General features: G+C 62.7%; 50 protein-coding genes. 34 read left to right on the top strand and 16 right to left on the bottom strand.

The genetic code is table 11. The features are described from left to right. Positions 1–446: 446 nt before the first annotated feature. On the top strand, positions 447–647 hold the full coding sequence (locus ACZ5LB_RS03785; RefSeq protein WP_464604788.1) for a hypothetical protein: 201 nt from the start codon (positions 447–449) through the stop codon (positions 645–647). A 304-nt stretch (positions 648–951) separates the two neighbouring features. Here the strand turns inward: ACZ5LB_RS03785 and ACZ5LB_RS03780 are convergent, their stop codons facing one another. The 3 genes from ACZ5LB_RS03780 to ACZ5LB_RS03770 form a co-directional block, all read right to left on the bottom strand. Further along, positions 952–1,542: a hypothetical protein gene (locus ACZ5LB_RS03780; protein ID WP_464604787.1), complete on the bottom strand. Its 591-nt coding sequence runs from the start codon at positions 1,540–1,542 to the stop codon at positions 952–954. A gap of 129 nt (positions 1,543–1,671) precedes the next feature. Further along, the gene (locus ACZ5LB_RS03775; RefSeq protein WP_464604786.1) at positions 1,672–2,112 is read right to left on the bottom strand and encodes a hypothetical protein; all 441 of its coding nucleotides are present in this window, start codon (positions 2,110–2,112) and stop codon (positions 1,672–1,674) included. Positions 2,113–2,253: 141 nt separating this feature from the next. After that, positions 2,254–2,610, bottom strand: coding sequence for a helix-turn-helix domain-containing protein (locus ACZ5LB_RS03770; protein WP_464604785.1), 357 nt, complete (start codon positions 2,608–2,610; stop codon positions 2,254–2,256). 145 nt (positions 2,611–2,755) lie between these two features. Between ACZ5LB_RS03770 and ACZ5LB_RS03765 the strand changes: the two genes are divergently transcribed. From ACZ5LB_RS03765 to ACZ5LB_RS03745, 5 genes are all read left to right on the top strand, one after another. Continuing rightward, positions 2,756–5,908 carry a CHC2 zinc finger domain-containing protein gene (locus tag ACZ5LB_RS03765; RefSeq protein WP_464604784.1) on the top strand — a complete coding sequence of 1,051 codons (3,153 nt, stop codon included), beginning with the start codon at positions 2,756–2,758 and terminating at the stop codon, positions 5,906–5,908. Further along, entirely contained in the window at positions 5,905–6,969 is a 1,065-nt protein-coding gene (gene xerC / locus ACZ5LB_RS03760) for a site-specific tyrosine recombinase XerC (protein WP_464604783.1), read from the top strand. Before ACZ5LB_RS03765 ends, xerC (ACZ5LB_RS03760) begins: the two co-directional genes overlap by 4 nt. Further along, the gene (locus ACZ5LB_RS03755) at positions 6,966–7,283 is read left to right on the top strand and encodes a hypothetical protein (RefSeq protein WP_464604782.1); all 318 of its coding nucleotides are present in this window, start codon (positions 6,966–6,968) and stop codon (positions 7,281–7,283) included. Before xerC (ACZ5LB_RS03760) ends, ACZ5LB_RS03755 begins: the two co-directional genes overlap by 4 nt. 379 nt (positions 7,284–7,662) lie before the next feature. Further along, the gene (locus ACZ5LB_RS03750; protein WP_464604781.1) at positions 7,663–8,202 is read left to right on the top strand and encodes a hypothetical protein; all 540 of its coding nucleotides are present in this window, start codon (positions 7,663–7,665) and stop codon (positions 8,200–8,202) included. A 193-nt stretch (positions 8,203–8,395) separates the two neighbouring features. After that, on the top strand, positions 8,396–9,055 hold the full coding sequence (locus ACZ5LB_RS03745) for an RHS repeat-associated core domain-containing protein (RefSeq protein ID WP_464604790.1): 660 nt from the start codon (positions 8,396–8,398) through the stop codon (positions 9,053–9,055). 648 nt (positions 9,056–9,703) lie between these two features. On the opposite strand, the gene ACZ5LB_RS03740 is transcribed toward ACZ5LB_RS03745, so the two are convergent. Further along, positions 9,704–10,684 carry a hypothetical protein gene (locus ACZ5LB_RS03740; RefSeq protein ID WP_464604789.1) on the bottom strand — a complete coding sequence of 327 codons (981 nt, stop codon included), beginning with the start codon at positions 10,682–10,684 and terminating at the stop codon, positions 9,704–9,706. Positions 10,685–12,029: 1,345 nt separating this feature from the next. Here ACZ5LB_RS03740 and ACZ5LB_RS03735 point away from each other — a divergent pair. Then, on the top strand, positions 12,030–12,230 hold the full coding sequence (locus tag ACZ5LB_RS03735; protein ID WP_464604788.1) for a hypothetical protein: 201 nt from the start codon (positions 12,030–12,032) through the stop codon (positions 12,228–12,230). Between the two features lie 304 nt (positions 12,231–12,534). Here ACZ5LB_RS03735 and ACZ5LB_RS03730 read toward each other — a convergent pair whose 3' ends face one another. The 3 genes from ACZ5LB_RS03730 to ACZ5LB_RS03720 all read right to left on the bottom strand — a co-directional run bounded on the left by ACZ5LB_RS03730 (position 12,535) and on the right by ACZ5LB_RS03720 (position 14,193). Then, positions 12,535–13,125, bottom strand: a complete 591-nt coding sequence (locus tag ACZ5LB_RS03730; RefSeq protein WP_464604787.1) for a hypothetical protein — start codon at positions 13,123–13,125, stop codon at positions 12,535–12,537. A 129-nt stretch (positions 13,126–13,254) separates the two neighbouring features. Next, on the bottom strand, positions 13,255–13,695 hold the full coding sequence (locus tag ACZ5LB_RS03725; protein WP_464604786.1) for a hypothetical protein: 441 nt from the start codon (positions 13,693–13,695) through the stop codon (positions 13,255–13,257). 141 nt (positions 13,696–13,836) lie between these two features. Next, the gene (locus ACZ5LB_RS03720; RefSeq protein ID WP_464604785.1) at positions 13,837–14,193 is read right to left on the bottom strand and encodes a helix-turn-helix domain-containing protein; all 357 of its coding nucleotides are present in this window, start codon (positions 14,191–14,193) and stop codon (positions 13,837–13,839) included. Positions 14,194–14,338: 145 nt separating this feature from the next. Between ACZ5LB_RS03720 and ACZ5LB_RS03715 the strand changes: the two genes are divergently transcribed. The 5 genes from ACZ5LB_RS03715 to ACZ5LB_RS03695 all read left to right on the top strand — a co-directional run bounded on the left by ACZ5LB_RS03715 (position 14,339) and on the right by ACZ5LB_RS03695 (position 20,698). Next, positions 14,339–17,491 (top strand): CHC2 zinc finger domain-containing protein, encoded by a 3,153-nt coding sequence (locus tag ACZ5LB_RS03715; RefSeq protein WP_464604784.1) that lies wholly within the window; start codon positions 14,339–14,341, stop codon positions 17,489–17,491. Next, on the top strand, positions 17,488–18,552 hold the full coding sequence (gene xerC / locus ACZ5LB_RS03710; protein WP_464604783.1) for a site-specific tyrosine recombinase XerC: 1,065 nt from the start codon (positions 17,488–17,490) through the stop codon (positions 18,550–18,552). The genes ACZ5LB_RS03715 and xerC (ACZ5LB_RS03710) overlap by 4 nt, the downstream gene beginning before the upstream one ends. Further along, complete coding sequence (locus ACZ5LB_RS03705; RefSeq protein ID WP_464604782.1) at positions 18,549–18,866, top strand: hypothetical protein; 318 nt, start codon at positions 18,549–18,551, stop codon at positions 18,864–18,866. The genes xerC (ACZ5LB_RS03710) and ACZ5LB_RS03705 overlap by 4 nt, the downstream gene beginning before the upstream one ends. Positions 18,867–19,245: 379 nt before the next feature. After that, complete coding sequence (locus tag ACZ5LB_RS03700; RefSeq protein ID WP_464604781.1) at positions 19,246–19,785, top strand: hypothetical protein; 540 nt, start codon at positions 19,246–19,248, stop codon at positions 19,783–19,785. Between the two features lie 193 nt (positions 19,786–19,978). Further along, positions 19,979–20,698, top strand: coding sequence for an RHS repeat domain-containing protein (locus ACZ5LB_RS03695; protein ID WP_464604780.1), 720 nt, complete (start codon positions 19,979–19,981; stop codon positions 20,696–20,698). Positions 20,699–20,864: 166 nt separating this feature from the next. Here ACZ5LB_RS03695 and ACZ5LB_RS03690 read toward each other — a convergent pair whose 3' ends face one another. Next, the gene (locus ACZ5LB_RS03690) at positions 20,865–21,161 is read right to left on the bottom strand and encodes a hypothetical protein (protein WP_464604779.1); all 297 of its coding nucleotides are present in this window, start codon (positions 21,159–21,161) and stop codon (positions 20,865–20,867) included. A gap of 719 nt (positions 21,162–21,880) precedes the next feature. After that, a complete protein-coding gene (locus ACZ5LB_RS03685; protein WP_464604778.1) occupies positions 21,881–22,291 on the bottom strand; it encodes a helix-turn-helix domain-containing protein in 411 nt (136 codons plus the stop codon). A gap of 101 nt (positions 22,292–22,392) precedes the next feature. Here ACZ5LB_RS03685 and ACZ5LB_RS03680 point away from each other — a divergent pair, with 101 nt between their 5' ends. The 4 genes from ACZ5LB_RS03680 to ACZ5LB_RS03665 all read left to right on the top strand — a co-directional run bounded on the left by ACZ5LB_RS03680 (position 22,393) and on the right by ACZ5LB_RS03665 (position 27,831). Beyond that, positions 22,393–25,308, top strand: a complete 2,916-nt coding sequence (locus ACZ5LB_RS03680) for a CHC2 zinc finger domain-containing protein (protein ID WP_464604777.1) — start codon at positions 22,393–22,395, stop codon at positions 25,306–25,308. After that, positions 25,305–26,336, top strand: coding sequence for a site-specific tyrosine recombinase XerC (xerC, locus tag ACZ5LB_RS03675; protein WP_464604776.1), 1,032 nt, complete (start codon positions 25,305–25,307; stop codon positions 26,334–26,336). Before ACZ5LB_RS03680 ends, xerC (ACZ5LB_RS03675) begins: the two co-directional genes overlap by 4 nt. A gap of 33 nt (positions 26,337–26,369) precedes the next feature. Continuing rightward, entirely contained in the window at positions 26,370–26,963 is a 594-nt protein-coding gene (locus ACZ5LB_RS03670; RefSeq protein ID WP_464604775.1) for a hypothetical protein, read from the top strand. 148 nt (positions 26,964–27,111) lie between these two features. Then, on the top strand, positions 27,112–27,831 hold the full coding sequence (locus ACZ5LB_RS03665) for an RHS repeat domain-containing protein (protein ID WP_464604780.1): 720 nt from the start codon (positions 27,112–27,114) through the stop codon (positions 27,829–27,831). 166 nt (positions 27,832–27,997) lie between these two features. Here ACZ5LB_RS03665 and ACZ5LB_RS03660 read toward each other — a convergent pair whose 3' ends face one another. Then, a complete protein-coding gene (locus ACZ5LB_RS03660; protein ID WP_464604779.1) occupies positions 27,998–28,294 on the bottom strand; it encodes a hypothetical protein in 297 nt (98 codons plus the stop codon). A gap of 719 nt (positions 28,295–29,013) precedes the next feature. Then, a complete protein-coding gene (locus ACZ5LB_RS03655) occupies positions 29,014–29,424 on the bottom strand; it encodes a helix-turn-helix domain-containing protein (RefSeq protein WP_464604778.1) in 411 nt (136 codons plus the stop codon). A 101-nt stretch (positions 29,425–29,525) separates the two neighbouring features. Here ACZ5LB_RS03655 and ACZ5LB_RS03650 point away from each other — a divergent pair, with 101 nt between their 5' ends. The 4 genes from ACZ5LB_RS03650 to ACZ5LB_RS03635 all read left to right on the top strand — a co-directional run bounded on the left by ACZ5LB_RS03650 (position 29,526) and on the right by ACZ5LB_RS03635 (position 34,964). Then, entirely contained in the window at positions 29,526–32,441 is a 2,916-nt protein-coding gene (locus ACZ5LB_RS03650) for a CHC2 zinc finger domain-containing protein (protein ID WP_464604777.1), read from the top strand. Further along, the gene (gene xerC / locus ACZ5LB_RS03645; RefSeq protein WP_464604776.1) at positions 32,438–33,469 is read left to right on the top strand and encodes a site-specific tyrosine recombinase XerC; all 1,032 of its coding nucleotides are present in this window, start codon (positions 32,438–32,440) and stop codon (positions 33,467–33,469) included. Before ACZ5LB_RS03650 ends, xerC (ACZ5LB_RS03645) begins: the two co-directional genes overlap by 4 nt. Positions 33,470–33,502: 33 nt before the next feature. Continuing rightward, positions 33,503–34,096 (top strand): hypothetical protein, encoded by a 594-nt coding sequence (locus tag ACZ5LB_RS03640; RefSeq protein ID WP_464604775.1) that lies wholly within the window; start codon positions 33,503–33,505, stop codon positions 34,094–34,096. 148 nt (positions 34,097–34,244) lie between these two features. Next, positions 34,245–34,964 carry an RHS repeat domain-containing protein gene (locus tag ACZ5LB_RS03635; RefSeq protein ID WP_464604780.1) on the top strand — a complete coding sequence of 240 codons (720 nt, stop codon included), beginning with the start codon at positions 34,245–34,247 and terminating at the stop codon, positions 34,962–34,964. A gap of 166 nt (positions 34,965–35,130) precedes the next feature. On the opposite strand, the gene ACZ5LB_RS03630 is transcribed toward ACZ5LB_RS03635, so the two are convergent. Together ACZ5LB_RS03630 and ACZ5LB_RS03625 are read right to left on the bottom strand one after the other, a co-directional pair. Beyond that, positions 35,131–35,427, bottom strand: a complete 297-nt coding sequence (locus ACZ5LB_RS03630) for a hypothetical protein (RefSeq protein WP_464604779.1) — start codon at positions 35,425–35,427, stop codon at positions 35,131–35,133. A 719-nt stretch (positions 35,428–36,146) separates the two neighbouring features. After that, positions 36,147–36,557 carry a helix-turn-helix domain-containing protein gene (locus ACZ5LB_RS03625; protein WP_464604778.1) on the bottom strand — a complete coding sequence of 137 codons (411 nt, stop codon included), beginning with the start codon at positions 36,555–36,557 and terminating at the stop codon, positions 36,147–36,149. 101 nt (positions 36,558–36,658) lie between these two features. Here ACZ5LB_RS03625 and ACZ5LB_RS03620 point away from each other — a divergent pair, with 101 nt between their 5' ends. From ACZ5LB_RS03620 to ACZ5LB_RS03605, 4 genes are all read left to right on the top strand, one after another. Beyond that, positions 36,659–39,574, top strand: coding sequence for a CHC2 zinc finger domain-containing protein (locus ACZ5LB_RS03620; protein ID WP_464604777.1), 2,916 nt, complete (start codon positions 36,659–36,661; stop codon positions 39,572–39,574). Beyond that, complete coding sequence (gene xerC, locus ACZ5LB_RS03615) at positions 39,571–40,602, top strand: site-specific tyrosine recombinase XerC (RefSeq protein ID WP_464604776.1); 1,032 nt, start codon at positions 39,571–39,573, stop codon at positions 40,600–40,602. The genes ACZ5LB_RS03620 and xerC (ACZ5LB_RS03615) overlap by 4 nt, the downstream gene beginning before the upstream one ends. A gap of 33 nt (positions 40,603–40,635) precedes the next feature. Next, entirely contained in the window at positions 40,636–41,229 is a 594-nt protein-coding gene (locus ACZ5LB_RS03610) for a hypothetical protein (protein WP_464604775.1), read from the top strand. 148 nt (positions 41,230–41,377) lie between these two features. Next, entirely contained in the window at positions 41,378–42,097 is a 720-nt protein-coding gene (locus ACZ5LB_RS03605; RefSeq protein WP_464604780.1) for an RHS repeat domain-containing protein, read from the top strand. A gap of 166 nt (positions 42,098–42,263) precedes the next feature. On the opposite strand, the gene ACZ5LB_RS03600 is transcribed toward ACZ5LB_RS03605, so the two are convergent. Together ACZ5LB_RS03600 and ACZ5LB_RS03595 are read right to left on the bottom strand one after the other, a co-directional pair. Continuing rightward, a complete protein-coding gene (locus ACZ5LB_RS03600; RefSeq protein WP_464604779.1) occupies positions 42,264–42,560 on the bottom strand; it encodes a hypothetical protein in 297 nt (98 codons plus the stop codon). A gap of 719 nt (positions 42,561–43,279) precedes the next feature. Further along, the gene (locus tag ACZ5LB_RS03595; protein WP_464604778.1) at positions 43,280–43,690 is read right to left on the bottom strand and encodes a helix-turn-helix domain-containing protein; all 411 of its coding nucleotides are present in this window, start codon (positions 43,688–43,690) and stop codon (positions 43,280–43,282) included. A 101-nt stretch (positions 43,691–43,791) separates the two neighbouring features. On the opposite strand from ACZ5LB_RS03595, the gene ACZ5LB_RS03590 reads away from it, so the two are divergent. The 6 genes from ACZ5LB_RS03590 (at position 43,792) to ACZ5LB_RS03565 (ending at position 50,402) form a co-directional block, all read left to right on the top strand. Next, positions 43,792–46,707, top strand: coding sequence for a CHC2 zinc finger domain-containing protein (locus tag ACZ5LB_RS03590; RefSeq protein ID WP_464604777.1), 2,916 nt, complete (start codon positions 43,792–43,794; stop codon positions 46,705–46,707). Further along, on the top strand, positions 46,704–47,735 hold the full coding sequence (xerC, locus tag ACZ5LB_RS03585; RefSeq protein WP_464604776.1) for a site-specific tyrosine recombinase XerC: 1,032 nt from the start codon (positions 46,704–46,706) through the stop codon (positions 47,733–47,735). The genes ACZ5LB_RS03590 and xerC (ACZ5LB_RS03585) overlap by 4 nt, the downstream gene beginning before the upstream one ends. 33 nt (positions 47,736–47,768) lie before the next feature. Next, positions 47,769–48,362 (top strand): hypothetical protein, encoded by a 594-nt coding sequence (locus ACZ5LB_RS03580; protein ID WP_464604775.1) that lies wholly within the window; start codon positions 47,769–47,771, stop codon positions 48,360–48,362. A gap of 148 nt (positions 48,363–48,510) precedes the next feature. After that, complete coding sequence (locus ACZ5LB_RS03575) at positions 48,511–49,293, top strand: RHS repeat-associated core domain-containing protein (protein WP_464604774.1); 783 nt, start codon at positions 48,511–48,513, stop codon at positions 49,291–49,293. A gap of 28 nt (positions 49,294–49,321) precedes the next feature. Then, positions 49,322–49,771, top strand: coding sequence for a barstar family protein (locus tag ACZ5LB_RS03570; RefSeq protein ID WP_464604773.1), 450 nt, complete (start codon positions 49,322–49,324; stop codon positions 49,769–49,771). Positions 49,772–50,225: 454 nt separating this feature from the next. Further along, positions 50,226–50,402 (top strand): hypothetical protein, encoded by a 177-nt coding sequence (locus tag ACZ5LB_RS03565; protein ID WP_464604772.1) that lies wholly within the window; start codon positions 50,226–50,228, stop codon positions 50,400–50,402. A 223-nt stretch (positions 50,403–50,625) separates the two neighbouring features. Here ACZ5LB_RS03565 and ACZ5LB_RS03560 read toward each other — a convergent pair whose 3' ends face one another. Further along, positions 50,626–50,982, bottom strand: a complete 357-nt coding sequence (locus ACZ5LB_RS03560; RefSeq protein WP_464604771.1) for a helix-turn-helix domain-containing protein — start codon at positions 50,980–50,982, stop codon at positions 50,626–50,628. A gap of 147 nt (positions 50,983–51,129) precedes the next feature. Between ACZ5LB_RS03560 and ACZ5LB_RS03555 the strand changes: the two genes are divergently transcribed. The 4 genes from ACZ5LB_RS03555 to ACZ5LB_RS03540 all read left to right on the top strand — a co-directional run bounded on the left by ACZ5LB_RS03555 (position 51,130) and on the right by ACZ5LB_RS03540 (position 56,812). Then, the gene (locus tag ACZ5LB_RS03555) at positions 51,130–54,198 is read left to right on the top strand and encodes a CHC2 zinc finger domain-containing protein (RefSeq protein WP_464604770.1); all 3,069 of its coding nucleotides are present in this window, start codon (positions 51,130–51,132) and stop codon (positions 54,196–54,198) included. Next, positions 54,198–55,271 (top strand): site-specific tyrosine recombinase XerC, encoded by a 1,074-nt coding sequence (gene xerC / locus ACZ5LB_RS03550; protein ID WP_464604769.1) that lies wholly within the window; start codon positions 54,198–54,200, stop codon positions 55,269–55,271. The genes ACZ5LB_RS03555 and xerC (ACZ5LB_RS03550) overlap by 1 nt, the downstream gene beginning before the upstream one ends. 280 nt (positions 55,272–55,551) lie before the next feature. After that, positions 55,552–56,334 carry an RHS repeat-associated core domain-containing protein gene (locus tag ACZ5LB_RS03545; protein ID WP_464604774.1) on the top strand — a complete coding sequence of 261 codons (783 nt, stop codon included), beginning with the start codon at positions 55,552–55,554 and terminating at the stop codon, positions 56,332–56,334. Between the two features lie 28 nt (positions 56,335–56,362). Further along, positions 56,363–56,812, top strand: a complete 450-nt coding sequence (locus ACZ5LB_RS03540) for a barstar family protein (RefSeq protein WP_464604773.1) — start codon at positions 56,363–56,365, stop codon at positions 56,810–56,812. Positions 56,813–57,164 lie beyond the last annotated feature (352 nt).

Raw genomic sequence — 57,164 nt, 5'->3', positions numbered from 1 at the left:
GCCCTCGGTGTCACCGGGAAAGTCTTTCCCGAAGCCCTGCCGGTGTTCGGGAGAAGACCCCTCCCGCTTTTCGGCAGTTCCGGGAAAAGGGCCTGAGCCCCTTTCCTGGATTTCACCCTGCCGTTTGTCCCGGTCGTGAGCCCCCCCACCTCAAGGGGGCTCATGGCCGGGCGCGAGTGAAGCGCCGAAGTCCCTGCGGTCCCGAATGACCTGGTTGGGTCGGCCCCTCCCACGGGCACCCCGGCTTCCGGGACCGTGCCAGGTGCTTTCCCTGGCACGGTCCTGGAGGGGGGAGCCGCCCCGGATTGGCCCTTTCAGAGCCCTCCGCGAACCGCTTGCGGTCGTGGGGGGTAGGGATACCTTTGAAACGAATGTCGCAGCATAGCGGAGACATTTGTTTCGAAGGTATGATGTCCATCCACCAAAGGTGGATTCCGAGGTATTCCATGCAGCTCATACGTAGGGCCAGTGCCGGCAACTCCCAGGCGCTCCGGGTCAGGCTTCATCCCGTGAGTTATCGTGAGCTTGAGCAGGCCTCCGCCGAGGCCGGGATCCCACTCGAAGAGGCCGCCGAGCAGCTCCTGGTCCAGGCGCTCAAGCTCCTGCGTCTCCACAAGCGCAGGGAGGGGCGGAAGGATCCGGAATAGGCCGGGGGTTTTCCCGGGAGCCGCCGTACGGGCCAAAGTCATTTCCGGGAGACCGGGAAATCCTTTTGTAGGATCCCGGATTCCCATTTTCGACCGGGATCAGACCCATTTTCCGTGAGCCCCTGAAGGGTCTCCCCTCGGTTCGGATCCGGTGGACTTTTCAGTTCATGATGGGGAAGAACGCCTCGAAGGCCGGGCTTTCCCCCGCCGGAAGATTTGGTGCATGGTGCATCCGGTAGGCGGCTTCGCCCTCGGACTATTCGGGAAACATGAGGGGGATGATTCTCTCGCCCGTGACCATGTGCTACTCGGCCCCTTTTGCGAGGAAGGCTTTGACATCGACCTGAACGCTCCAAGCGGCAGCATTGGCCATGGTGACAAATTCCCGGGCATTTCCGGGCGTAATCCTATCCTGTGCATTGTCGGAGCTGTGGGCCACCAGGTTTCGCAAGTGACGAAGAGAGGTGATGACCTGGATTGTCGAGGGTTGGAGCGCGCCCTTCTCTGCCAGTCCATCCAGGATGCGCCCGATGTTGGTAGATGGCCCATCCTTGATTCCAGCTTGCTCTGACGCGGCGACAAGGGTTCCTTCCAGCTTTGCCCATGCGGCGAGAATCGCACCTTGGGGTGCGTGGACGATCAGATCATCGTCCATGTCTGCCAAGGCAAACTTCTGGATGGCAACTCTGGAATTTGCCCCCGGCGGCTGGATGGCCTTTGTCGCCTTCATGGTCTCCTCGAACTCGATTTCAAAATCCTTGCCCTTGAGCCGCCGAAGGCGAAGGCCGTCGAACAACCCGATCAACTGTCTCCGGAAACATAGGGCGAGCAGGGTACAGGTTAGGGGCCAAGCCAGTGCCTTCACCAGTTCAGCAACCAATGTCGCCATATCCATCGCTGGCTCCTTGGGTGATCGTTCAATTCGGGATGATGGCCGATGATATATCGGGTTGCCTTCGGATGATCCGCGAAAAGAAAAATTGAGGATGCATCCCCTCTCCTCGGTTCGGATCCGGTGGACCTTTCAGTTCATGGTGGGGAAGAACGCCTCGAAAGCCGGGCATTTCCCGGCAGGAAGTATGGGCGGGTGGTGCATCCGGTAGGCGGCTTCGCCCTCGGAATATTCGAGCAGCATGAGGGAGATGATTTCCTCGTCCGTGACCATGAGGGTCCGGGTTTCCGGAAGGTCGGCGGGTTTGGCGGTCTGCCAGATGCGGAGCGCGAACACCCTTTCGGAAGGATGCAGGGACCAGAAGGCGCGGAGACAAAAATGCTGAATGGCCTCGTCCCGTTCCTCCACCTGGTGGGTGACCAGCCATGGGGATCCCTCGGGCCAAAGGAAGGTCAGGGTGCCTCGCTCGAACCGGTAGGGGAGGTGGTAGACCAGGGGCTGATGGCGCGAGGGACGGTTGGGCAAAGCCGGGGTGGGGAGATCCTCGGTATCGATACCGAACACGGTTTTCATGGCCAACCTCTCAAGGTGGTGTCGGGGTGGAAATCCCTTTTTAGTACTACCTAAAAAAACAGGCCCCCTCCCCCTGAAGGTCGCGCAGGGGGATTTTTTCTCTTAGCTGCTAAAGAAGAAACGACAAGAGCCCCGGCGGGTTCAGTGTTCTGCCTGGGAGGCGATCACCATGTCGAGGACCTGCATTACGGCGTGTTGCTTCGTTTGTGGAAGCCTGCGGATGTAATCGATCTGCTGGTCGAGCCGTGAGGTTGGCCCTCGCTTGCCTTTGGGCCTTTCCTCGCCCAGCAGCTCCTCGGGGGTCAGGCCCAGGACCTTGCCCAGGATGGGGAGCATGGAGGCGGGAAAGCGTACGTGGCCCATTTCATAGTGCGCGTAGGTTTGCTGGACGATGCCGAGATGCTCGGCGATCTGCTGCTGGGTGAGGCCCTGGGCCTTCCGGGCCTGCGCGATACGCGCTCCGAGGGCTTTGAAGAATTGTATTTCATGGCTGTTCACGGTCGTCCTGCGTGAAGTTAGAACAGCCATGAGAGTAAGTCTCCTTCGAAGTTCAGGCTTGACTATACGCATGTCATGCGTAGGCTGCAAGAGAGATGATTTTTCAAAAACCGACTTGACAGGTTTTTCGCGGAAGGAGGAAACCATGGCCCGAATCCCCGATGCCGAACTGGAGCGTTTGAAGGCAGAGGTGAGCCTGGAGCGCCTAGCGGAAGCCGCTGGGATCCCGTTGGCCAAGTCAGGCAAGGACCGCCTGGGCAAGTGCCCGTTCCACGAGGACGGGGAGGCCTCGTTGGTGGTGACGCCGGAGAAGAACCTGTTCCACTGCTTCGGCTGCGGCGCGGCGGGCGGTCCCATTGACTGGACCATGAAGATCCAGGGCATCAGTTTCCGGCACGCGGTGGAGCAATTGCGGGCGGACATCGTGCCGGGTACGGAGGCGGTTCCGGTGAAGGCCAGTTCCGTTCGGCGGTTGCCGCCCCCGGTGGCGTTCGATGCGGATGACCAGGCCCTGCTGCAGCAGGTGATCGGCTACTACCACGACACCCTGAAGCAGTCACCGGAGGCCATGGACTACCTGAAGGTCCGGGGCATCCATCATCCCGAGGCCATCGAGCAGTTCAAGCTGGGCTACGCCAACCGCACCCTGGGCCTGAGCCTGCCGGGCAAGCAGTGGAAGGCTGGCGGCGAGATCCGGAGCCAGCTGGCGAAGGTGGGCATCTACCGCGAGAGCGGCCACGAGCATTTCAACGGGAGCCTGGTGATTCCGATCCTGGATGAGGCCGGGAACGTGCAGGAAGTCTACGGCCGCAAGCTCCTGGACAACCTGCGCAAGGGGACGCCCCTGCATCTCTACCTCCCGGGCCCGCACAAGGGTGTGTGGAATGTGGCCGCTCTGAAGGACTCGAAGGAGATCATCCTTTGCGAGGCCCTGATCGACGCCCTCACGTTCTGGTGCGCCGGATACCGCAACGTCACGGCGGCCTACGGGGTGGAGGGGTTTACCCAGGACCACCTGGACGCCTTTCAGCGGCACGGCACCCAGCGGGTGCTGATCGCCTATGACCGCGATGACGCTGGGGACCGTTCGTCCGTGAAGTTGGCGGAGAAGCTGATGGCGAAGGGGATCGCCTGCTACCGGATCCAGTTCCCCAAGGGGCTGGACGCCAACGCCTATGCCCTGAAAGTGCAGCCCGCCGCGAAGTCGCTGGGGCTGGTGATCCGGTCGGCGGAGTGGATGGGCACTGGCCCAGCCCCGGAGGGCGGCGTAGGCAAGGAAGCCGCTAAAAGGGAAACGGTCCGAGAGGTGGTGGCGCAGGTGGAGGCCACGAAGTTCCCGGAGCCCCTTCCTTCTTTAGCCGCCATCCCTACGTCGCCCGTCCAGACACCCGTCCAGACACCCGTCCAGGCACCTGCCCAGGCACCTGCCCAGGCACCTGCCCAGGCACCTGCCCATGCACCTGCCCATGCACCCACCCAGGCACCTACACTTGCACCCATTCCCGCTCCCCCGGTGCCGCCGCCCCCACCCGCCACCGATGAGCTGGCCCACGAGGTTCAGGGCACCGATCTGCTGCTCACCCTGGAGGACCGGGTCTACCGGGTTCGCGGCTGGCAGAAGCCGTTGAACCCCGAGACCCTGAAGGTGAACCTGATGGTCACGCGGGGCGAGCCTTTCCACGTGGACACCATTGATCTCTACCAGGCCAAGGCCAGGGCGGCGTTCGTGCGGCAGGCCGGGTTGGAACTCCCGGCGTCCGAGGAGACCCTGAAGCTGGACCTGGGCAAGGTGCTGCGCAAGGTGGAGGCGCTCCAGGCCGAGCAGTTGGCCGAGGCCCTCGCCGCCAAGACCGCCCGCCCCACGCTCACGGAGGAGGCCCACGCGGAGGCCCTGGCCCTGCTGAAGACCCCCGATCTCCTGGGCCGGATCCTCGCGGACTTCACGGCGCTGGGCATCGTCGGCGAGGAGCCCAACAAGACCACCTGCTACCTGGCGGCCGTCTCGCGGCTCCTGGATCGCCCTCTGGCCCTGATGATCCAGTCGGCGAGTGCCGCCGGGAAGTCGAGCCTGATGGACGCCGTGCTGGACCTGGTTCCCGAGGAGGACCTGGTGCGGTATTCGGCGATGAGCGGCCAGTCCCTGTTCTACATGGGCGACCGCAGCCTCCAGCACAAGATCCTGGCCATCGCCGAGGAGGAGGGCGCGAGGCAGGCCAGCTATGCCCTGAAGCTGCTCCAGAGCGAAGGCCGGGTGACGATGGCCAGTACCGGCAAGGACGCGTTGACCGGGATGCTGACCACCCACGACTACACCGTGGAAGGGCCGGTGATGCTGTTCCTCACCACTACGGCCATCGACCTCGACGAGGAGCTGCTGAACCGCTGCCTGGTCCTCACGGTGAACGAGAGCCGGGAGCAGACCCGTGCCATCCACGGCGTTCAGCGGCGGCGGGAGACCCTGGAGGGGCTGCTGGCGAAGGCGGAGCGGGAACGGCTGCTGACCTTGCACCGCAACGTCCAGCGCCTGCTCCAGCCCCTGGCAGTGGTGAATCCCTACGCCGATCAGTTGAGCTTCCGTGATGACCAGACCCGCTCGCGGCGGGACCACGTGAAGTATCTGACGCTGATCCGCTCCATTGCCCTCCTCCACCAGTTCCAGCGGGAGATCAAGACCGTGGTCCACCAGGGGCAGTCGCTCCGCTACATCGAAGTCATTCCGGCGGACATCGCCCTCGCCAACGAGCTGGCCACGGAGGTTCTGGGGCGTACCGTGGACGAGCTGCTGCCCCAGACCCGGAAGCTGCTGACGCTGCTCCATGCCTGGGTGGCCGCGGAATGTGAGGCGCAGAACGTCGCCCAGCATGAGTTTCACTTCACGCGCAGGCAGGCGCGGGAGGCGGTGGGCTGGGGCGATACCCAGATGAAGATCCACCTGGCCCGCCTTTCGGAGATGGAGTTCCTTCTGCCCCACAAGGGTGGCCACAAGCAGTCGTTCGTCTACGAGCTGCTCTACACGGGCGAGGATGCGGAAGGCCGTGCCCGGCTCCTGGGGCTGATCGAGGTGGGCAGCCTCCATTCCCTGCCTACGACGGCCAGCGGTCGGGGTGAGGAGCCCCTGCGGTCGGGGTGCGGTCGGCCTGTGGTCGGGGTTCGGTCGGGGGGTGGTCGGGGTGCGGTCGCACCCCAGAAACCCAATGCTGACGAGGCATTGAGCGGAGTTCGCGAATCGAGGTTCGAGAACGCACTTCCAGAGATCCTCGTGCCCGTCCTGTCGTATGCGAATGGGGTGGCCCGATGAGGGGGGTCGGGGGGCGCAAGCCGAGTCTGCCGCCCATCGGCGGCGTGGGCGATCCCGACAGCCTCACCACCCACATGCAGCGGTATCTGACGCACATGGGGGTGCTGGGCCAGTCGCCGCACTCGGTGGCGTCCAGCAAGGCCGCGTTGCGCCGGTTCATCCGCTGGTGCCAGGAACGGAGCGTGGAGCGGCCTGGCCAGGTGGACCGGCCCCTGGTGGAGCGGTTCCAGCAGCAGCTGTTCCATCACCGGAAGACCAACGGGGAGCCCCTGACGGCCCGGAGCCAGCAGTTCCTGCTGATCCCGGTGCGGCAGTGGTTCAGTTGGCTGGTGAAGCAGGGGCATCTGCCGTATAGCCCTGCGGCGGAGCTGGAGCTGCCCAAGGTGGTGCGCAGGCTGCCCAAGGCCATTCTGTCGGCGCAGGAGGCGGAGGCGGTGCTGGCCGTGCCCAACGTGGCCACGGCGGTGGGGCTGCGGGACCGGGCGATCCTGGAGACGTTCTACTCCACAGGGATCCGGCGGACGGAGCTGACGCGGCTTTCGATCCAGGACGTGGACCGGGAGCGGGGCACGCTGATGATCCGTGAGGGCAAGGGCCGGAAGGACCGCATGATCCCCATCGGAGAGCGGGCGCTGGCGTGGATCGCGGCCTACCGGGATCGGGCGAGGCCGGAGCTGGTGGGGCTCCAGGACGACGGCACGTTGTTCCTGAACAATCTGGGCAGGCCGCTGAAGCCGTTCCACCTGACCATCCTGGCCGGGCTGTACGTGAAGCGGTCGGGCATCGGCAAACAGGGTGCCTGCCATCTGTTCCGGCACACGATGGCCACGCTGATGCTGGAGAACGGCGCAGACACCCGCTACATCCAGGCCATGCTCGGCCACGCCAGCCTGGAGACCACGCAGATCTACACGAAGGTCAGCATCCGGGCGCTGAAGGCCATCCACACGGCCACGCACCCCGGCAGGATGCCGGAGGCGGCCCGGAAGTGGCTGGAGGCGGAGCGGGAGCCCACCGCCCAAGACCTGCTGGCCCAGCTCGGCCAGGAGGATCCGGAATGAGGGCCGAGCGCATCATCGACGGAATCCCGGTGAACCCTGTGCTGCCCAAGCGGTTCGACGGGACGCGCAATGAAGACCGGCCGCCCAGTCATCGGGCGTGGTGGGGCGTTCCCTACGTGCGCATCTACCCGTGCCCCTACGAGGAGGGCAGCGAGTACCTGGCGAAGTGGCTGGAAGCCTGGCCCTCCGGGAAACGGTTCGACACCTACTGCCTGGACGGCGGAGCCTGGGACCGGCCCACGGTCTGGGGCAAGTTCGGGACCCTGGAGGAGGCCATCGCCTGCGCCAAGACAGGCCCAGTCTGGCGGCGCTGAACGACGCCTGGCCAGAATCGAGCTGGGGGGAGGTTGCCCCGAACCCAGGAGCACAGGAGCACAAACGACCACAGGGACAACAGCGAGCACGATGGAGCACATGCTGCGGACACCAAACGTTCGAGCGGGTGGATTTATAAGATTTGAATTAATAAATCCATGCAGCTCTATTGACGAATCGAATGGAATGTTTACCTTTCATGGGTATGAATTGGCGTTTGCCCGCTCATCGGCTGGTCAGATAGAATTGCGTATCTCGTGGATATGTAGCACTTGCATTCCGATACTGAGTGTGGGGCTCACCACTGGTCGTCGCGAGCTGGTGGGGTCGGGAATTCCAACCTCCTGACCGCGAGCCCCCCCTTTGGGGGAGGATACGATGAACGTTAAGCAGAAGAAGGCGCGGCACTCGAAGATGCAGGCAAAGACCCTGAAGCTACGCGGGGAATTCTGGTCGGAGATCACCGAAGAGGACCTCTGGCATCGCAAGCGTCAGGACGGATGGATCACGATCCCCAGGACCATGCCCATCATCATCAACATCATCGACGCGCTCACCAAGAACGCCTCGGCTGGGAACACCTACTTCACCCTGTGGTGTCGGAGCTTTGACGAGCAGGTAATCGAGATCGGAAATCCCGCTGACCTGGCGTCCGAATCCGGTTTCTCAGGCGAGCGAGCCGTCTATACCTGGCGGCAGCGCATGAAATCCCTTAAGAGCATGGGATTCATTGATAGCTATACCGGAAGCCATGATTACCAATTCGTTCTCCTATTCAATCCCCACAAGGTGATCAAGAAGAAGAAGGGGGAGATCCCGGCAAACCTCTACAGCCAGTTGTTCAGCCGGGCTCTCGACATTGGAGCGCGAGACATGACGGAAGAGGACAAGGAGACTGGGCAGGAGAGTGAGGATTAGCTGCGGAAGGGCGAGGAAGGGGGCCCGGGGCGGGGCGTTCCGCTCCGGGCTTCCTTCTTTAGCTGCCTGCTTTTCAGCCGCCAGAGGTGCATCGGGGGGTCTCCGGAGCTACAATGGTTTCAGATCATTGAAAAGCCCAGTGCCACAAGGGGAAGTGCCCTCTCGAAGGCCGGAGTCGCATAGGGGCACCTACATGCAGGCGCGGTTCTATCTGCCTATGTATGGGCGGTTTGCCAGCCCGGACCCGGCACGGGATCAGCACTTTGAAGAGACGCAATCCTGGAACATCTTCTCCTACGTGCAGAACAATCCGGTAATGATGACTGACCCAAGTGGGATGTTTGGATTGCCGAATTGGTTGGTTAAACTCCTTCCTCCATCGCTTCGACCAGGGGTGCAGACAGCTAGAATGTTGGACACGGGGGTTAAGTCTCTTGATCAACAAAAGAAGGAAAATTCAGAATCAGTTAAACGTGCTTCAATGAGTGATGATAGTTTTGATGAAGAGTCTGTTACGCAATTTAGGCGCATTGAGACCAGGACAAAAAACACCGCATTAAAAATGCTTTCAGAGGCTGGAGACGTTGTTGATGAAACCATCAATTTAAATGTCAAGATTAAAAAGGATGAAGCAAAAGATGCATCCGACATGGCAAAGCCGGGGACTGCATTTGATGCAAAAACTAGTGACGCAAAAGGCGACGGTCTCGTGAGGTCCTCCAAGGAACAAAAAGCTGGCGAAGCTCCTGGAGAGGTGAAGCCATCGGACGCCCAGAAGGCCAAAGACAAGAAAGACACAATACAATCACTCAAAGAAATGTGGGAAGCGGCCAAAAGGAAAATACTGAAATGATGCATTGCACAAGGTGATGTCATGCTCGAAAATAAAACGATCCGCATCGTATTTCCATCTGATAAATCGGCATTATCCAAGTCAACAATACTGACTTGTATGTACTTGTGGCGACAAGTGTCACTGTTTTTTATTTTAGTGATATCAATTGGTTGGGGCGTTAGCTTTTTGTATTCAGTTTGGTTTGAGTATACAAATATCAATATTGGTGTTCGAGTTTTAGCGGTTATTTCAATACTTATTGCTTACATCGTCTCGACTTTTATTGCGACGTTCGATATTTTAAGAAAATATTCTCATGCCGATGATTGACTTCCATAATCTACTTCGCCTTGATTCTGTTTTTGTTATTGCGGTTTTAGTTCTTATTGTTTTGTATTCAGCAATCAGGCTGATTGCTGTCCGTGGTGTAGTTCGTTTCATTGTGTGGTTGGTTAATCCATTTCGATGGATATTGTGGGGTGATAAAGGCGAGTTGTACTCTGTGATTCCAAGTTGGATGGGCTTTTTGCAGGTGATATGTGTGTTGTATTTGCTTTGGATTTGTTGTTGCAGGTGAGCTTGGTTGGCATTCGCTTTCACGAGCATCGGCACGGAGTCCAGGATTCGATGGACTTGGCCGACACGCTCGTCACAGGCTACCCGTGGCTACCGGCCATCAAGATTTTTTAGAATCGTTTCAGAGTCCGTGTAGAAGTATTTGCTCAGCTTGGTCGCCATCGGCGAAGAGTAATTTGCGTGTGGCAGCATGTTTTTGTCGAGATCAAGTTTAAAACGTAGGGAATGATAAAAATGCTCCTCAAGGTACAACTCACAGGGCCCGTGGGTACCGGCATGGATGGCGCGATGAACGGCATCATCAATCGACCTGAGTTGGGCAAATGGAAGCCCTAGGCTATTCAATGAAACATGGTTTCCTTTGGGTGAGTAGTGGAGAAGGCCACTGTCGTGGTATTCATTAACACCTTGCACAATTATTCCATAAATTTTAAGGCCAATTTCAGATTGAAATGCATCTGAAATGGCAGGCATTAGCTTAATCAGTGTTTCGGGCTCGTAGGAGTAGTGAATATCGCTGTCGTACTGGCCGACGAACCAGTTGATTTTAAGGAGGATATTATCAGCAAAGCTTATGAATGCCACTCCGGGATTGGCTGATGCGATTAGATCTATTCGATCTCGAAGCCTAACAAGCTTTGGCCCATCAAGGTGATTGCCCAACAAGGCGGCCTTAACCCCTATGGCATCTATGAGTGCGAAGGCGGAATACGGACGCAAGTGTAGGTTCGATAACCAAGGGCCCTTCACAAAGATGCATGGCTTACCACCGCAGCTGGGGGTGTCAACACAGGTTACGAATGCCTCTCTCGGCAATCGAATTGATACTTCATGATAACGCGTAAATATATTGGGATACCAGGACAGTTCGAGTGAGTCTGCAGCAATGCTGTGAACTGATGCGTAGCTGGCAAACCCTGCATTGCCGTCGCCCCTTCCGTTGAACATGTCAATTTGTGCGGCCTCGTAATCGGAGAGCCAGCGCTCATCCATCAAGAAGGTGTCCTGATCCAGAGGAATATCCTCGAAGGCGTAGCTCTGAAACTCCGGATGAGAGAATGGTTGTGGCACGGGTTTCCTCCCTTATCGGTTTGAAACGCTGTGGCATTTCTCAGGGAACCAGGCTCAATTGACGTTTTTGAGAAAGGCATTGGTCGTATTGGCCGGAGATAGGGTGAGAGGCAGGTCTCCATGCCCGGATTAATCTCGTTTTCGCCACCAAAGTTTGAGCAGGGGCACCATCGCTCCGGCCAGCACGGCAAGATGGATCAGGTTGATTTTCAGTTCCATGGATTCCTCCGAACACACTTCCCCTTAAAGGAAAGTTGAAGGAATCTCGCGGGGCGATGAAAGAAGGGTCGCCTTTGGGGTTGGTAGTGTCAAGGGCTCCAAAGGCACCGAAATTTTCAGTTGGTAAGATTTCAGGCCTCAAATGCAGTCAGGGCCGATATCTCCGGTGTGCAAGGCCGGGATCTGGTCGCTGGTTCATGCAGGTTACCTTCGCGTCCGATTTCGCCCTCACACAAGGGAGGCGGGTTTGGTTGTAGAGCCGCCACCCCTGGTCCAGGAGTTGACCATCCCGGAGCTGTCACCCAAGCCGCCACCCCTGACCCTGGGCGTACCCTTCGGCTTTTCCGTCCGTCCTGGGCTCCGATGAAAACCCGGAACCCGAAGATCGGAAATCCCATTCGGCGGGGTGGCCATTTCCATTTTCGGGGCGGGTTCTGGAGCCCGCCATTGCCGGGGCGATGGGGTTCCTGATCGAGTTTCGGTACGGCCGCTCCCGGCTTTCGAACCCCGGCCATCGGGGACAAGAATTCCATTTCGGAAAGCATCGGGCCGATTTTCCGGCTCCGCTTTTCCGGCGACCTGGGCGCACAGGGGGAGGCGCTGGCCTGCGCCTGGGGAAATGGCTGCGGGGCATGTGGGCGGTGTCCTCGGTCCTGGGGGTGGTGGCCGCCGCCGCGCTGGCCCTCGGTGTCACCGGGAAAGTCTTTCCCGAAGCCCTGCCGGTGTTCGGGAGAAGACCCCTCCCGCTTTTCGGCAGTTCCGGGAAAAGGGCCTGAGCCCCTTTCCTGGATTTCACCCTGCCGTTTGTCCCGGTCGTGAGCCCCCCCACCTCAAGGGGGCTCATGGCCGGGCGCGAGTGAAGCGCCGAAGTCCCTGCGGTCCCGAATGACCTGGTTGGGTCGGCCCCTCCCACGGGCACCCCGGCTTCCGGGACCGTGCCAGGTGCTTTCCCTGGCACGGTCCTGGAGGGGGGAGCCGCCCCGGATTGGCCCTTTCAGAGCCCTCCGCGAACCGCTTGCGGTCGTGGGGGGTAGGGATACCTTTGAAACGAATGTCGCAGCATAGCGGAGACATTTGTTTCGAAGGTATGATGTCCATCCACCAAAGGTGGATTCCGAGGTATTCCATGCAGCTCATACGTAGGGCCAGTGCCGGCAACTCCCAGGCGCTCCGGGTCAGGCTTCATCCCGTGAGTTATCGTGAGCTTGAGCAGGCCTCCGCCGAGGCCGGGATCCCACTCGAAGAGGCCGCCGAGCAGCTCCTGGTCCAGGCGCTCAAGCTCCTGCGTCTCCACAAGCGCAGGGAGGGGCGGAAGGATCCGGAATAGGCCGGGGGTTTTCCCGGGAGCCGCCGTACGGGCCAAAGTCATTTCCGGGAGACCGGGAAATCCTTTTGTAGGATCCCGGATTCCCATTTTCGACCGGGATCAGACCCATTTTCCGTGAGCCCCTGAAGGGTCTCCCCTCGGTTCGGATCCGGTGGACTTTTCAGTTCATGATGGGGAAGAACGCCTCGAAGGCCGGGCTTTCCCCCGCCGGAAGATTTGGTGCATGGTGCATCCGGTAGGCGGCTTCGCCCTCGGACTATTCGGGAAACATGAGGGGGATGATTCTCTCGCCCGTGACCATGTGCTACTCGGCCCCTTTTGCGAGGAAGGCTTTGACATCGACCTGAACGCTCCAAGCGGCAGCATTGGCCATGGTGACAAATTCCCGGGCATTTCCGGGCGTAATCCTATCCTGTGCATTGTCGGAGCTGTGGGCCACCAGGTTTCGCAAGTGACGAAGAGAGGTGATGACCTGGATTGTCGAGGGTTGGAGCGCGCCCTTCTCTGCCAGTCCATCCAGGATGCGCCCGATGTTGGTAGATGGCCCATCCTTGATTCCAGCTTGCTCTGACGCGGCGACAAGGGTTCCTTCCAGCTTTGCCCATGCGGCGAGAATCGCACCTTGGGGTGCGTGGACGATCAGATCATCGTCCATGTCTGCCAAGGCAAACTTCTGGATGGCAACTCTGGAATTTGCCCCCGGCGGCTGGATGGCCTTTGTCGCCTTCATGGTCTCCTCGAACTCGATTTCAAAATCCTTGCCCTTGAGCCGCCGAAGGCGAAGGCCGTCGAACAACCCGATCAACTGTCTCCGGAAACATAGGGCGAGCAGGGTACAGGTTAGGGGCCAAGCCAGTGCCTTCACCAGTTCAGCAACCAATGTCGCCATATCCATCGCTGGCTCCTTGGGTGATCGTTCAATTCGGGATGATGGCCGATGATATATCGGGTTGCCTTCGGATGATCCGCGAAAAGAAAAATTGAGGATGCATCCCCTCTCCTCGGTTCGGATCCGGTGGACCTTTCAGTTCATGGTGGGGAAGAACGCCTCGAAAGCCGGGCATTTCCCGGCAGGAAGTATGGGCGGGTGGTGCATCCGGTAGGCGGCTTCGCCCTCGGAATATTCGAGCAGCATGAGGGAGATGATTTCCTCGTCCGTGACCATGAGGGTCCGGGTTTCCGGAAGGTCGGCGGGTTTGGCGGTCTGCCAGATGCGGAGCGCGAACACCCTTTCGGAAGGATGCAGGGACCAGAAGGCGCGGAGACAAAAATGCTGAATGGCCTCGTCCCGTTCCTCCACCTGGTGGGTGACCAGCCATGGGGATCCCTCGGGCCAAAGGAAGGTCAGGGTGCCTCGCTCGAACCGGTAGGGGAGGTGGTAGACCAGGGGCTGATGGCGCGAGGGACGGTTGGGCAAAGCCGGGGTGGGGAGATCCTCGGTATCGATACCGAACACGGTTTTCATGGCCAACCTCTCAAGGTGGTGTCGGGGTGGAAATCCCTTTTTAGTACTACCTAAAAAAACAGGCCCCCTCCCCCTGAAGGTCGCGCAGGGGGATTTTTTCTCTTAGCTGCTAAAGAAGAAACGACAAGAGCCCCGGCGGGTTCAGTGTTCTGCCTGGGAGGCGATCACCATGTCGAGGACCTGCATTACGGCGTGTTGCTTCGTTTGTGGAAGCCTGCGGATGTAATCGATCTGCTGGTCGAGCCGTGAGGTTGGCCCTCGCTTGCCTTTGGGCCTTTCCTCGCCCAGCAGCTCCTCGGGGGTCAGGCCCAGGACCTTGCCCAGGATGGGGAGCATGGAGGCGGGAAAGCGTACGTGGCCCATTTCATAGTGCGCGTAGGTTTGCTGGACGATGCCGAGATGCTCGGCGATCTGCTGCTGGGTGAGGCCCTGGGCCTTCCGGGCCTGCGCGATACGCGCTCCGAGGGCTTTGAAGAATTGTATTTCATGGCTGTTCACGGTCGTCCTGCGTGAAGTTAGAACAGCCATGAGAGTAAGTCTCCTTCGAAGTTCAGGCTTGACTATACGCATGTCATGCGTAGGCTGCAAGAGAGATGATTTTTCAAAAACCGACTTGACAGGTTTTTCGCGGAAGGAGGAAACCATGGCCCGAATCCCCGATGCCGAACTGGAGCGTTTGAAGGCAGAGGTGAGCCTGGAGCGCCTAGCGGAAGCCGCTGGGATCCCGTTGGCCAAGTCAGGCAAGGACCGCCTGGGCAAGTGCCCGTTCCACGAGGACGGGGAGGCCTCGTTGGTGGTGACGCCGGAGAAGAACCTGTTCCACTGCTTCGGCTGCGGCGCGGCGGGCGGTCCCATTGACTGGACCATGAAGATCCAGGGCATCAGTTTCCGGCACGCGGTGGAGCAATTGCGGGCGGACATCGTGCCGGGTACGGAGGCGGTTCCGGTGAAGGCCAGTTCCGTTCGGCGGTTGCCGCCCCCGGTGGCGTTCGATGCGGATGACCAGGCCCTGCTGCAGCAGGTGATCGGCTACTACCACGACACCCTGAAGCAGTCACCGGAGGCCATGGACTACCTGAAGGTCCGGGGCATCCATCATCCCGAGGCCATCGAGCAGTTCAAGCTGGGCTACGCCAACCGCACCCTGGGCCTGAGCCTGCCGGGCAAGCAGTGGAAGGCTGGCGGCGAGATCCGGAGCCAGCTGGCGAAGGTGGGCATCTACCGCGAGAGCGGCCACGAGCATTTCAACGGGAGCCTGGTGATTCCGATCCTGGATGAGGCCGGGAACGTGCAGGAAGTCTACGGCCGCAAGCTCCTGGACAACCTGCGCAAGGGGACGCCCCTGCATCTCTACCTCCCGGGCCCGCACAAGGGTGTGTGGAATGTGGCCGCTCTGAAGGACTCGAAGGAGATCATCCTTTGCGAGGCCCTGATCGACGCCCTCACGTTCTGGTGCGCCGGATACCGCAACGTCACGGCGGCCTACGGGGTGGAGGGGTTTACCCAGGACCACCTGGACGCCTTTCAGCGGCACGGCACCCAGCGGGTGCTGATCGCCTATGACCGCGATGACGCTGGGGACCGTTCGTCCGTGAAGTTGGCGGAGAAGCTGATGGCGAAGGGGATCGCCTGCTACCGGATCCAGTTCCCCAAGGGGCTGGACGCCAACGCCTATGCCCTGAAAGTGCAGCCCGCCGCGAAGTCGCTGGGGCTGGTGATCCGGTCGGCGGAGTGGATGGGCACTGGCCCAGCCCCGGAGGGCGGCGTAGGCAAGGAAGCCGCTAAAAGGGAAACGGTCCGAGAGGTGGTGGCGCAGGTGGAGGCCACGAAGTTCCCGGAGCCCCTTCCTTCTTTAGCCGCCATCCCTACGTCGCCCGTCCAGACACCCGTCCAGACACCCGTCCAGGCACCTGCCCAGGCACCTGCCCAGGCACCTGCCCAGGCACCTGCCCATGCACCTGCCCATGCACCCACCCAGGCACCTACACTTGCACCCATTCCCGCTCCCCCGGTGCCGCCGCCCCCACCCGCCACCGATGAGCTGGCCCACGAGGTTCAGGGCACCGATCTGCTGCTCACCCTGGAGGACCGGGTCTACCGGGTTCGCGGCTGGCAGAAGCCGTTGAACCCCGAGACCCTGAAGGTGAACCTGATGGTCACGCGGGGCGAGCCTTTCCACGTGGACACCATTGATCTCTACCAGGCCAAGGCCAGGGCGGCGTTCGTGCGGCAGGCCGGGTTGGAACTCCCGGCGTCCGAGGAGACCCTGAAGCTGGACCTGGGCAAGGTGCTGCGCAAGGTGGAGGCGCTCCAGGCCGAGCAGTTGGCCGAGGCCCTCGCCGCCAAGACCGCCCGCCCCACGCTCACGGAGGAGGCCCACGCGGAGGCCCTGGCCCTGCTGAAGACCCCCGATCTCCTGGGCCGGATCCTCGCGGACTTCACGGCGCTGGGCATCGTCGGCGAGGAGCCCAACAAGACCACCTGCTACCTGGCGGCCGTCTCGCGGCTCCTGGATCGCCCTCTGGCCCTGATGATCCAGTCGGCGAGTGCCGCCGGGAAGTCGAGCCTGATGGACGCCGTGCTGGACCTGGTTCCCGAGGAGGACCTGGTGCGGTATTCGGCGATGAGCGGCCAGTCCCTGTTCTACATGGGCGACCGCAGCCTCCAGCACAAGATCCTGGCCATCGCCGAGGAGGAGGGCGCGAGGCAGGCCAGCTATGCCCTGAAGCTGCTCCAGAGCGAAGGCCGGGTGACGATGGCCAGTACCGGCAAGGACGCGTTGACCGGGATGCTGACCACCCACGACTACACCGTGGAAGGGCCGGTGATGCTGTTCCTCACCACTACGGCCATCGACCTCGACGAGGAGCTGCTGAACCGCTGCCTGGTCCTCACGGTGAACGAGAGCCGGGAGCAGACCCGTGCCATCCACGGCGTTCAGCGGCGGCGGGAGACCCTGGAGGGGCTGCTGGCGAAGGCGGAGCGGGAACGGCTGCTGACCTTGCACCGCAACGTCCAGCGCCTGCTCCAGCCCCTGGCAGTGGTGAATCCCTACGCCGATCAGTTGAGCTTCCGTGATGACCAGACCCGCTCGCGGCGGGACCACGTGAAGTATCTGACGCTGATCCGCTCCATTGCCCTCCTCCACCAGTTCCAGCGGGAGATCAAGACCGTGGTCCACCAGGGGCAGTCGCTCCGCTACATCGAAGTCATTCCGGCGGACATCGCCCTCGCCAACGAGCTGGCCACGGAGGTTCTGGGGCGTACCGTGGACGAGCTGCTGCCCCAGACCCGGAAGCTGCTGACGCTGCTCCATGCCTGGGTGGCCGCGGAATGTGAGGCGCAGAACGTCGCCCAGCATGAGTTTCACTTCACGCGCAGGCAGGCGCGGGAGGCGGTGGGCTGGGGCGATACCCAGATGAAGATCCACCTGGCCCGCCTTTCGGAGATGGAGTTCCTTCTGCCCCACAAGGGTGGCCACAAGCAGTCGTTCGTCTACGAGCTGCTCTACACGGGCGAGGATGCGGAAGGCCGTGCCCGGCTCCTGGGGCTGATCGAGGTGGGCAGCCTCCATTCCCTGCCTACGACGGCCAGCGGTCGGGGTGAGGAGCCCCTGCGGTCGGGGTGCGGTCGGCCTGTGGTCGGGGTTCGGTCGGGGGGTGGTCGGGGTGCGGTCGCACCCCAGAAACCCAATGCTGACGAGGCATTGAGCGGAGTTCGCGAATCGAGGTTCGAGAACGCACTTCCAGAGATCCTCGTGCCCGTCCTGTCGTATGCGAATGGGGTGGCCCGATGAGGGGGGTCGGGGGGCGCAAGCCGAGTCTGCCGCCCATCGGCGGCGTGGGCGATCCCGACAGCCTCACCACCCACATGCAGCGGTATCTGACGCACATGGGGGTGCTGGGCCAGTCGCCGCACTCGGTGGCGTCCAGCAAGGCCGCGTTGCGCCGGTTCATCCGCTGGTGCCAGGAACGGAGCGTGGAGCGGCCTGGCCAGGTGGACCGGCCCCTGGTGGAGCGGTTCCAGCAGCAGCTGTTCCATCACCGGAAGACCAACGGGGAGCCCCTGACGGCCCGGAGCCAGCAGTTCCTGCTGATCCCGGTGCGGCAGTGGTTCAGTTGGCTGGTGAAGCAGGGGCATCTGCCGTATAGCCCTGCGGCGGAGCTGGAGCTGCCCAAGGTGGTGCGCAGGCTGCCCAAGGCCATTCTGTCGGCGCAGGAGGCGGAGGCGGTGCTGGCCGTGCCCAACGTGGCCACGGCGGTGGGGCTGCGGGACCGGGCGATCCTGGAGACGTTCTACTCCACAGGGATCCGGCGGACGGAGCTGACGCGGCTTTCGATCCAGGACGTGGACCGGGAGCGGGGCACGCTGATGATCCGTGAGGGCAAGGGCCGGAAGGACCGCATGATCCCCATCGGAGAGCGGGCGCTGGCGTGGATCGCGGCCTACCGGGATCGGGCGAGGCCGGAGCTGGTGGGGCTCCAGGACGACGGCACGTTGTTCCTGAACAATCTGGGCAGGCCGCTGAAGCCGTTCCACCTGACCATCCTGGCCGGGCTGTACGTGAAGCGGTCGGGCATCGGCAAACAGGGTGCCTGCCATCTGTTCCGGCACACGATGGCCACGCTGATGCTGGAGAACGGCGCAGACACCCGCTACATCCAGGCCATGCTCGGCCACGCCAGCCTGGAGACCACGCAGATCTACACGAAGGTCAGCATCCGGGCGCTGAAGGCCATCCACACGGCCACGCACCCCGGCAGGATGCCGGAGGCGGCCCGGAAGTGGCTGGAGGCGGAGCGGGAGCCCACCGCCCAAGACCTGCTGGCCCAGCTCGGCCAGGAGGATCCGGAATGAGGGCCGAGCGCATCATCGACGGAATCCCGGTGAACCCTGTGCTGCCCAAGCGGTTCGACGGGACGCGCAATGAAGACCGGCCGCCCAGTCATCGGGCGTGGTGGGGCGTTCCCTACGTGCGCATCTACCCGTGCCCCTACGAGGAGGGCAGCGAGTACCTGGCGAAGTGGCTGGAAGCCTGGCCCTCCGGGAAACGGTTCGACACCTACTGCCTGGACGGCGGAGCCTGGGACCGGCCCACGGTCTGGGGCAAGTTCGGGACCCTGGAGGAGGCCATCGCCTGCGCCAAGACAGGCCCAGTCTGGCGGCGCTGAACGACGCCTGGCCAGAATCGAGCTGGGGGGAGGTTGCCCCGAACCCAGGAGCACAGGAGCACAAACGACCACAGGGACAACAGCGAGCACGATGGAGCACATGCTGCGGACACCAAACGTTCGAGCGGGTGGATTTATAAGATTTGAATTAATAAATCCATGCAGCTCTATTGACGAATCGAATGGAATGTTTACCTTTCATGGGTATGAATTGGCGTTTGCCCGCTCATCGGCTGGTCAGATAGAATTGCGTATCTCGTGGATATGTAGCACTTGCATTCCGATACTGAGTGTGGGGCTCACCACTGGTCGTCGCGAGCTGGTGGGGTCGGGAATTCCAACCTCCTGACCGCGAGCCCCCCCTTTGGGGGAGGATACGATGAACGTTAAGCAGAAGAAGGCGCGGCACTCGAAGATGCAGGCAAAGACCCTGAAGCTACGCGGGGAATTCTGGTCGGAGATCACCGAAGAGGACCTCTGGCATCGCAAGCGTCAGGACGGATGGATCACGATCCCCAGGACCATGCCCATCATCATCAACATCATCGACGCGCTCACCAAGAACGCCTCGGCTGGGAACACCTACTTCACCCTGTGGTGTCGGAGCTTTGACGAGCAGGTAATCGAGATCGGAAATCCCGCTGACCTGGCGTCCGAATCCGGTTTCTCAGGCGAGCGAGCCGTCTATACCTGGCGGCAGCGCATGAAATCCCTTAAGAGCATGGGATTCATTGATAGCTATACCGGAAGCCATGATTACCAATTCGTTCTCCTATTCAATCCCCACAAGGTGATCAAGAAGAAGAAGGGGGAGATCCCGGCAAACCTCTACAGCCAGTTGTTCAGCCGGGCTCTCGACATTGGAGCGCGAGACATGACGGAAGAGGACAAGGAGACTGGGCAGGAGAGTGAGGATTAGCTGCGGAAGGGCGAGGAAGGGGGCCCGGGGCGGGGCGTTCCGCTCCGGGCTTCCTTCTTTAGCTGCCTGCTTTTCAGCCGCCAGAGGTGCATCGGGGGGTCTCCGGAGCTACAATGGTTTCAGATCATTGAAAAGCCCAGTGCCACAAGGGGAAGTGCCCTCTCGAAGGCCGGAGTCGCATAGGGGCACCTACATGCAGGCGCGGTTCTATCTGCCCATGTATGGGAGGTTCGCAAGCCCGGATCCTAAGAGGGATGTGCATTTCGAGGACACGCAGGGTTGGAACATCTACTCCTATTGCCAGAACAACCCAGCCATGAGAATCGATCCGGATGGCATGGAGGATGGGTTCCCTTCTGCAGGGCCCTCTGGTGGCGATCTGGCTTACGCGGCATCGGCAATTTGGTCGGGAATTAAAGCAGGAGCTAAAGTTGTTGCGAATGCATGGGTTAGTAGTGCCCATGAGCTGCAAAACGACCCGGAGTTCATGGCAGCAGCGAGGAACATCAACGAGATGACGTTAATTGTTCCTATCCCAGTTCAAGTACCTACACCTGCTAGTCCTGGCCTTGCTCCTGTAACTCCGGAGGGTGTCGTCGTCCCGCTCGCTCCTGTAGTTCCAGCGACTACCCCATTGGCTATCCCAAGTCCTGCCGTGGCAGCGATGAGTGGAGGGCGCGGCGACCAATATGGACATAAGAGCGGTAAGAATGAAAAGCACAGTAATCCTGATGCAAGAAATGCCGCCAAGGAAAAGCTTGATGCAAAGCAGGCGGAACTTACTAAGGCAAAAAAGGCTAACGATTTGTCCAAGGAAGGCAGGCAAAACCTTCGCGATTTGGAACGCGAAATCAAGCATCTCCGAAGGAAGATGGAGGACACTGGGGAAACGCATGGTCGAGGAGGGAAATAGTCGCGATGGATAGCTTGTTTACGGTTATTCTCAACTTTCGAGAAGGTATTTACATTCGACAAGTAAGCGCCTCGACCCCTTGGGTGGGACTGCAGCAATGGGCGCGCGATTTGGACACGACAGGCATTCCAGGGATGGGTGAGAAATCAAAAATTGAGTTGATTGATTATTTCAACAAATTTTCGGATTTAGCTTCTCCAACGCCAGTGGAAAGAGTTAATAGTGTTTGGTGTTCACTGGCCGGACTGAAGTCTGGATTTTGTTTGATATACATAGTGAAAACCAGCGCAAAGTAACGATAGCCGAGTTTTCGTAACAGATCCAGTGATGGTTTGGTCTTCTCCTTTTTCCCCCGACCCACCCCACCGCAGGCGCCGTCCGGCTCGCCCCGGGCAAAGGCCGCGCCTGCGCACCGCTGCGCGGCGCTCCAGCACGCCCTCTGCAGCGGGGCGCCCGTGATCAAGCTCGTCCCATTCGATCGTGCAGAGGGAAAGCGGCGGCCTCGGACGGCGGCAGCGTTGAGGGCCCAACGGTCCCCCCAGTTCGCCCGTCCATCATCCATGGCCGCCCTGCGCGTCGGTCGGCAGTCGTCGCATTTTCGATAATGATCATTATCGAAAATGGTTTTGGTGAACCCCTCGTCAGCTGCGCTGCCGAGCGCTTCATAAAACTCCCGCCGCCTGCCTAGACATAACGGTTCGCTATGTCTCCCGCCGCGCAGGGCTCTTTGGCTTCGTTGGGCGTCCATCAGGTTGAGGGGGTTGGGCAATTGTGGCCCTTGCCTGATGCTCGATCGCGCCGTCCGGCTCGACCTCGCCAGGGCCGCGCCTCCGCTGCGCTGCAGCACGCCCCTGGCAGCGAGGTCGCCCGTGGAGGGCGCCGACCCACCCCGCCCTCCCAGGACCGCCCAGAGGCGGCGCGACGCTCGCGCCCAGCCCATCACCCCTGAGAGCGGGGGGTGATGGGCCGGGACGGACGCAGCAGGAACGAAACGGGGAGGAGCCCCGTAAAGGGCTGCAAGAGAGGGAGGGATCCGAGCCGAACCCCGCAGCAGGAGCGGTTTCGGCCAGCGACGCGAAGATCTCAGTACGTACCAAAAACAGCCCCCCAACCCCCAGAGGTCCCGGAGGGCGGCTTTTCCTTTTAGCTGCTAAAGAGAAAACCTGGAGCGGCCCGGGCGATTCAGTGGGCCGTCTGGGCCAGGAGTCCATCCAGCATTTCCATGAGGACCTGCTGTTTGGTGCGAGGCAGTTGACTGATGCGCTCGAACTGTTTCTGCAGCCTCGGTGCGGGGCCACGTTTGCCCGGCTTCAAGGACTGTCCCAGGAGCTCGTCCACGGTGGCGTTCAGCTTATCGGCCAACCTGGGAAGCATGGACGCCGGAAAGCAACGGTCCCCGCTTTCATAGTGGGCGAGGGTCTGCTGGGCAATGCCGATCAGATCTGCTAGCTGCTGCTGGGTCAGGTTCTGAGCTTTGCGAGCGCTCGCGATGCGGGCGCCGAGGGCTTTGAAGAATTCGGTGTCATGACTGTCCACGGGCATCCTGCTCGTTTCGGTTGCAGTCATGAGGATAGGGTCGGGTTCCAGGGCCATGGTTCGTTCCGGGGTTGACGTTACCCCTGTCCGGAGTAACCTGCAAGCGAGATGATTTTGCAAAAACCTACTTGACAGGTTTTTAGCGGACGGAGGATTTCATGGCCCGTATTCCTGATTCCGAATTGGAGCGCCTGAAGGCCGAGGTTTCCGTAGAGCGGCTGGTGGAGGCGGCGGGGATCGAGCTGACCAAGAACGGCAAGGACCGTCTGGGCCGGTGCCCGTTCCACGCCGACGGTGAGGCCTCGCTGGTGGTGACGCCGGGCAAGAATCTGTTCCATTGTTTCGGCTGCGGCGCCGCGGGCGGCCCCATCGACTGGGTGATGAAGCTCCAGAACCTCGGCTTCCGCGAGGCGGTGGCGCAGCTGCGAGCGGAAGATACAGTTCCGGAAAAGCCAAGTTCGACGCGGCGGCTGCCGCCCCCCGTGGCGTTCGACGCCGACGACCAGGCCCTCCTAGGCCAGGTGGTGGACTACTACCACGAGACCCTGAAGACCACCCCCGAGGCCCTGGACTACCTGAAGTCCCGGGGCCTCGCCGACCCCGAGGCCATCGAACGGTTCAAGCTGGGCTACGCGAACCGGACCCTGGGCCTGGGGCTCCCGGGCAAGCAACTCAAGGCCGGCGCGGAGATCCGGGACCGGCTGACGCGGCTGGGCCTGATCCGGGAGTCGGGCCACGAGCATTTCAACGGCAGCCTGGTCATCCCGGTCCTGGACGAGACCGGCGCCGTCACTGAACTCTATGGCCGCAAGACCCGCGACGACCTGCGCAAGGGCACGCCCAAGCACCTCTACCTGCCAGGCCCGCACCAGGGCGTTTGGAACATCCAGGCCCTGAAGGACAGCAAGGAGCTCATCCTCTGCGAAGCCCTGATCGACGCGTTGACCTTCTGGGTGAACGGTTTTCGCAACGTGACAACGGCCTATGGCGTGGAGGGGTTCACCCCGGACCACCTGGAGACCTTCAAGAAGCACGGCGTGGAGCGGGTGCTGATCGCCTTCGACCGGGACGAGGCCGGCGACCGCGCTGCGGCGAAGCTGGCCGTGAAGCTGCGGGCGCAGGGCATCGCCTGCGCCCGGATCCAGTTCCCGAAGGGGATGGACGCCAACGCCTACGCCCTCAAGGTCCAGCCCGCCGCCAAGAGCCTGGGCCTGGTGATCCGCAGCGCGCAAGGCCTGGGCGAAGGCGAGGCCCAGGAGCCTCCGGTGGCCCTCTCCGGACCGCCCGCAGCGCCCGTTCCCGAGCCGATCCCCGCGGTGCCGGTTCCCGGGGAGGGCCAACCCTGGAACCTGGACGGCAAGGACCTCCACCTGACCCTGGAGGGGCGCCACTACCGGGTCCGGGGCTGGGACAAGCCGCTGAACCCGGAGACGCTGAAGGTGAACCTGATGGTCAGTAGGAGCGCCAGCCCCTTCCACGTGGACACCCTGGACCTGTACCAGGCAAAGGCGCGCACCGCTTTCATCCGCCAAGCCGGGCTGGAACTGGGAGAGGGGGAGGAGGCCCTGAAACGGGACCTGGGCCAGGTGCTGCGCACGGTGGAGGCGCTCCAGGCCGAACAGCTGGCCGCGGCGCTGAAGGCCAAAGAGGCCCGGCCGACGCTGTCCGAGGCCGAGCACGCCGAGGCCCTGGAGCTGCTGCGTTCGCCGGACCTGATGGAACGGATCCTGCGCGACTTCGAGGCGCTGGGCGTGGTCGGGGAGGAATCCAACAAGCTCACCGGCTACCTCGCGGCCGTCTCGAGGCTCCTGGACCGGCCCCTGGCGCTGCTGATCCAGTCGGCCTCGGCCGCGGGCAAGTCCAGCCTCATGGACGCCGTGCTGGACCTGGTGCCGGAGGAGGAGGTGGTGCGCTATTCGGCCATGTCGGGCCAGAGCGTGTTCTACCTGGGCGACAAGGGCCTGCAGCACAAGATCCTGGCCATCGCCGAGGAGGAGGGCGCGAGGCAAGCCGCCTATGCCCTCAAGATCCTCCAGTCCGAAGGCCGCGTCACCATGGCCTCCACCGGCAAGGATCCGGCGACGGGGATGCTCACCACCCACGACTACACAGTGGAGGGGCCGGTGATGCTGTTCCTCACGACCACCGCCATCGACCTGGACGAGGAACTGCTGAACCGCTGCCTGGTGCTGACGGTGAACGAGAGCCGGGAGCAGACCCGGGCCATCCACGCCCTGCAGCGCAGCCGTGAGACCCTGGAGGGCCTGCTGGCAAAGACGCGGCGGGAGGACCTGCTGAAGCTGCACCGGAACGCCCAGCGGCTGCTGCGGCCCCTGGCGGTGGTGAATCCCTACGCCCACCAGCTGAGCTTCCGGGACGATCAGACCCGGAGCCGGCGGGATCACGTGAAGTACCTGACCCTGATCCGGAGCATCGCCCTCCTGCACCAGTTCCAGCGCGAGGTTAAGACCCACGGCGGCCTGCGCTACCTCGAGGTCCAGCCCTCCGACATCGCCCTGGCCAACGAGCTCGCCCAGGAGGTCTTTTCCCGGACCGTGGACGAGCTGCTGCCCCAGACCCGCAAGCTGCTCACGCTGCTCCACGGCTGGGTGCGCGAGGCCTGCCAGCGGGAGAACGTCACCCAGGCGGAATTCCAGTTCACTCGCCGACAGGCGCGGGAGGCCACCGGCTGGGGCGACACGCAGATGAAGCTCCACCTGGCGCGGCTGGTGGAGCTGGAACTGCTCCTGCCCCACACGGCTGGGCACAAGCAGCCGTTCCGCTACGAACTGCTCTACGCCGGCGAGGATGCCGAAGGCCGAGCCAGGCTCCTGGGCCTGATCGAGGTCCAGGATCTGGATACGACCCAGTGCGGTCGGGGTCCGGAGCTCATGCGGTCGGGGTGCGGTCGGGCTCCGGTCGGGGTCCAGTCGGGGCCTGGTCGGGGTGCGGTCAGAGCCGAGGATCCCAGCAATGACGGGCATCCGAATGGATTCCCCGGCTCCCGCCGCGAAAACGCACGTCCAGGGATCCATGTGCCGGTCCTGTCGTACGCGAATGGCGGTGGCCATTGAAGGGGCGCGCGGGTCGAGGCGGGCGCAGGCCGGTGCTGCCGCCCCTGGCGGGCGCGGAGGATCCGGACGGCCTCGTCAACCACCTGGAGCGCTACCTGACGCACATGGGGATCCAGGGCCAGTCGCCGCATTCGGTGGCCTCCAGCAAAGCCGCACTGCGGCGGTTCATCCGGTGGTGCCAGGAACGGAGCGTCCTTCGGCCCGGCCAGGTGGACCGGGCCCTGGTGGAGCGGTTCCAGGCATCCCTGTTCCACCACCGCAAGCGGAACGGGGAGCCACTGACGGCCCGGAGCCAGCAGTTCCTGCTCATCCCCCTGCGGAACTGGTTCAGCTGGCTGGTGAAGCAGGGGCACCTGCTCTACAGCCCGGCGGCGGAACTGGAACTGCCCAAGGTGGTGCGCCGGCTCCCCAAGGCCATCCTCTCGGCCTCAGAGGCCGAGGCCGTGCTGGCCGTGCCGGACGTGGAGACCCCCATCGGCCTGCGGGACCGGGCCATCCTGGAGACCTTCTATTCCACGGGGATCCGGCGCACGGAGCTGACCCGGCTGGTCCTGACCGACGTGGACCGGGAGCGCGGGACCCTCATGATCCGCGAGGGCAAGGGCGGGAAGGACCGGATGATTCCCATCGGGGAGCGAGCCCTGGCCTGGATCGCAGCCTACCGGGACCGGGCACGGCCCGAGCTGGTCGGGCTGCAGGATGACGGGACGCTGTTCCTCAATGCCCTGGGCAACCCGCTCAAGCCGTTCCATCTGACCACCCTGACGCGGAACCTCGTGATCAAGTCGGGCATCGGCAAAGAGGGAGCCTGCCACCTGTTCCGGCACACCATGGCCACGCTGATGCTGGAGAACGGCGCGGATACACGCTACATCCAGGCCATGCTGGGCCACGCCAGCCTGGAGACGACGCAGATCTACACGAAGGTGAGCATCCGGGCGCTGAAGGCCATCCACACGGCCACCCATCCAGGGAGGATGCCGGAGGCCGGGAGCCATGACCTGGAGGCCCTGACGGGCGAGGGGTAGGCCGCCTAGAATGAGGGGAAGGGCGAGGCGAGCATGTCGAAACAATTCGGTCCAATTTGGCCTCCATGCGAGGCCTTTTACATTCAAAGCATGCTGTTCAACACAAAGGCGGCCATGGAGTCGTTGGAGATCATCGGTACGGTGATGAAGCACCAGAATGAAACCGAGGCTGATACTCCCTATGAAGGCATTGATACATTCGATGTCCTGAACCAGCTCCAGAACTTAATTCTGCATGCAGGCGCGATATCCAAGTATTTCTGGCCCATCAGGAAGGAACACCACGCGCGAGGGATGCAGCTCCGAGAGGCGTTTGGCATCAAAGATGAAAATCCCCTGAAGTCACGCGGCCTTCGGGATGCCATGGAACATTTCGATGAACGCCTGGATAAGTATCTGGCAGATGGGATCGTCGGCATTGTCTTTCCGGAATACTTTGGCCCAAAACCCGGTGGAGACGATCTACCCCATCACCTGATGCGAGGCTATTACGTGGATACGGGGGAATTCCAACTGCTTGGTGAGGTTCACTTGATCCCCGAGATTGCAATGGAGATGCACCGACTCCATGAAGCATTGCAGAAGCGGGATGAGAACGGCGGCCGACTGGTGATGAAGCCCGCCTAACTGCCTCCTCCTTTAGCCGCCTTCCCTTAAGTGGCCGGAGTGTGCGTCGGGGGGTGTCAGGTGCTACCCTGGCAGGAGATCTTTGAAATAACACGGTGCACCAAGGGGAAGTGCGGGTTTCAGCCGGAAAGCGCGGTGGGGTTCCCACATGCAGGCGCGGTTCTATCTGCCCATGTATGGGAGGTTCGCAAGCCCGGATCCTAAGAGGGATGTGCATTTCGAGGACACGCAGGGTTGGAACATCTACTCCTATTGCCAGAACAACCCAGCCATGAGAATCGATCCGGATGGCATGGAGGATGGGTTCCCTTCTGCAGGGCCCTCTGGTGGCGATCTGGCTTACGCGGCATCGGCAATTTGGTCGGGAATTAAAGCAGGAGCTAAAGTTGTTGCGAATGCATGGGTTAGTAGTGCCCATGAGCTGCAAAACGACCCGGAGTTCATGGCAGCAGCGAGGAACATCAACGAGATGACGTTAATTGTTCCTATCCCAGTTCAAGTACCTACACCTGCTAGTCCTGGCCTTGCTCCTGTAACTCCGGAGGGTGTCGTCGTCCCGCTCGCTCCTGTAGTTCCAGCGACTACCCCATTGGCTATCCCAAGTCCTGCCGTGGCAGCGATGAGTGGAGGGCGCGGCGACCAATATGGACATAAGAGCGGTAAGAATGAAAAGCACAGTAATCCTGATGCAAGAAATGCCGCCAAGGAAAAGCTTGATGCAAAGCAGGCGGAACTTACTAAGGCAAAAAAGGCTAACGATTTGTCCAAGGAAGGCAGGCAAAACCTTCGCGATTTGGAACGCGAAATCAAGCATCTCCGAAGGAAGATGGAGGACACTGGGGAAACGCATGGTCGAGGAGGGAAATAGTCGCGATGGATAGCTTGTTTACGGTTATTCTCAACTTTCGAGAAGGTATTTACATTCGACAAGTAAGCGCCTCGACCCCTTGGGTGGGACTGCAGCAATGGGCGCGCGATTTGGACACGACAGGCATTCCAGGGATGGGTGAGAAATCAAAAATTGAGTTGATTGATTATTTCAACAAATTTTCGGATTTAGCTTCTCCAACGCCAGTGGAAAGAGTTAATAGTGTTTGGTGTTCACTGGCCGGACTGAAGTCTGGATTTTGTTTGATATACATAGTGAAAACCAGCGCAAAGTAACGATAGCCGAGTTTTCGTAACAGATCCAGTGATGGTTTGGTCTTCTCCTTTTTCCCCCGACCCACCCCACCGCAGGCGCCGTCCGGCTCGCCCCGGGCAAAGGCCGCGCCTGCGCACCGCTGCGCGGCGCTCCAGCACGCCCTCTGCAGCGGGGCGCCCGTGATCAAGCTCGTCCCATTCGATCGTGCAGAGGGAAAGCGGCGGCCTCGGACGGCGGCAGCGTTGAGGGCCCAACGGTCCCCCCAGTTCGCCCGTCCATCATCCATGGCCGCCCTGCGCGTCGGTCGGCAGTCGTCGCATTTTCGATAATGATCATTATCGAAAATGGTTTTGGTGAACCCCTCGTCAGCTGCGCTGCCGAGCGCTTCATAAAACTCCCGCCGCCTGCCTAGACATAACGGTTCGCTATGTCTCCCGCCGCGCAGGGCTCTTTGGCTTCGTTGGGCGTCCATCAGGTTGAGGGGGTTGGGCAATTGTGGCCCTTGCCTGATGCTCGATCGCGCCGTCCGGCTCGACCTCGCCAGGGCCGCGCCTCCGCTGCGCTGCAGCACGCCCCTGGCAGCGAGGTCGCCCGTGGAGGGCGCCGACCCACCCCGCCCTCCCAGGACCGCCCAGAGGCGGCGCGACGCTCGCGCCCAGCCCATCACCCCTGAGAGCGGGGGGTGATGGGCCGGGACGGACGCAGCAGGAACGAAACGGGGAGGAGCCCCGTAAAGGGCTGCAAGAGAGGGAGGGATCCGAGCCGAACCCCGCAGCAGGAGCGGTTTCGGCCAGCGACGCGAAGATCTCAGTACGTACCAAAAACAGCCCCCCAACCCCCAGAGGTCCCGGAGGGCGGCTTTTCCTTTTAGCTGCTAAAGAGAAAACCTGGAGCGGCCCGGGCGATTCAGTGGGCCGTCTGGGCCAGGAGTCCATCCAGCATTTCCATGAGGACCTGCTGTTTGGTGCGAGGCAGTTGACTGATGCGCTCGAACTGTTTCTGCAGCCTCGGTGCGGGGCCACGTTTGCCCGGCTTCAAGGACTGTCCCAGGAGCTCGTCCACGGTGGCGTTCAGCTTATCGGCCAACCTGGGAAGCATGGACGCCGGAAAGCAACGGTCCCCGCTTTCATAGTGGGCGAGGGTCTGCTGGGCAATGCCGATCAGATCTGCTAGCTGCTGCTGGGTCAGGTTCTGAGCTTTGCGAGCGCTCGCGATGCGGGCGCCGAGGGCTTTGAAGAATTCGGTGTCATGACTGTCCACGGGCATCCTGCTCGTTTCGGTTGCAGTCATGAGGATAGGGTCGGGTTCCAGGGCCATGGTTCGTTCCGGGGTTGACGTTACCCCTGTCCGGAGTAACCTGCAAGCGAGATGATTTTGCAAAAACCTACTTGACAGGTTTTTAGCGGACGGAGGATTTCATGGCCCGTATTCCTGATTCCGAATTGGAGCGCCTGAAGGCCGAGGTTTCCGTAGAGCGGCTGGTGGAGGCGGCGGGGATCGAGCTGACCAAGAACGGCAAGGACCGTCTGGGCCGGTGCCCGTTCCACGCCGACGGTGAGGCCTCGCTGGTGGTGACGCCGGGCAAGAATCTGTTCCATTGTTTCGGCTGCGGCGCCGCGGGCGGCCCCATCGACTGGGTGATGAAGCTCCAGAACCTCGGCTTCCGCGAGGCGGTGGCGCAGCTGCGAGCGGAAGATACAGTTCCGGAAAAGCCAAGTTCGACGCGGCGGCTGCCGCCCCCCGTGGCGTTCGACGCCGACGACCAGGCCCTCCTAGGCCAGGTGGTGGACTACTACCACGAGACCCTGAAGACCACCCCCGAGGCCCTGGACTACCTGAAGTCCCGGGGCCTCGCCGACCCCGAGGCCATCGAACGGTTCAAGCTGGGCTACGCGAACCGGACCCTGGGCCTGGGGCTCCCGGGCAAGCAACTCAAGGCCGGCGCGGAGATCCGGGACCGGCTGACGCGGCTGGGCCTGATCCGGGAGTCGGGCCACGAGCATTTCAACGGCAGCCTGGTCATCCCGGTCCTGGACGAGACCGGCGCCGTCACTGAACTCTATGGCCGCAAGACCCGCGACGACCTGCGCAAGGGCACGCCCAAGCACCTCTACCTGCCAGGCCCGCACCAGGGCGTTTGGAACATCCAGGCCCTGAAGGACAGCAAGGAGCTCATCCTCTGCGAAGCCCTGATCGACGCGTTGACCTTCTGGGTGAACGGTTTTCGCAACGTGACAACGGCCTATGGCGTGGAGGGGTTCACCCCGGACCACCTGGAGACCTTCAAGAAGCACGGCGTGGAGCGGGTGCTGATCGCCTTCGACCGGGACGAGGCCGGCGACCGCGCTGCGGCGAAGCTGGCCGTGAAGCTGCGGGCGCAGGGCATCGCCTGCGCCCGGATCCAGTTCCCGAAGGGGATGGACGCCAACGCCTACGCCCTCAAGGTCCAGCCCGCCGCCAAGAGCCTGGGCCTGGTGATCCGCAGCGCGCAAGGCCTGGGCGAAGGCGAGGCCCAGGAGCCTCCGGTGGCCCTCTCCGGACCGCCCGCAGCGCCCGTTCCCGAGCCGATCCCCGCGGTGCCGGTTCCCGGGGAGGGCCAACCCTGGAACCTGGACGGCAAGGACCTCCACCTGACCCTGGAGGGGCGCCACTACCGGGTCCGGGGCTGGGACAAGCCGCTGAACCCGGAGACGCTGAAGGTGAACCTGATGGTCAGTAGGAGCGCCAGCCCCTTCCACGTGGACACCCTGGACCTGTACCAGGCAAAGGCGCGCACCGCTTTCATCCGCCAAGCCGGGCTGGAACTGGGAGAGGGGGAGGAGGCCCTGAAACGGGACCTGGGCCAGGTGCTGCGCACGGTGGAGGCGCTCCAGGCCGAACAGCTGGCCGCGGCGCTGAAGGCCAAAGAGGCCCGGCCGACGCTGTCCGAGGCCGAGCACGCCGAGGCCCTGGAGCTGCTGCGTTCGCCGGACCTGATGGAACGGATCCTGCGCGACTTCGAGGCGCTGGGCGTGGTCGGGGAGGAATCCAACAAGCTCACCGGCTACCTCGCGGCCGTCTCGAGGCTCCTGGACCGGCCCCTGGCGCTGCTGATCCAGTCGGCCTCGGCCGCGGGCAAGTCCAGCCTCATGGACGCCGTGCTGGACCTGGTGCCGGAGGAGGAGGTGGTGCGCTATTCGGCCATGTCGGGCCAGAGCGTGTTCTACCTGGGCGACAAGGGCCTGCAGCACAAGATCCTGGCCATCGCCGAGGAGGAGGGCGCGAGGCAAGCCGCCTATGCCCTCAAGATCCTCCAGTCCGAAGGCCGCGTCACCATGGCCTCCACCGGCAAGGATCCGGCGACGGGGATGCTCACCACCCACGACTACACAGTGGAGGGGCCGGTGATGCTGTTCCTCACGACCACCGCCATCGACCTGGACGAGGAACTGCTGAACCGCTGCCTGGTGCTGACGGTGAACGAGAGCCGGGAGCAGACCCGGGCCATCCACGCCCTGCAGCGCAGCCGTGAGACCCTGGAGGGCCTGCTGGCAAAGACGCGGCGGGAGGACCTGCTGAAGCTGCACCGGAACGCCCAGCGGCTGCTGCGGCCCCTGGCGGTGGTGAATCCCTACGCCCACCAGCTGAGCTTCCGGGACGATCAGACCCGGAGCCGGCGGGATCACGTGAAGTACCTGACCCTGATCCGGAGCATCGCCCTCCTGCACCAGTTCCAGCGCGAGGTTAAGACCCACGGCGGCCTGCGCTACCTCGAGGTCCAGCCCTCCGACATCGCCCTGGCCAACGAGCTCGCCCAGGAGGTCTTTTCCCGGACCGTGGACGAGCTGCTGCCCCAGACCCGCAAGCTGCTCACGCTGCTCCACGGCTGGGTGCGCGAGGCCTGCCAGCGGGAGAACGTCACCCAGGCGGAATTCCAGTTCACTCGCCGACAGGCGCGGGAGGCCACCGGCTGGGGCGACACGCAGATGAAGCTCCACCTGGCGCGGCTGGTGGAGCTGGAACTGCTCCTGCCCCACACGGCTGGGCACAAGCAGCCGTTCCGCTACGAACTGCTCTACGCCGGCGAGGATGCCGAAGGCCGAGCCAGGCTCCTGGGCCTGATCGAGGTCCAGGATCTGGATACGACCCAGTGCGGTCGGGGTCCGGAGCTCATGCGGTCGGGGTGCGGTCGGGCTCCGGTCGGGGTCCAGTCGGGGCCTGGTCGGGGTGCGGTCAGAGCCGAGGATCCCAGCAATGACGGGCATCCGAATGGATTCCCCGGCTCCCGCCGCGAAAACGCACGTCCAGGGATCCATGTGCCGGTCCTGTCGTACGCGAATGGCGGTGGCCATTGAAGGGGCGCGCGGGTCGAGGCGGGCGCAGGCCGGTGCTGCCGCCCCTGGCGGGCGCGGAGGATCCGGACGGCCTCGTCAACCACCTGGAGCGCTACCTGACGCACATGGGGATCCAGGGCCAGTCGCCGCATTCGGTGGCCTCCAGCAAAGCCGCACTGCGGCGGTTCATCCGGTGGTGCCAGGAACGGAGCGTCCTTCGGCCCGGCCAGGTGGACCGGGCCCTGGTGGAGCGGTTCCAGGCATCCCTGTTCCACCACCGCAAGCGGAACGGGGAGCCACTGACGGCCCGGAGCCAGCAGTTCCTGCTCATCCCCCTGCGGAACTGGTTCAGCTGGCTGGTGAAGCAGGGGCACCTGCTCTACAGCCCGGCGGCGGAACTGGAACTGCCCAAGGTGGTGCGCCGGCTCCCCAAGGCCATCCTCTCGGCCTCAGAGGCCGAGGCCGTGCTGGCCGTGCCGGACGTGGAGACCCCCATCGGCCTGCGGGACCGGGCCATCCTGGAGACCTTCTATTCCACGGGGATCCGGCGCACGGAGCTGACCCGGCTGGTCCTGACCGACGTGGACCGGGAGCGCGGGACCCTCATGATCCGCGAGGGCAAGGGCGGGAAGGACCGGATGATTCCCATCGGGGAGCGAGCCCTGGCCTGGATCGCAGCCTACCGGGACCGGGCACGGCCCGAGCTGGTCGGGCTGCAGGATGACGGGACGCTGTTCCTCAATGCCCTGGGCAACCCGCTCAAGCCGTTCCATCTGACCACCCTGACGCGGAACCTCGTGATCAAGTCGGGCATCGGCAAAGAGGGAGCCTGCCACCTGTTCCGGCACACCATGGCCACGCTGATGCTGGAGAACGGCGCGGATACACGCTACATCCAGGCCATGCTGGGCCACGCCAGCCTGGAGACGACGCAGATCTACACGAAGGTGAGCATCCGGGCGCTGAAGGCCATCCACACGGCCACCCATCCAGGGAGGATGCCGGAGGCCGGGAGCCATGACCTGGAGGCCCTGACGGGCGAGGGGTAGGCCGCCTAGAATGAGGGGAAGGGCGAGGCGAGCATGTCGAAACAATTCGGTCCAATTTGGCCTCCATGCGAGGCCTTTTACATTCAAAGCATGCTGTTCAACACAAAGGCGGCCATGGAGTCGTTGGAGATCATCGGTACGGTGATGAAGCACCAGAATGAAACCGAGGCTGATACTCCCTATGAAGGCATTGATACATTCGATGTCCTGAACCAGCTCCAGAACTTAATTCTGCATGCAGGCGCGATATCCAAGTATTTCTGGCCCATCAGGAAGGAACACCACGCGCGAGGGATGCAGCTCCGAGAGGCGTTTGGCATCAAAGATGAAAATCCCCTGAAGTCACGCGGCCTTCGGGATGCCATGGAACATTTCGATGAACGCCTGGATAAGTATCTGGCAGATGGGATCGTCGGCATTGTCTTTCCGGAATACTTTGGCCCAAAACCCGGTGGAGACGATCTACCCCATCACCTGATGCGAGGCTATTACGTGGATACGGGGGAATTCCAACTGCTTGGTGAGGTTCACTTGATCCCCGAGATTGCAATGGAGATGCACCGACTCCATGAAGCATTGCAGAAGCGGGATGAGAACGGCGGCCGACTGGTGATGAAGCCCGCCTAACTGCCTCCTCCTTTAGCCGCCTTCCCTTAAGTGGCCGGAGTGTGCGTCGGGGGGTGTCAGGTGCTACCCTGGCAGGAGATCTTTGAAATAACACGGTGCACCAAGGGGAAGTGCGGGTTTCAGCCGGAAAGCGCGGTGGGGTTCCCACATGCAGGCGCGGTTCTATCTGCCCATGTATGGGAGGTTCGCAAGCCCGGATCCTAAGAGGGATGTGCATTTCGAGGACACGCAGGGTTGGAACATCTACTCCTATTGCCAGAACAACCCAGCCATGAGAATCGATCCGGATGGCATGGAGGATGGGTTCCCTTCTGCAGGGCCCTCTGGTGGCGATCTGGCTTACGCGGCATCGGCAATTTGGTCGGGAATTAAAGCAGGAGCTAAAGTTGTTGCGAATGCATGGGTTAGTAGTGCCCATGAGCTGCAAAACGACCCGGAGTTCATGGCAGCAGCGAGGAACATCAACGAGATGACGTTAATTGTTCCTATCCCAGTTCAAGTACCTACACCTGCTAGTCCTGGCCTTGCTCCTGTAACTCCGGAGGGTGTCGTCGTCCCGCTCGCTCCTGTAGTTCCAGCGACTACCCCATTGGCTATCCCAAGTCCTGCCGTGGCAGCGATGAGTGGAGGGCGCGGCGACCAATATGGACATAAGAGCGGTAAGAATGAAAAGCACAGTAATCCTGATGCAAGAAATGCCGCCAAGGAAAAGCTTGATGCAAAGCAGGCGGAACTTACTAAGGCAAAAAAGGCTAACGATTTGTCCAAGGAAGGCAGGCAAAACCTTCGCGATTTGGAACGCGAAATCAAGCATCTCCGAAGGAAGATGGAGGACACTGGGGAAACGCATGGTCGAGGAGGGAAATAGTCGCGATGGATAGCTTGTTTACGGTTATTCTCAACTTTCGAGAAGGTATTTACATTCGACAAGTAAGCGCCTCGACCCCTTGGGTGGGACTGCAGCAATGGGCGCGCGATTTGGACACGACAGGCATTCCAGGGATGGGTGAGAAATCAAAAATTGAGTTGATTGATTATTTCAACAAATTTTCGGATTTAGCTTCTCCAACGCCAGTGGAAAGAGTTAATAGTGTTTGGTGTTCACTGGCCGGACTGAAGTCTGGATTTTGTTTGATATACATAGTGAAAACCAGCGCAAAGTAACGATAGCCGAGTTTTCGTAACAGATCCAGTGATGGTTTGGTCTTCTCCTTTTTCCCCCGACCCACCCCACCGCAGGCGCCGTCCGGCTCGCCCCGGGCAAAGGCCGCGCCTGCGCACCGCTGCGCGGCGCTCCAGCACGCCCTCTGCAGCGGGGCGCCCGTGATCAAGCTCGTCCCATTCGATCGTGCAGAGGGAAAGCGGCGGCCTCGGACGGCGGCAGCGTTGAGGGCCCAACGGTCCCCCCAGTTCGCCCGTCCATCATCCATGGCCGCCCTGCGCGTCGGTCGGCAGTCGTCGCATTTTCGATAATGATCATTATCGAAAATGGTTTTGGTGAACCCCTCGTCAGCTGCGCTGCCGAGCGCTTCATAAAACTCCCGCCGCCTGCCTAGACATAACGGTTCGCTATGTCTCCCGCCGCGCAGGGCTCTTTGGCTTCGTTGGGCGTCCATCAGGTTGAGGGGGTTGGGCAATTGTGGCCCTTGCCTGATGCTCGATCGCGCCGTCCGGCTCGACCTCGCCAGGGCCGCGCCTCCGCTGCGCTGCAGCACGCCCCTGGCAGCGAGGTCGCCCGTGGAGGGCGCCGACCCACCCCGCCCTCCCAGGACCGCCCAGAGGCGGCGCGACGCTCGCGCCCAGCCCATCACCCCTGAGAGCGGGGGGTGATGGGCCGGGACGGACGCAGCAGGAACGAAACGGGGAGGAGCCCCGTAAAGGGCTGCAAGAGAGGGAGGGATCCGAGCCGAACCCCGCAGCAGGAGCGGTTTCGGCCAGCGACGCGAAGATCTCAGTACGTACCAAAAACAGCCCCCCAACCCCCAGAGGTCCCGGAGGGCGGCTTTTCCTTTTAGCTGCTAAAGAGAAAACCTGGAGCGGCCCGGGCGATTCAGTGGGCCGTCTGGGCCAGGAGTCCATCCAGCATTTCCATGAGGACCTGCTGTTTGGTGCGAGGCAGTTGACTGATGCGCTCGAACTGTTTCTGCAGCCTCGGTGCGGGGCCACGTTTGCCCGGCTTCAAGGACTGTCCCAGGAGCTCGTCCACGGTGGCGTTCAGCTTATCGGCCAACCTGGGAAGCATGGACGCCGGAAAGCAACGGTCCCCGCTTTCATAGTGGGCGAGGGTCTGCTGGGCAATGCCGATCAGATCTGCTAGCTGCTGCTGGGTCAGGTTCTGAGCTTTGCGAGCGCTCGCGATGCGGGCGCCGAGGGCTTTGAAGAATTCGGTGTCATGACTGTCCACGGGCATCCTGCTCGTTTCGGTTGCAGTCATGAGGATAGGGTCGGGTTCCAGGGCCATGGTTCGTTCCGGGGTTGACGTTACCCCTGTCCGGAGTAACCTGCAAGCGAGATGATTTTGCAAAAACCTACTTGACAGGTTTTTAGCGGACGGAGGATTTCATGGCCCGTATTCCTGATTCCGAATTGGAGCGCCTGAAGGCCGAGGTTTCCGTAGAGCGGCTGGTGGAGGCGGCGGGGATCGAGCTGACCAAGAACGGCAAGGACCGTCTGGGCCGGTGCCCGTTCCACGCCGACGGTGAGGCCTCGCTGGTGGTGACGCCGGGCAAGAATCTGTTCCATTGTTTCGGCTGCGGCGCCGCGGGCGGCCCCATCGACTGGGTGATGAAGCTCCAGAACCTCGGCTTCCGCGAGGCGGTGGCGCAGCTGCGAGCGGAAGATACAGTTCCGGAAAAGCCAAGTTCGACGCGGCGGCTGCCGCCCCCCGTGGCGTTCGACGCCGACGACCAGGCCCTCCTAGGCCAGGTGGTGGACTACTACCACGAGACCCTGAAGACCACCCCCGAGGCCCTGGACTACCTGAAGTCCCGGGGCCTCGCCGACCCCGAGGCCATCGAACGGTTCAAGCTGGGCTACGCGAACCGGACCCTGGGCCTGGGGCTCCCGGGCAAGCAACTCAAGGCCGGCGCGGAGATCCGGGACCGGCTGACGCGGCTGGGCCTGATCCGGGAGTCGGGCCACGAGCATTTCAACGGCAGCCTGGTCATCCCGGTCCTGGACGAGACCGGCGCCGTCACTGAACTCTATGGCCGCAAGACCCGCGACGACCTGCGCAAGGGCACGCCCAAGCACCTCTACCTGCCAGGCCCGCACCAGGGCGTTTGGAACATCCAGGCCCTGAAGGACAGCAAGGAGCTCATCCTCTGCGAAGCCCTGATCGACGCGTTGACCTTCTGGGTGAACGGTTTTCGCAACGTGACAACGGCCTATGGCGTGGAGGGGTTCACCCCGGACCACCTGGAGACCTTCAAGAAGCACGGCGTGGAGCGGGTGCTGATCGCCTTCGACCGGGACGAGGCCGGCGACCGCGCTGCGGCGAAGCTGGCCGTGAAGCTGCGGGCGCAGGGCATCGCCTGCGCCCGGATCCAGTTCCCGAAGGGGATGGACGCCAACGCCTACGCCCTCAAGGTCCAGCCCGCCGCCAAGAGCCTGGGCCTGGTGATCCGCAGCGCGCAAGGCCTGGGCGAAGGCGAGGCCCAGGAGCCTCCGGTGGCCCTCTCCGGACCGCCCGCAGCGCCCGTTCCCGAGCCGATCCCCGCGGTGCCGGTTCCCGGGGAGGGCCAACCCTGGAACCTGGACGGCAAGGACCTCCACCTGACCCTGGAGGGGCGCCACTACCGGGTCCGGGGCTGGGACAAGCCGCTGAACCCGGAGACGCTGAAGGTGAACCTGATGGTCAGTAGGAGCGCCAGCCCCTTCCACGTGGACACCCTGGACCTGTACCAGGCAAAGGCGCGCACCGCTTTCATCCGCCAAGCCGGGCTGGAACTGGGAGAGGGGGAGGAGGCCCTGAAACGGGACCTGGGCCAGGTGCTGCGCACGGTGGAGGCGCTCCAGGCCGAACAGCTGGCCGCGGCGCTGAAGGCCAAAGAGGCCCGGCCGACGCTGTCCGAGGCCGAGCACGCCGAGGCCCTGGAGCTGCTGCGTTCGCCGGACCTGATGGAACGGATCCTGCGCGACTTCGAGGCGCTGGGCGTGGTCGGGGAGGAATCCAACAAGCTCACCGGCTACCTCGCGGCCGTCTCGAGGCTCCTGGACCGGCCCCTGGCGCTGCTGATCCAGTCGGCCTCGGCCGCGGGCAAGTCCAGCCTCATGGACGCCGTGCTGGACCTGGTGCCGGAGGAGGAGGTGGTGCGCTATTCGGCCATGTCGGGCCAGAGCGTGTTCTACCTGGGCGACAAGGGCCTGCAGCACAAGATCCTGGCCATCGCCGAGGAGGAGGGCGCGAGGCAAGCCGCCTATGCCCTCAAGATCCTCCAGTCCGAAGGCCGCGTCACCATGGCCTCCACCGGCAAGGATCCGGCGACGGGGATGCTCACCACCCACGACTACACAGTGGAGGGGCCGGTGATGCTGTTCCTCACGACCACCGCCATCGACCTGGACGAGGAACTGCTGAACCGCTGCCTGGTGCTGACGGTGAACGAGAGCCGGGAGCAGACCCGGGCCATCCACGCCCTGCAGCGCAGCCGTGAGACCCTGGAGGGCCTGCTGGCAAAGACGCGGCGGGAGGACCTGCTGAAGCTGCACCGGAACGCCCAGCGGCTGCTGCGGCCCCTGGCGGTGGTGAATCCCTACGCCCACCAGCTGAGCTTCCGGGACGATCAGACCCGGAGCCGGCGGGATCACGTGAAGTACCTGACCCTGATCCGGAGCATCGCCCTCCTGCACCAGTTCCAGCGCGAGGTTAAGACCCACGGCGGCCTGCGCTACCTCGAGGTCCAGCCCTCCGACATCGCCCTGGCCAACGAGCTCGCCCAGGAGGTCTTTTCCCGGACCGTGGACGAGCTGCTGCCCCAGACCCGCAAGCTGCTCACGCTGCTCCACGGCTGGGTGCGCGAGGCCTGCCAGCGGGAGAACGTCACCCAGGCGGAATTCCAGTTCACTCGCCGACAGGCGCGGGAGGCCACCGGCTGGGGCGACACGCAGATGAAGCTCCACCTGGCGCGGCTGGTGGAGCTGGAACTGCTCCTGCCCCACACGGCTGGGCACAAGCAGCCGTTCCGCTACGAACTGCTCTACGCCGGCGAGGATGCCGAAGGCCGAGCCAGGCTCCTGGGCCTGATCGAGGTCCAGGATCTGGATACGACCCAGTGCGGTCGGGGTCCGGAGCTCATGCGGTCGGGGTGCGGTCGGGCTCCGGTCGGGGTCCAGTCGGGGCCTGGTCGGGGTGCGGTCAGAGCCGAGGATCCCAGCAATGACGGGCATCCGAATGGATTCCCCGGCTCCCGCCGCGAAAACGCACGTCCAGGGATCCATGTGCCGGTCCTGTCGTACGCGAATGGCGGTGGCCATTGAAGGGGCGCGCGGGTCGAGGCGGGCGCAGGCCGGTGCTGCCGCCCCTGGCGGGCGCGGAGGATCCGGACGGCCTCGTCAACCACCTGGAGCGCTACCTGACGCACATGGGGATCCAGGGCCAGTCGCCGCATTCGGTGGCCTCCAGCAAAGCCGCACTGCGGCGGTTCATCCGGTGGTGCCAGGAACGGAGCGTCCTTCGGCCCGGCCAGGTGGACCGGGCCCTGGTGGAGCGGTTCCAGGCATCCCTGTTCCACCACCGCAAGCGGAACGGGGAGCCACTGACGGCCCGGAGCCAGCAGTTCCTGCTCATCCCCCTGCGGAACTGGTTCAGCTGGCTGGTGAAGCAGGGGCACCTGCTCTACAGCCCGGCGGCGGAACTGGAACTGCCCAAGGTGGTGCGCCGGCTCCCCAAGGCCATCCTCTCGGCCTCAGAGGCCGAGGCCGTGCTGGCCGTGCCGGACGTGGAGACCCCCATCGGCCTGCGGGACCGGGCCATCCTGGAGACCTTCTATTCCACGGGGATCCGGCGCACGGAGCTGACCCGGCTGGTCCTGACCGACGTGGACCGGGAGCGCGGGACCCTCATGATCCGCGAGGGCAAGGGCGGGAAGGACCGGATGATTCCCATCGGGGAGCGAGCCCTGGCCTGGATCGCAGCCTACCGGGACCGGGCACGGCCCGAGCTGGTCGGGCTGCAGGATGACGGGACGCTGTTCCTCAATGCCCTGGGCAACCCGCTCAAGCCGTTCCATCTGACCACCCTGACGCGGAACCTCGTGATCAAGTCGGGCATCGGCAAAGAGGGAGCCTGCCACCTGTTCCGGCACACCATGGCCACGCTGATGCTGGAGAACGGCGCGGATACACGCTACATCCAGGCCATGCTGGGCCACGCCAGCCTGGAGACGACGCAGATCTACACGAAGGTGAGCATCCGGGCGCTGAAGGCCATCCACACGGCCACCCATCCAGGGAGGATGCCGGAGGCCGGGAGCCATGACCTGGAGGCCCTGACGGGCGAGGGGTAGGCCGCCTAGAATGAGGGGAAGGGCGAGGCGAGCATGTCGAAACAATTCGGTCCAATTTGGCCTCCATGCGAGGCCTTTTACATTCAAAGCATGCTGTTCAACACAAAGGCGGCCATGGAGTCGTTGGAGATCATCGGTACGGTGATGAAGCACCAGAATGAAACCGAGGCTGATACTCCCTATGAAGGCATTGATACATTCGATGTCCTGAACCAGCTCCAGAACTTAATTCTGCATGCAGGCGCGATATCCAAGTATTTCTGGCCCATCAGGAAGGAACACCACGCGCGAGGGATGCAGCTCCGAGAGGCGTTTGGCATCAAAGATGAAAATCCCCTGAAGTCACGCGGCCTTCGGGATGCCATGGAACATTTCGATGAACGCCTGGATAAGTATCTGGCAGATGGGATCGTCGGCATTGTCTTTCCGGAATACTTTGGCCCAAAACCCGGTGGAGACGATCTACCCCATCACCTGATGCGAGGCTATTACGTGGATACGGGGGAATTCCAACTGCTTGGTGAGGTTCACTTGATCCCCGAGATTGCAATGGAGATGCACCGACTCCATGAAGCATTGCAGAAGCGGGATGAGAACGGCGGCCGACTGGTGATGAAGCCCGCCTAACTGCCTCCTCCTTTAGCCGCCTTCCCTTAAGTGGCCGGAGTGTGCGTCGGGGGGTGTCAGGTGCTACCCTGGCAGGAGATCTTTGAAATAACACGGTGCACCAAGGGGAAGTGCGGGTTTCAGCCGGAAAGCGCGGTGGGGTTCCCACATGCAGGCGCGGTTCTATCTGCCCATGTATGGGAGGTTCGCAAGCCCGGATCCTAAGAGGGATGTGCATTTCGAGGACACGCAGGGTTGGAACATCTACTCCTATTGCCAGAACAACCCAGCCATGAGAATCGATCCGGATGGCATGGAGGATGGGTTCCCTTCTGCAGGGCCCTCTGGTGGCGATCTGGCTTACGCGGCATCGGCAATTTGGTCGGGAATTAAAGCAGGAGCTAAAGTTGTTGCGAATGCATGGGTTAGTAGTGCCCATGAGCTGCAAAACGACCCGGAGTTCATGGCAGCAGCGAGGAACATCAACGAGATGACGTTAATTGTTCCTATCCCAGTTCAAGTACCTACACCTGCTAGTCCTGGCCTTGCTCCTGTAACTCCGGAGGGTGTCGTCGTCCCGCTCGCTCCTGTAGTTCCAGCGACTACCCCATTGGCTATCCCAAGTCCTGCCGTGGCAGCGATGAGTGGAGGGCGCGGCGACCAATATGGACATAAGAGCGGTAAGAATGAAAAGCACAGTAATCCTGATGCAAGAAATGCCGCCAAGGAAAAGCTTGATGCAAAGCAGGCGGAACTTACTAAGGCAAAAAAGGCTAACGATTTGTCCAAGGAAGGCAGGCAAAACCTTCGCGATTTGGAACGCGAAATCAAGCATCTCCGAAGGAAGATGGAGGACACTGGGGAAACGCATGGTCGAGGAGGGAAATAGTCGCGATGGATAGCTTGTTTACGGTTATTCTCAACTTTCGAGAAGGTATTTACATTCGACAAGTAAGCGCCTCGACCCCTTGGGTGGGACTGCAGCAATGGGCGCGCGATTTGGACACGACAGGCATTCCAGGGATGGGTGAGAAATCAAAAATTGAGTTGATTGATTATTTCAACAAATTTTCGGATTTAGCTTCTCCAACGCCAGTGGAAAGAGTTAATAGTGTTTGGTGTTCACTGGCCGGACTGAAGTCTGGATTTTGTTTGATATACATAGTGAAAACCAGCGCAAAGTAACGATAGCCGAGTTTTCGTAACAGATCCAGTGATGGTTTGGTCTTCTCCTTTTTCCCCCGACCCACCCCACCGCAGGCGCCGTCCGGCTCGCCCCGGGCAAAGGCCGCGCCTGCGCACCGCTGCGCGGCGCTCCAGCACGCCCTCTGCAGCGGGGCGCCCGTGATCAAGCTCGTCCCATTCGATCGTGCAGAGGGAAAGCGGCGGCCTCGGACGGCGGCAGCGTTGAGGGCCCAACGGTCCCCCCAGTTCGCCCGTCCATCATCCATGGCCGCCCTGCGCGTCGGTCGGCAGTCGTCGCATTTTCGATAATGATCATTATCGAAAATGGTTTTGGTGAACCCCTCGTCAGCTGCGCTGCCGAGCGCTTCATAAAACTCCCGCCGCCTGCCTAGACATAACGGTTCGCTATGTCTCCCGCCGCGCAGGGCTCTTTGGCTTCGTTGGGCGTCCATCAGGTTGAGGGGGTTGGGCAATTGTGGCCCTTGCCTGATGCTCGATCGCGCCGTCCGGCTCGACCTCGCCAGGGCCGCGCCTCCGCTGCGCTGCAGCACGCCCCTGGCAGCGAGGTCGCCCGTGGAGGGCGCCGACCCACCCCGCCCTCCCAGGACCGCCCAGAGGCGGCGCGACGCTCGCGCCCAGCCCATCACCCCTGAGAGCGGGGGGTGATGGGCCGGGACGGACGCAGCAGGAACGAAACGGGGAGGAGCCCCGTAAAGGGCTGCAAGAGAGGGAGGGATCCGAGCCGAACCCCGCAGCAGGAGCGGTTTCGGCCAGCGACGCGAAGATCTCAGTACGTACCAAAAACAGCCCCCCAACCCCCAGAGGTCCCGGAGGGCGGCTTTTCCTTTTAGCTGCTAAAGAGAAAACCTGGAGCGGCCCGGGCGATTCAGTGGGCCGTCTGGGCCAGGAGTCCATCCAGCATTTCCATGAGGACCTGCTGTTTGGTGCGAGGCAGTTGACTGATGCGCTCGAACTGTTTCTGCAGCCTCGGTGCGGGGCCACGTTTGCCCGGCTTCAAGGACTGTCCCAGGAGCTCGTCCACGGTGGCGTTCAGCTTATCGGCCAACCTGGGAAGCATGGACGCCGGAAAGCAACGGTCCCCGCTTTCATAGTGGGCGAGGGTCTGCTGGGCAATGCCGATCAGATCTGCTAGCTGCTGCTGGGTCAGGTTCTGAGCTTTGCGAGCGCTCGCGATGCGGGCGCCGAGGGCTTTGAAGAATTCGGTGTCATGACTGTCCACGGGCATCCTGCTCGTTTCGGTTGCAGTCATGAGGATAGGGTCGGGTTCCAGGGCCATGGTTCGTTCCGGGGTTGACGTTACCCCTGTCCGGAGTAACCTGCAAGCGAGATGATTTTGCAAAAACCTACTTGACAGGTTTTTAGCGGACGGAGGATTTCATGGCCCGTATTCCTGATTCCGAATTGGAGCGCCTGAAGGCCGAGGTTTCCGTAGAGCGGCTGGTGGAGGCGGCGGGGATCGAGCTGACCAAGAACGGCAAGGACCGTCTGGGCCGGTGCCCGTTCCACGCCGACGGTGAGGCCTCGCTGGTGGTGACGCCGGGCAAGAATCTGTTCCATTGTTTCGGCTGCGGCGCCGCGGGCGGCCCCATCGACTGGGTGATGAAGCTCCAGAACCTCGGCTTCCGCGAGGCGGTGGCGCAGCTGCGAGCGGAAGATACAGTTCCGGAAAAGCCAAGTTCGACGCGGCGGCTGCCGCCCCCCGTGGCGTTCGACGCCGACGACCAGGCCCTCCTAGGCCAGGTGGTGGACTACTACCACGAGACCCTGAAGACCACCCCCGAGGCCCTGGACTACCTGAAGTCCCGGGGCCTCGCCGACCCCGAGGCCATCGAACGGTTCAAGCTGGGCTACGCGAACCGGACCCTGGGCCTGGGGCTCCCGGGCAAGCAACTCAAGGCCGGCGCGGAGATCCGGGACCGGCTGACGCGGCTGGGCCTGATCCGGGAGTCGGGCCACGAGCATTTCAACGGCAGCCTGGTCATCCCGGTCCTGGACGAGACCGGCGCCGTCACTGAACTCTATGGCCGCAAGACCCGCGACGACCTGCGCAAGGGCACGCCCAAGCACCTCTACCTGCCAGGCCCGCACCAGGGCGTTTGGAACATCCAGGCCCTGAAGGACAGCAAGGAGCTCATCCTCTGCGAAGCCCTGATCGACGCGTTGACCTTCTGGGTGAACGGTTTTCGCAACGTGACAACGGCCTATGGCGTGGAGGGGTTCACCCCGGACCACCTGGAGACCTTCAAGAAGCACGGCGTGGAGCGGGTGCTGATCGCCTTCGACCGGGACGAGGCCGGCGACCGCGCTGCGGCGAAGCTGGCCGTGAAGCTGCGGGCGCAGGGCATCGCCTGCGCCCGGATCCAGTTCCCGAAGGGGATGGACGCCAACGCCTACGCCCTCAAGGTCCAGCCCGCCGCCAAGAGCCTGGGCCTGGTGATCCGCAGCGCGCAAGGCCTGGGCGAAGGCGAGGCCCAGGAGCCTCCGGTGGCCCTCTCCGGACCGCCCGCAGCGCCCGTTCCCGAGCCGATCCCCGCGGTGCCGGTTCCCGGGGAGGGCCAACCCTGGAACCTGGACGGCAAGGACCTCCACCTGACCCTGGAGGGGCGCCACTACCGGGTCCGGGGCTGGGACAAGCCGCTGAACCCGGAGACGCTGAAGGTGAACCTGATGGTCAGTAGGAGCGCCAGCCCCTTCCACGTGGACACCCTGGACCTGTACCAGGCAAAGGCGCGCACCGCTTTCATCCGCCAAGCCGGGCTGGAACTGGGAGAGGGGGAGGAGGCCCTGAAACGGGACCTGGGCCAGGTGCTGCGCACGGTGGAGGCGCTCCAGGCCGAACAGCTGGCCGCGGCGCTGAAGGCCAAAGAGGCCCGGCCGACGCTGTCCGAGGCCGAGCACGCCGAGGCCCTGGAGCTGCTGCGTTCGCCGGACCTGATGGAACGGATCCTGCGCGACTTCGAGGCGCTGGGCGTGGTCGGGGAGGAATCCAACAAGCTCACCGGCTACCTCGCGGCCGTCTCGAGGCTCCTGGACCGGCCCCTGGCGCTGCTGATCCAGTCGGCCTCGGCCGCGGGCAAGTCCAGCCTCATGGACGCCGTGCTGGACCTGGTGCCGGAGGAGGAGGTGGTGCGCTATTCGGCCATGTCGGGCCAGAGCGTGTTCTACCTGGGCGACAAGGGCCTGCAGCACAAGATCCTGGCCATCGCCGAGGAGGAGGGCGCGAGGCAAGCCGCCTATGCCCTCAAGATCCTCCAGTCCGAAGGCCGCGTCACCATGGCCTCCACCGGCAAGGATCCGGCGACGGGGATGCTCACCACCCACGACTACACAGTGGAGGGGCCGGTGATGCTGTTCCTCACGACCACCGCCATCGACCTGGACGAGGAACTGCTGAACCGCTGCCTGGTGCTGACGGTGAACGAGAGCCGGGAGCAGACCCGGGCCATCCACGCCCTGCAGCGCAGCCGTGAGACCCTGGAGGGCCTGCTGGCAAAGACGCGGCGGGAGGACCTGCTGAAGCTGCACCGGAACGCCCAGCGGCTGCTGCGGCCCCTGGCGGTGGTGAATCCCTACGCCCACCAGCTGAGCTTCCGGGACGATCAGACCCGGAGCCGGCGGGATCACGTGAAGTACCTGACCCTGATCCGGAGCATCGCCCTCCTGCACCAGTTCCAGCGCGAGGTTAAGACCCACGGCGGCCTGCGCTACCTCGAGGTCCAGCCCTCCGACATCGCCCTGGCCAACGAGCTCGCCCAGGAGGTCTTTTCCCGGACCGTGGACGAGCTGCTGCCCCAGACCCGCAAGCTGCTCACGCTGCTCCACGGCTGGGTGCGCGAGGCCTGCCAGCGGGAGAACGTCACCCAGGCGGAATTCCAGTTCACTCGCCGACAGGCGCGGGAGGCCACCGGCTGGGGCGACACGCAGATGAAGCTCCACCTGGCGCGGCTGGTGGAGCTGGAACTGCTCCTGCCCCACACGGCTGGGCACAAGCAGCCGTTCCGCTACGAACTGCTCTACGCCGGCGAGGATGCCGAAGGCCGAGCCAGGCTCCTGGGCCTGATCGAGGTCCAGGATCTGGATACGACCCAGTGCGGTCGGGGTCCGGAGCTCATGCGGTCGGGGTGCGGTCGGGCTCCGGTCGGGGTCCAGTCGGGGCCTGGTCGGGGTGCGGTCAGAGCCGAGGATCCCAGCAATGACGGGCATCCGAATGGATTCCCCGGCTCCCGCCGCGAAAACGCACGTCCAGGGATCCATGTGCCGGTCCTGTCGTACGCGAATGGCGGTGGCCATTGAAGGGGCGCGCGGGTCGAGGCGGGCGCAGGCCGGTGCTGCCGCCCCTGGCGGGCGCGGAGGATCCGGACGGCCTCGTCAACCACCTGGAGCGCTACCTGACGCACATGGGGATCCAGGGCCAGTCGCCGCATTCGGTGGCCTCCAGCAAAGCCGCACTGCGGCGGTTCATCCGGTGGTGCCAGGAACGGAGCGTCCTTCGGCCCGGCCAGGTGGACCGGGCCCTGGTGGAGCGGTTCCAGGCATCCCTGTTCCACCACCGCAAGCGGAACGGGGAGCCACTGACGGCCCGGAGCCAGCAGTTCCTGCTCATCCCCCTGCGGAACTGGTTCAGCTGGCTGGTGAAGCAGGGGCACCTGCTCTACAGCCCGGCGGCGGAACTGGAACTGCCCAAGGTGGTGCGCCGGCTCCCCAAGGCCATCCTCTCGGCCTCAGAGGCCGAGGCCGTGCTGGCCGTGCCGGACGTGGAGACCCCCATCGGCCTGCGGGACCGGGCCATCCTGGAGACCTTCTATTCCACGGGGATCCGGCGCACGGAGCTGACCCGGCTGGTCCTGACCGACGTGGACCGGGAGCGCGGGACCCTCATGATCCGCGAGGGCAAGGGCGGGAAGGACCGGATGATTCCCATCGGGGAGCGAGCCCTGGCCTGGATCGCAGCCTACCGGGACCGGGCACGGCCCGAGCTGGTCGGGCTGCAGGATGACGGGACGCTGTTCCTCAATGCCCTGGGCAACCCGCTCAAGCCGTTCCATCTGACCACCCTGACGCGGAACCTCGTGATCAAGTCGGGCATCGGCAAAGAGGGAGCCTGCCACCTGTTCCGGCACACCATGGCCACGCTGATGCTGGAGAACGGCGCGGATACACGCTACATCCAGGCCATGCTGGGCCACGCCAGCCTGGAGACGACGCAGATCTACACGAAGGTGAGCATCCGGGCGCTGAAGGCCATCCACACGGCCACCCATCCAGGGAGGATGCCGGAGGCCGGGAGCCATGACCTGGAGGCCCTGACGGGCGAGGGGTAGGCCGCCTAGAATGAGGGGAAGGGCGAGGCGAGCATGTCGAAACAATTCGGTCCAATTTGGCCTCCATGCGAGGCCTTTTACATTCAAAGCATGCTGTTCAACACAAAGGCGGCCATGGAGTCGTTGGAGATCATCGGTACGGTGATGAAGCACCAGAATGAAACCGAGGCTGATACTCCCTATGAAGGCATTGATACATTCGATGTCCTGAACCAGCTCCAGAACTTAATTCTGCATGCAGGCGCGATATCCAAGTATTTCTGGCCCATCAGGAAGGAACACCACGCGCGAGGGATGCAGCTCCGAGAGGCGTTTGGCATCAAAGATGAAAATCCCCTGAAGTCACGCGGCCTTCGGGATGCCATGGAACATTTCGATGAACGCCTGGATAAGTATCTGGCAGATGGGATCGTCGGCATTGTCTTTCCGGAATACTTTGGCCCAAAACCCGGTGGAGACGATCTACCCCATCACCTGATGCGAGGCTATTACGTGGATACGGGGGAATTCCAACTGCTTGGTGAGGTTCACTTGATCCCCGAGATTGCAATGGAGATGCACCGACTCCATGAAGCATTGCAGAAGCGGGATGAGAACGGCGGCCGACTGGTGATGAAGCCCGCCTAACTGCCTCCTCCTTTAGCCGCCTTCCCTTAAGTGGCCGGAGTGTGCGTCGGGGGGTGTCAGGTGCTACCCTGGCAGGAGATCTTTGAAATAACACGGTGCACCAAGGGGAAGTGCGGGTTTCAGCCGGAAAGCGCGGTGGGGTTCCCACATGCAGGCAAGGTTCTACCTGCCCATGTATGGACGGTTTGCCAGTCCGGATCCGGCGCGGGATCAGCATTTCGAAGACACGCAATCCTGGAACATATACAGCTACGTGCGGAACAACCCGGTGATGCTTACGGATCCAACGGGTATGAAAGTGCCTTGGTATCTCGGGGGAAATTCAGCCTTTGTCGATAAGGCGCTTGATTCTCTCTATTCCCTAACCGTCACCCACAATCCCGGTTACCAAGCAGTGGCCCAGGTAACCGATGTGGTTTCATCCACCATCAATGCGGTTGGGAACAAAGACTTGCCGATGCTAAGCAATCTCGGGAAGGACGCCGAGAAGGGGGCAGGAGCAACGGACCTACTTGTCAGCCGTTCGATGGAAGTGCCAACCCAGGTGATGGCCGGGGAAGTTGGAGGAAACCTTATTGGGAGGGGCGCCGGGGCACTAGAAAAGGCAATAACTCGGACGGCATCGGCCGAGAGTAGTTCTCTTGGGGCGATTCCCCAGAAGGTTGTCGATACTCTCAAGGTTGTCAGCGAAACAGGGCAGGCCCCCACTGGTTTCAAAGGAGGAAGAACCTTTGCAAATGATGGAAGGGGTGGAGGTGCTGTGCTTCCCCAGGCTGATTCTTCTGGTGCTGCAGTAACCTATAAGGAGTGGGATGTTAATCCTTTCACAAAAGGTGTCAATCGAGGTGCTGAGCGCCTCGTGACTGGGAGTGATGGAAATGCGTATTACACGTTCGATCACTACCAAACATTCACTCGCGTCCCCCAATGAAACTAGTGAGGGCAATTCCTTGATAAACGTGAAGCTGTACTCGGGTGAAAAGACAAAGTTATACGATTATTTAATCGCAAAGGAACATTCTGCTGAAAAGATTCAGGTCCGGTTCCTGCGAGGAAGCAAAATGGCATCCTTCTCTGGGCTTTTTGACGAAACTGCCGCAGCGCTTCAATTCCCATGGTATTTCGGAGAAAACTGGAATGCCTATGATGAATGTCTTTCTGATCTTTCATGGATTGATTGCGATAAGCTTGTGCTGTGTGTTTTGGATTCCCAGATGGTTCTAGGGAAGGAGCCAGATGGTCTCCATGTCTGGCTGAACCACTTGCTGGGTGTTCTCGAAGAAAGATCTGAAGGAGACTCACTTCAGGAGGGAATTGCTATCACTTTGGTGCTCGAATCAGACAATGAGGGGCTGCTTCGACTCCAAGGTGAATTGAACGAGATTCCATTCGAGACCCTACAGTTTTAGGGATTCTCTATTGGGGTGCTGACCCACTCCATCGTAGGTGCCGTCCGGCTCGCCCCGTGCAAAGGTCGCGCCTGCGCACCGCTGCGCGGCGCTCCAGCACGCCCTCTGCAGCGGGGCGCCCGTGATCAAGCGCGACCCATTCGATCGTGCAGAGGGAAAGCGGCAGCCTCGGACGGCGGCAATGCTGAGAGCCCAACGAGTCCCTCCATTTCGCCGTGGCAGCATCCATCTCCGCCCTCCGCGGGGGTCGGCAGTCGTCGCAATTCCGATAAGCCTGGCTTATCGAAATTGGTTTTGCTGAACCCCTCGTCAGCTGCGCTGCCGAGTGCTTCATCAAAACTCCCGCCGCCTGCCTAGACATAACGGTTCGCTATGTCTCCCCCCGCGGATGGCTCATCGGCTTCGTTTGGGCGGGCACCGTGCGCGTGGGTTGGGCAATAGTGGCCCTTGCCTGATGCTCGATCGCGCCGTCCGGCTCGCCCTCGCCAGGGCCGCGCCTCCGCTGCGCTGCAGCACGCCCCTGGCTGCGAGGGCGCCCGTGGAGGGCGCCGACCCACCCGGCCCGCTCAAGACCGCCCAGAGGCGGCGCCACGCTCGCGCCCGGCCCATCACCCCTGAGAGCGGGGGGTGATGGGCCGGGACGGACGCAGCAGGAACGAAACGGGGAGGATCCCCGTGAAGGGCTGCAGGAGAGGGAGGGATCCGAGCCGAACCCCGCAGCAGGAAGGGTTTCAGCGTGAGGCGCGGAGATCTCAGTACGTACAAGAAAAAGCAGCCCCCCAACCCCCAGAGGTTCCGGAGGGCGGCTTTTCCTTTTAGCTGCTAAAGAAGAAAGGTCAGGAGCTCCGGCGACTTCAGTGCCCCGTCTCGGCCAGGACGCCGTCGAGCATTTTCATCAGGACCTGTTGGGTGGCCCGGGGCAGGCGGCTTATGCGCTCGAACTGCTGCTGGAGTTTGGGCGCGGGACCGCGTTTGCCTTTGGGCCTGGCCTCCACGCCGAGGAGCTGCTCGAGGCTCAGATCGAGGAGATCGGCCAGGAGGGGCAGCATGGATGCGGGAAGACGCACGTGGCCACCCTCGTAGTTGGCGAGGGTCTGCTGGGGGATCCCGAGCTGGGCGCAGACCTGATGCTGGGTGAGGTTGCGGGCCTTACGCGCCTGGGCGATCCGTGCGCCCAGGGCCTTGAAGAAGTGCTCGTCTTTGCCGTTCACGGTCGTCCCGATCGTCGTTGTGACAGGCATGAGGATAAGCTCCGGGTTTCAAGGTCGCGTTTGACATTACCCTAAAGTCGGGTACTCTCCAATCAGGTTTTTTCTGGAAATACCCCTTGACAGGGTTTTCGGAGGAGGAGGAAAACCATGGCCCGCATCCCCGATTCCGAGCTGGAGCGCCTGAAGGCCGAGGTTTCCGTGGAGCGCCTGGTGGCGGCGGCCGGGATCGAGCTGACGAAGAACGGCAAGGACCGCCTGGGCCGGTGCCCGTTCCACGCGGACAAGGAGGCCTCGCTGATCGTCACGCCCGGCAAGAACCTCTTCCACTGCTTCGGCTGCGGTACCGGTGGCGGTCCCATCGACTGGACCATGAAGCTCCACGGCGTCAGCTTCCGCCACGCCGTCGAGCTGCTGAGATCGGACATCGTTCCGTCGTCCCCCTCCGCCCCGGTGCGGGAAAGCGCCGTGCGCAGGCTCCCGCCCCCCGTGGCGTTCGACGCCGACGACCAGGCCCTGCTGCGCCAGGTGGTGGACTACTACCACGCGACCCTGAAGGCCGCCCCCGAGGCCCTGGACTACCTGAAGGCCCGGGGGATCGACCATCCGGAGGCCATCGAGACGTTCAAGCTGGGTTTCGCCAATCGGACCCTGGGCCTGAGCCTGCCCGGAAAGCAGTGGAAGACCGGCGGCGAGATCCGGGGCCAGCTGGCCAAGATCGGCATCTACCGGGAGTCGGGCCACGAGCACTTCAACGGGAGCCTGGTGATCCCGATCCAGGACGAGGCCGGCAACGTGACGGAGGTCTATGGCCGCAAGATCCTCGACAACCTGAGGAAGGGCACCCCGTACCACCTCTACCTCCCCGGCCCTCACAAGGGCGTCTGGAACGTGGAGGCCGTGAAGGCGTCGAAGGAGATCATCCTGTGCGAGGCCCTGATCGACGCGCTGACGTTCTGGTGCGCCGGGTACCGCAACGTGACGGCAGCCTACGGGGTGGAGGGATTCACCCCGGATCACCTGGAGGCCTTCCAGCGCCATGGGACGGAGCGGGTGCTGATCGCCTACGACCGGGACGAGGCCGGGGACCGCGCCGCGGACAAGCTCGCCCAGAAGCTCATGGCGCAAGGGATCGCCTGTTTCCGGATCCAGTTCCCGAAGGGTCTGGACGCCAACGCCTACGCCCTGAAGGTTCAGCCCGCCGCCAAGAGCCTGGGCCTGGCGATCCGGACGGCGCAGTGGCTGGGCAATGGCAAGGCCCCCAAGAATGGCCCAGGCCAGGCGGTGGCCGCGCAGGCCCTGGCCGACGAGGTCCAGGAGCAGGCCACGGCAGCCCAGCCGGAACCCACCACTCCCGACCCGGAGACCCAGGCGCTGCCGGCCTCGCCGTTGCCGCCGACGCCAGGCGATGACCTGGCGCACGAGGTCCAGGGCCAGGATCTGCTGCTCAAGCTGGAGGGCCGGAGCTACCGGATCCGGGGCTGGGAGAAGCCCCTGAATCCCGAGGTGCTGAAGGTCAACGTGATGGTCTCCAGGGGCGAGCACTTCCACGTGGACACGCTGGACCTCTACCAGGCCAAGGCGAGGGTGGCGTTCATCAAGCAGGCCTCCCTGGAGCTGTCGGAGAGCGAGGAGGCCCTGAAGCTGGACCTGGGGCACGTGCTCCGGAAGGTGGAGGGGATGCAGTCGGACCGGCTCGCCGAGGCGCTGGCGGCGCGGAAGGCGCGGCCCTCGCTCACGGAGGAGGCGTACCGGGAGGCCCTGGCCCTGCTGAAGGCCCCGGACCTGGTGCAGCGGATCCTCCGGGACTTCGAGGCCCTGGGCATCGTGGGGGAGGAGTCCAACAAGCTCACCGGGTATCTGGCGGCGGTCTCGAGGCTCCTGGACCGGCCCCTGGCGCTGCTGATCCAGTCGGCCTCGGCCGCCGGGAAGTCCAGCCTGATGGACGCGGTGCTGGACCTGCTGCCGGAGGAGGACGTGATCCGCTACTCGGCCATGTCGGGCCAGAGCCTGTTCTACATGGGGGACCGCGCCCTCCAGCACAAGATCCTCGCCATCGCCGAGGAAGAGGGCGCGAAGCAGGCCAGCTACGCCCTGAAGCTCCTCCAGTCGGAAGGCCGGGTCACCATGGCCTCCACGGGCAAGGATCCGGCAACGGGGATGCTGGTGACCCACGACTACACCGTGGAAGGCCCGGTGATGCTGTTCCTCACCACGACGGCCATCGACCTGGACGAGGAGCTGCTGAACCGGTGCCTGGTCCTCACCGTCAACGAGAGCCGGGAGCAGACGCGGGCCATCCACGCCCTGCAACGCCAGCGGGAGACCCTGGAGGGCCTTCTGGCGCGGTCCCGGAGGGAGAGCCTGCTGACGCTGCACCGCAACGCCCAGCGGATCCTCCAGCCCCTGGCGGTGGTGAATCCCTACGCCGGCCAGCTCCGTTTCCGGGACGACCAGACCCGGAGCCGGCGCGACCACGTGAAGTACCTGACCCTCATCCGGTCCATCGCGCTCCTGCACCAATGCCAGCGGGAGGTGAGGACCCTCACCCACGAGGGCCAGCTGCTGCGCTACATCGAGGTCATCCCGGAGGACATCGCCCTCGCCAACGAGCTGGCCCAGGAGGTGTTCAGCCGGACCGTGGACGAGCTGCTGCCCCAGACCCGGAAGCTGCTGACGCTGCTCCACGCCTGGGTGAAGGCGGAATGCGAGCGGACCGGGACGGATCAGGCGGATTTCCATTTCACGCGGCGGCAAGCCCGGGAGGCGACGGGATGGGGGGACACGCAGGCCTGGACCCACCTGGGGCGGCTGCTGGAGCTGGAATTCCTGAAGGCCCATCGTGGCAAGAACGGCCAGGCCTATGTCTACGAGCTTCTCTACCAGGGAGAGGAGGTGGAAGGCCAGGCGCTGCTGCTGGGCCTCATCGACTGCGCGAGCCTCCAGGTCCCTGAACCTACGATGGCGACCTTTCGGGGTGAGGACGCCGACCTTTCGGGCACCTTTCGGCCACCTTTCGGGGAGCTTTCGGACGCCTTTCGGGGGCCGTCCGAAGGGCCAGGACCCAGCATGGCCGGAAGTCCGAGTCCGAATCCCCCTGACGAGGCCCCGAAGGGCGGTACTTCCGCTCCCGCGAAGCCCCCGTCCTACCTGAAGGCCCTGGCCTCCCAGGGGCCCGCCTTCCGGCGTCGGGTCCAGAAACAGGCGGAGGCGGTCTGATGCTGCGCCGCAAGGCCACCAAGCGCCCCAAGCCTCCGGTGGGCGACATCCGGGACCCGGACAGCCTGTTCCACCACCTCCAGCGCTACCTGACGCATCTGACGGAGAAGAACTACTCCGCGCACACGGTTCGGACGCGGGACAACTACCTGCGCTACTTCATCGTCTGGTGCGACGACCGCGGGCTTACGCGGCCCAGCCAGTTGGACAAGCCCATCCTGGAGCGCTACCAGCGGCACCTGTTCTACCACCGCAAGGCAGACGGGGACCCGCTCTCCACCTCCACCCAGCACGCCCGGATCATCCCCATCCGCCACTGGCTGCAATGGCTGGTGAAGGAAGGGCACCTGCTCTACAGCCCGGCCATGAACCTGGAGCTGCCGCGGATGGAGCACCGCCTGCCCAAGGCGGTCCTCACCCAGAAGGAGGCCGAGGCGGTGCTGGCCATCCCCGAGGTGGGCAGCACCGTAGGCCTGCGGGACCGGGCCATCCTGGAGACCCTGTACAGCACCGGGATGCGGCGGCTGGAGCTGATCGGCCTCAAGGTCCACGACGTGGACTTCGACCGGGGCACGGTGATGATCCGGCAGGGCAAGGGCAAGAAGGACCGCATGATCCCCGTCGGGGACCGTGCCCTGGCATGGATCGCGGCCTATCGGGATCGGGGCAGGCCGGACCTGGTGACGGGGCGGGACCAGGGGGAACTGTTTCTCACGGAGCTGGGGGAGGAGATGCGCCCCACGCACCTGACCCGGCTGACGCGGGACTACGTGGACAAGGCGGCCCTGGGCAAGCGCGGCAGCTGCCACATCTGGCGGCACACCATGGCGACCCTGATGCTGGAGGGTGGCGCGGACATCCGGTTCATCCAGGCCATGCTCGGCCATGCCTGTCTGACGACGACGCAGATCTACACGCAGGTGAGCATCCGCCAACTCAAGGCCATCCACGCGGCCACCCACCCCGGGAAGCTGCCCGATGCCGTCCGGAAGAAGCTGGAGGAGGACCCGGAGCCCACCGCCGAGGACCTGCTGGCCCAGCTCGACCTGGAGGCCGAGGAGGAGGACGAGTAGCCGCCAAGGATCCCGAGACAGAGGGGAGGTTGCCCTGGGGGGCGCCTCCCCTCTCGTCGTTTTTCCTTTAGCTGCTGGCCCGCCGCAGGCGCCTGGACGTGGGTCGCAGGAAGGCCGCAGGGGGCCTCGCGGCGGAAAAGTCGCGTCAGGGGGTCTCCGGCGCTACCATGGAGCATCGATCTTTGAAAAGCCTTCTGCATCAAGGGAACGCGCGCGTTTCGCAGGCTGGGGGCATCGGCGGTCATATTCCGAGCAGACGGATGTGTCGGGGCTCATATACATGCAGGCAAGGTTCTACCTGCCCATGTATGGACGGTTTGCCAGTCCGGATCCGGCGCGGGATCAGCATTTCGAAGACACGCAATCCTGGAACATATACAGCTACGTGCGGAACAACCCGGTGATGCTTACGGATCCAACGGGTATGAAAGTGCCTTGGTATCTCGGGGGAAATTCAGCCTTTGTCGATAAGGCGCTTGATTCTCTCTATTCCCTAACCGTCACCCACAATCCCGGTTACCAAGCAGTGGCCCAGGTAACCGATGTGGTTTCATCCACCATCAATGCGGTTGGGAACAAAGACTTGCCGATGCTAAGCAATCTCGGGAAGGACGCCGAGAAGGGGGCAGGAGCAACGGACCTACTTGTCAGCCGTTCGATGGAAGTGCCAACCCAGGTGATGGCCGGGGAAGTTGGAGGAAACCTTATTGGGAGGGGCGCCGGGGCACTAGAAAAGGCAATAACTCGGACGGCATCGGCCGAGAGTAGTTCTCTTGGGGCGATTCCCCAGAAGGTTGTCGATACTCTCAAGGTTGTCAGCGAAACAGGGCAGGCCCCCACTGGTTTCAAAGGAGGAAGAACCTTTGCAAATGATGGAAGGGGTGGAGGTGCTGTGCTTCCCCAGGCTGATTCTTCTGGTGCTGCAGTAACCTATAAGGAGTGGGATGTTAATCCTTTCACAAAAGGTGTCAATCGAGGTGCTGAGCGCCTCGTGACTGGGAGTGATGGAAATGCGTATTACACGTTCGATCACTACCAAACATTCACTCGCGTCCCCCAATGAAACTAGTGAGGGCAATTCCTTGATAAACGTGAAGCTGTACTCGGGTGAAAAGACAAAGTTATACGATTATTTAATCGCAAAGGAACATTCTGCTGAAAAGATTCAGGTCCGGTTCCTGCGAGGAAGCAAAATGGCATCCTTCTCTGGGCTTTTTGACGAAACTGCCGCAGCGCTTCAATTCCCATGGTATTTCGGAGAAAACTGGAATGCCTATGATGAATGTCTTTCTGATCTTTCATGGATTGATTGCGATAAGCTTGTGCTGTGTGTTTTGGATTCCCAGATGGTTCTAGGGAAGGAGCCAGATGGTCTCCATGTCTGGCTGAACCACTTGCTGGGTGTTCTCGAAGAAAGATCTGAAGGAGACTCACTTCAGGAGGGAATTGCTATCACTTTGGTGCTCGAATCAGACAATGAGGGGCTGCTTCGACTCCAAGGTGAATTGAACGAGATTCCATTCGAGACCCTACAGTTTTAGGGATTCTCTATTGGGGTGCTGACCCACTCCATCGTAGGTGCCGTCCGGCTCGCCCCGTGCAAAGGTCGCGCCTGCGCACCGCTGCGCGGCGCTCCAGCACGCCCTCTGCAGCGGGGCGCCCGTGATCAAGCGCGACCCATTCGATCGTGCAGAGGGAAAGCGGCAGCCTCGGACGGCGGCAATGCTGAGAGCCCAACGAGTCCCTCCATTTCGCCGTGGCAGCATCCATCTCCGCCCTCCGCGGGGGTCGGCAGTCGTCGCAATTCCGATAAGCCTGGCTTATCGAAATTGGTTTTGCTGAACCCCTCGTCAGCTGCGCTGCCGAGTGCTTCATCAAAACTCCCGCCGCCTG

Source organism: Mesoterricola sp. MK458, from assembly GCF_055384935.1.
Note: the sequence above shows the minus strand (reverse complement) of the source record. Positions and strands in the feature narration are given on the sequence as shown.

Coding starts and splice junctions, on each gene's coding strand:
- ACZ5LB_RS03785 (WP_464604788.1), top strand. CDS start 447: ATGCAGCTCATACGTAGGGCCAGTGCCGGCAACTCCCAGGCGCTCCGG.
- ACZ5LB_RS03780 (WP_464604787.1), bottom strand. CDS start 1,542: ATGGATATGGCGACATTGGTTGCTGAACTGGTGAAGGCACTGGCTTGG.
- ACZ5LB_RS03775 (WP_464604786.1), bottom strand. CDS start 2,112: ATGAAAACCGTGTTCGGTATCGATACCGAGGATCTCCCCACCCCGGCT.
- ACZ5LB_RS03765 (WP_464604784.1), top strand. CDS start 2,756: ATGGCCCGAATCCCCGATGCCGAACTGGAGCGTTTGAAGGCAGAGGTG.
- xerC (WP_464604783.1), top strand. CDS start 5,905: ATGAGGGGGGTCGGGGGGCGCAAGCCGAGTCTGCCGCCCATCGGCGGC.
- ACZ5LB_RS03755 (WP_464604782.1), top strand. CDS start 6,966: ATGAGGGCCGAGCGCATCATCGACGGAATCCCGGTGAACCCTGTGCTG.
- ACZ5LB_RS03750 (WP_464604781.1), top strand. CDS start 7,663: ATGAACGTTAAGCAGAAGAAGGCGCGGCACTCGAAGATGCAGGCAAAG.
- ACZ5LB_RS03745 (WP_464604790.1), top strand. CDS start 8,396: ATGCAGGCGCGGTTCTATCTGCCTATGTATGGGCGGTTTGCCAGCCCG.
- ACZ5LB_RS03735 (WP_464604788.1), top strand. CDS start 12,030: ATGCAGCTCATACGTAGGGCCAGTGCCGGCAACTCCCAGGCGCTCCGG.
- ACZ5LB_RS03730 (WP_464604787.1), bottom strand. CDS start 13,125: ATGGATATGGCGACATTGGTTGCTGAACTGGTGAAGGCACTGGCTTGG.
- ACZ5LB_RS03725 (WP_464604786.1), bottom strand. CDS start 13,695: ATGAAAACCGTGTTCGGTATCGATACCGAGGATCTCCCCACCCCGGCT.
- ACZ5LB_RS03715 (WP_464604784.1), top strand. CDS start 14,339: ATGGCCCGAATCCCCGATGCCGAACTGGAGCGTTTGAAGGCAGAGGTG.
- xerC (WP_464604783.1), top strand. CDS start 17,488: ATGAGGGGGGTCGGGGGGCGCAAGCCGAGTCTGCCGCCCATCGGCGGC.
- ACZ5LB_RS03705 (WP_464604782.1), top strand. CDS start 18,549: ATGAGGGCCGAGCGCATCATCGACGGAATCCCGGTGAACCCTGTGCTG.
- ACZ5LB_RS03700 (WP_464604781.1), top strand. CDS start 19,246: ATGAACGTTAAGCAGAAGAAGGCGCGGCACTCGAAGATGCAGGCAAAG.
- ACZ5LB_RS03695 (WP_464604780.1), top strand. CDS start 19,979: ATGCAGGCGCGGTTCTATCTGCCCATGTATGGGAGGTTCGCAAGCCCG.
- ACZ5LB_RS03685 (WP_464604778.1), bottom strand. CDS start 22,291: ATGGCCCTGGAACCCGACCCTATCCTCATGACTGCAACCGAAACGAGC.
- ACZ5LB_RS03680 (WP_464604777.1), top strand. CDS start 22,393: ATGGCCCGTATTCCTGATTCCGAATTGGAGCGCCTGAAGGCCGAGGTT.
- ACZ5LB_RS03670 (WP_464604775.1), top strand. CDS start 26,370: ATGTCGAAACAATTCGGTCCAATTTGGCCTCCATGCGAGGCCTTTTAC.
- ACZ5LB_RS03665 (WP_464604780.1), top strand. CDS start 27,112: ATGCAGGCGCGGTTCTATCTGCCCATGTATGGGAGGTTCGCAAGCCCG.
- ACZ5LB_RS03655 (WP_464604778.1), bottom strand. CDS start 29,424: ATGGCCCTGGAACCCGACCCTATCCTCATGACTGCAACCGAAACGAGC.
- ACZ5LB_RS03650 (WP_464604777.1), top strand. CDS start 29,526: ATGGCCCGTATTCCTGATTCCGAATTGGAGCGCCTGAAGGCCGAGGTT.
- ACZ5LB_RS03640 (WP_464604775.1), top strand. CDS start 33,503: ATGTCGAAACAATTCGGTCCAATTTGGCCTCCATGCGAGGCCTTTTAC.
- ACZ5LB_RS03635 (WP_464604780.1), top strand. CDS start 34,245: ATGCAGGCGCGGTTCTATCTGCCCATGTATGGGAGGTTCGCAAGCCCG.
- ACZ5LB_RS03625 (WP_464604778.1), bottom strand. CDS start 36,557: ATGGCCCTGGAACCCGACCCTATCCTCATGACTGCAACCGAAACGAGC.
- ACZ5LB_RS03620 (WP_464604777.1), top strand. CDS start 36,659: ATGGCCCGTATTCCTGATTCCGAATTGGAGCGCCTGAAGGCCGAGGTT.
- ACZ5LB_RS03610 (WP_464604775.1), top strand. CDS start 40,636: ATGTCGAAACAATTCGGTCCAATTTGGCCTCCATGCGAGGCCTTTTAC.
- ACZ5LB_RS03605 (WP_464604780.1), top strand. CDS start 41,378: ATGCAGGCGCGGTTCTATCTGCCCATGTATGGGAGGTTCGCAAGCCCG.
- ACZ5LB_RS03595 (WP_464604778.1), bottom strand. CDS start 43,690: ATGGCCCTGGAACCCGACCCTATCCTCATGACTGCAACCGAAACGAGC.
- ACZ5LB_RS03590 (WP_464604777.1), top strand. CDS start 43,792: ATGGCCCGTATTCCTGATTCCGAATTGGAGCGCCTGAAGGCCGAGGTT.
- ACZ5LB_RS03580 (WP_464604775.1), top strand. CDS start 47,769: ATGTCGAAACAATTCGGTCCAATTTGGCCTCCATGCGAGGCCTTTTAC.
- ACZ5LB_RS03575 (WP_464604774.1), top strand. CDS start 48,511: ATGCAGGCAAGGTTCTACCTGCCCATGTATGGACGGTTTGCCAGTCCG.
- ACZ5LB_RS03565 (WP_464604772.1), top strand. CDS start 50,226: ATGCTCGATCGCGCCGTCCGGCTCGCCCTCGCCAGGGCCGCGCCTCCG.
- ACZ5LB_RS03555 (WP_464604770.1), top strand. CDS start 51,130: ATGGCCCGCATCCCCGATTCCGAGCTGGAGCGCCTGAAGGCCGAGGTT.
- xerC (WP_464604769.1), top strand. CDS start 54,198: ATGCTGCGCCGCAAGGCCACCAAGCGCCCCAAGCCTCCGGTGGGCGAC.
- ACZ5LB_RS03545 (WP_464604774.1), top strand. CDS start 55,552: ATGCAGGCAAGGTTCTACCTGCCCATGTATGGACGGTTTGCCAGTCCG.